Source organism: Chloroflexota bacterium, assembly GCA_016887485.1.
Classification (GTDB): Bacteria; Chloroflexota; Anaerolineae; order Anaerolineales; family Anaerolineaceae; genus Brevifilum.
In genome coordinates this window covers 2,537,547-2,595,217 of the sequence record CP069394.1, presented here as the reverse complement: position 1 = coordinate 2,595,217, position 57,671 = coordinate 2,537,547, and the positions used below count along the sequence as shown (strand labels likewise).

Genomic DNA, 57,671 nt, shown 5'->3' with positions numbered 1-57,671 from the left:
CATCATAGTTGAAACCCATATCGAGAAGCATCACCCGCAGCCGCCCCTGAATGAACTCAAGGCAAGCTGCCTCGTTCTCATCCGAAACGTCCACCGTCATCACCTTGCGGGCTTCCGCCAGGCCATGCTTCAGGTCAAAGGGCATCTCCCAGGCGATCAGGTTTTGGCAAATACCGAGGGCTGCCCGGCGCTGACCATAGGGGTCCTTGGTGCCGGTTGGGGCAAGATCAATTGAAAACAATCCCATCAGGGAGTCCAATCGGTCTACAATACCAATCACCAAGCCAGGTTTCGCCTTGGGTAGAGCATCATCCGCTGAACGCGGCAAGTAATGTTCAAGGATCGCGTCCGCCACAGGCTGTGGTTCGCCGCTGTTGAGGGCATAGTACCGTCCCATGATCCCCTGCAGGGAGGTCATTTCGACCACCATATTCGTCACCAGGTCCGCCTTGCAGAGCAGGGCTGCCTGCTGCGTGGTCACCTTTTCCTCGTCCGTCAGATCAAAGTCCGGCATCAACGCTTCCACCAGGACCGAGATCCGCCCTGTCTTATCATAAAACGAACCTAAATTACGCTGGAAGGTCAGAGTCTTGAGTTCGGGGATAAATTCCGTCAGGGGTTTCTTGAGGTCCTTTTCAACAAAGAAACGGGCATCGGCAAACCGGGCCAAAATCACCTGTTCGTTACCATCCGCCACAATCTCAATATGATCCGCGTTCCCGTTGCGCACGCCGATGAAATAGTGCATCAGGTTGCCCTTGGCATCTTCCACCACGAAATAACGCTGGTGTTTGCGCATCACGGAGATCAATACTTCCGGAGGTAAAACATCCAAATAGGAAGCGTCAAATTTACCCAGGAAAGCCGTTGGGGCCTCCACCAGGCCGGTCACTTCCTCTAACAAGCCGGCATCCTCCGGCACATGACCGCCAACGCTCTCAGCGATGGCAGCTGCCTGCTCAAGGATGGCCGCTTTACGCGCTGCGGGGTCTAAAATGATTCCTTGCGCAGCCATTTTCTTGAAATAATCCTCGGGAGAGGAAACATCAAAGTGTTCAGGTTTCACAAAGCGTAATCCGCGGGTCTCACGGCCGCTCTGGTAACCGGCAATAGCAAATGGTACGACCTGACCATCCAGCAAAGCCATCAGCCAGCGGATCGGGCGTGAGAATGACACCCCGCTCTCATTCCAGCGCATGGACTTGCCAAATTTGATCCCTGCCACCAGGTCCGTCAAGGCCTCACTCAGAACGGCCATTGCAGGCTGTCCGAACTGCTCCACCTTGGCTACGACATACTCACCGCCGTCAATGGTTTCAACGACCAAATTGGAGACGTCAATCCCCTTGCTGCGGGCAAAGCCCTCTGCTGCCTTAGTGGGGTTGCCATCTGCATCAAATGCCCGGCTGGCAGGTGGGCCTTTCACTTCCAGATTCTGATCGGGTTGGCGGGTTGTCAGGTCCTTCACAGAAACGACCAGACGCCGGGGTGTCCCTAGGATCTTGATCTCACCATGCGCGAGATTCAGATTGCCCAGCAGGGAGGGAATGGCTTTTTCAAGCTGGGCCAGGGCATTCGCCAGATCGCCGGTCGGCAGTTCTTCGGTGCCGATTTCCAACAAGAAAGGTGCAGTTGCCGCTGTGATGTCTTTCGGCTCAACAGCCGCCGTAACGGTTCCCTCGTCTTTTCCCTCTGTCATCCAGGGATATTCCGCCTCTTCACGCTGAGCCACATAGGTCTCCGCCACCCGGCGGGCAAGGTCTCGTGTGCGGCCAAAGAGTTCCTGCCGCTCGGTCACGCCCACGGCGCCACGAGTGTCGAGGATATTGAAAGTGTGGGAAGTTTTGAGTACATAGTCATGAGCAGGCAGCACCAGCCCATTTTCAATTGCTCGTACGGCTTCCTTTTCATAAATATCATAAAGGGTGCGCATGCCTTCCACATCAGCCAGGTCAAAATAATAGGAGCTGTGTTCGCGCTCACCCATTAAGTTCACATCGCCATAAGTCCGCTCGGGGCTCCACTGGATGTCCTTGAAATGCCGGACACCCTGCAGCACCATTGCGATCCGTTCCAGGCCGTAAGTGATCTCGACTGAGACCGGGTCCAGTTCCAGGCCGCCGCACTGTTGGAAATAGGTGAACTGGGTGATCTCCTGACCATCCAGCCAGACTTCCCAACCCAGGCCCCAGGCACCAATCGCAGGCTGCTGCCAGTTGTCCTCAACAAAGCGGATATCATGTTCAGCCGGGTCAATGCCCAAGGTCTTGAGGGATTCCAGATAGATCTCCTGCGGGTTCCCCGGATCGGGTTTGAGGATCACCTGGAACTGATAGAACTGCTGCATACGGTTGGGGTTATCACCATAGCGGCCGTCATCGGGGCGGATGGAAGGCTCCACATAGGCCACTTTCCAGGGCTCCGGCCCCAATACCCGCAAAAACGTCGCCGGGTTCATCGTCCCCGCGCCCACCTGGGAGTAATAAGGCTGCCAGATCAGGCAGTCTCGTTCCGCCCAAAAATCCTGCAGGGTCATCATAATCGATTGGAAATCAAGCGCTTTCTTCATCTATTTTCAACTCCGATAAGATTTCAATAATGACATCCAAATGGTCTTTTTACCATTGGTGATATAACCGCTTCATTATACCATTCGCTCCAGAATCTCAGGTTGAAGCAAGCGAAAATAGGCTCCCAAATCGGAACCTTAAATCTTCAGCAATCTGGTTATTTAACTTCCAAAGCAGGAAGCTGCTATGGCTTATTCGGTGCTGATGGAAGATCGGCGATTGCGCAGTCCAAAGATCAAAGCTATCACGCCCAGGATGGCAATTGGAAACCCTAAAATCACCGTCATGCCGCCATCCACCCAAACCCACAGCACAAGACACCATTGGATTCCATACCAGACAATCAATATTATCCCGGCAATAAGTTCATACTTCCAAAGGGCAATGAAACCAAGAACAAATACCAGAAACAGCAGATAGACAGTCGTCTCTGCAAAGGTCGCTTTAAGACCCAATGGCACGCGTTCACCAAACAGAAACAGGATATATAGGACCAATGCCACGATACTCAAAACCCTCAACGTGGTCCTAAAAACTTTGGTAGATTTCTTCATGATTAACTCCTTTATCCAAAAATCTGGATTGTCTAAAGAGTTTTAAATCTCCCCGTTTTTATTATTCCTTTGGATTTCCTTAATGAAATGCGGCGTATTGAGCTGTCTTTCCAAAATATATGAGATATAGCGCTGGATCAGATCCGCGAGTACGGGTTCAATGGCAGAAGGAATTTCAATCCCCGCCACTTGATCCCAATTGGAGCGTTGAAGATGGCGAAAATAGCGCAGGGTATCGACACCAATTGACCAGGCCTCCGGACGGGCTCTGCCGCAATGCGGACAAGCCACCCCACCAGCCAGGGGCGAGAAGAATTGATCCACAGCTTGAACCGGCTTACCGCAATCCACGCATTCAAAAAGCTGCGGCCTGAAACCGACCAAATCCAGCAGCCGTAGTTCGTAATAATGCACCACGGTCGCCGGGTTAGGATGGGCTTCAAGGCGTTTCAGGGTGTTGGCCAACAGACGGAAGATGGCGACATTCTGCCCCTCTTCATAAGTAAACCGGTCCAGCACCTCCACCACATAGGAAGCGTAGCCAATCCGCTGCAGATCCTCCCGCAGGCCAGAGTAGTTATCCACCGTCTCGGCCTGGGTCACAATATCCATGTTGCGTCCCTTTGCCAAAAGTAACGTGACCCGCGTGAAAGGCTCCAGGTGACCGGCCTTGCGGGAGCGGATGCGCCGGACGCCCTTGGCTATCGCGGTGATCTTCCCCTTCTGGAAGGTGAACACCTTCAAGATGCGGTCAGCTTCACCATATTCGATATGGCCCAAGATGATGGCCTGGGTGCGGTAGGAACGGATTTCTCGAGGAGACATCCTCAGCCTGCTCTCCAAATGGGTCAAAAAAAGCGCATGAGCAAAATGCCTGCATGCGCTTTAATCATAACAAACTTTTCAGCTATTCGCGTGCTTCTTCAAGGTCACCGTCACCAAAAGCGGAAGGTAATAACTCATGCACCCGATATTCCCCAACCAACTCGCCTTTCAGGTTAGCAATCAACACCAGCGCATGCGGATTGAACTCCGCCATCACCTGGCGGCAGGAACCGCAGGGCGTGCCGCCATTCTTGGTCACCACAGCCAGAGTCGAGAAAGATCGCTCGCCTTCAGAGACAGCTTTGAAGATCGCAACCCGCTCAGCACAAACTGTCACCGGGTAAACGGCATTCTCAATATTGGCGCCATCATAGATCTTGCCGGATTCGGCCACCAAAGCAGCGCCGACAGAATATTTCGAATAGGGGGCATATGCTTTATGATAGGCGTGAACAGCTTTATCAATCAGGGCCTGTTTTTCTTCATTTGTCAGCATGATTCTTATCCTTTTCAATGGGGTGCTCCGCCACTTTGATTGCCCGGACCTTATTGATCCGGCGGCCAACCACCTCATCCACGATTAAATTCACACCGCTAGCTTCGAGACTCTCACCACCAGTAGGAACATCACCGATCTGCCCATAGATATACCCACCAATGGTGTCAGCGTTATCTGTGGCGATCTCGGTGCCCATGATCTCATTGAAAATATCAAGGTCGATCTTGCCCTGGAAGACATATTCATCCGCGTTGATCTGCTCAAAGGGCAGCTCTTCGCTCTCATCGTATTCATCCCGAATTTCACCGACGATTTCCTCGACGATGTCCTCCAAGGTCACGACACCAGCCACACCGCCGTATTCATCAACCACAATCGCCATATGCATACTGCGGGATTGCATTTCTGCCAGCAGTTCATCAACCTTCTTCGCTTCCGGCACAAAATAGGCCAGGCGCAAGAGGTCCCGATGGTTAGAGATCAGGGCGTCATCGTCACGAACACTCAACAGGTCTTTGGCATAGAGCAAGCCGACCACATTATCCACAGTGTCTTTATAAACCGGCACCCGAGAGTGTCCAGCGTGGACGAAGAGTGACCGCGCCTCACCCAAAGTTGTGTTGATATCCAATGCCAAAACGTCAATGCGGGGCACCATGATATCCTTGGCCAGGGTATCGCCAAACTGGAAGATGGAATAGATCATCTCCCGTTCACCCTTTTCGAGCGACCCTTCTGGCTGGCCCACTTCTACCCAATTCTTCAGGTCTTCTTCTGTCATGGAGGCCAGGGTGACCTTATTGGCGTTTTCACCCAGGAGACCCATCAACAGCCCGGCCAGGGGGGAGAATATCGTATTGATCAACCCACCCAGAGCACTTAGCTGAATTGCGTTTTCTTCGGTGTTCTTCAGGATCACCCCTTCAATCAGGAATTCAAGGATATTGACCAGGACCATCTCCAAAAGGAGATAGAACAACACCAACCAAATATCCAGAGCCACGTTATAAACCTGCAAGATCATAGGCAGGAGCCCGGCCAAGAGGAAATGGAAGAATGCCATCGCCAAGCGCAGGCTGCTTCTAAGCCTGGGCTTCTCAATGACATCGATTGTCCTGTCAACTTTCGCTTCACGGCCTTCGCGGAGGCTCATCAAGTAAGGCAGCCGCGCATAGCTCAAGCTGGCCTTGACCGCGCCGGCCAAAAGGTCCAACCCCAGCAGCACTGCTGCAACGATCCAAACGAGCAATGAATCAGTCAATTTTCTCCAACTTACGTTTTTCTTTGGCTGGCACACCCATCACGAGTGTATCAGCAGGGACATCCCGTGTGACCACCGCCCCTGCCCCAGTAACGCTGCGGTCTCCGATTTTGACCGGCGCTACCAGCATGGTGTCACTTCCGATAAAGACGTTATCGCCTATCTCGGTGAGATTTTTCTTTTCTCCATCATAATTACAAGTGATCGTACCAGCGCCAATATTAACGTTGGAACCGATCCTGGCATTTCCAATGTACGAAAAATGGCCCATTTTGGTATCTGGCCCCAGGTAGGAATCCTTCACCTCTGCATAATTACCCAAATGGACGCCTTTTGCCAGATGCGCTCCCTTGCGCAGGTGACAGAACGGCCCCATTGAGACATCATCCTCCACCACGGCATATTCCAGCACGGAATGGGAAAGATGAGCGCCATTACCGACCTGCGAAGCCACTATGGTCGTATCCGGGCCAATCACACAATCTTCACCAATCTCCGTCTTGCCGCGCAAGAAAGTGTTGGGTTGAATAATTGTATCCTGGCCAATAATCACTTCCGGCTCAACATAGGTGGCATCTGGGTTCACAATAGTCACACCTGAAAGCATCCACTGTTTATTGATCCGCTGGCGCATCACCCTATCAGCAGCAGCCAGGTCTACCCGATCATTCGGTCCAACCGCCTCATCAGGGTCGGACAACACCAGGGATTCCACCTGATAACCGTCCTGGATGGCCAATCCAACTACATCCGTAAGGTAATATTCACCTTTAGGCGAAAGTTGAATGCGTCCAAGAGCTTCCCAAAGCCAATCCGCCTTAAAACAATAGGCGCTGACGTTATATTCACAGATCTTCATCTGTTCCGGGGTGGCATCCGATTTTTCAACAATCGCCGCAACTTTACCATCCTGATTGCGAATCACCCGGCCAAAAGCGCTGCCGGGGGCACCGATGAAACTGGTCATTGTCACGGGGCTGCCGGAACTTTGATGGATGGCGATCAATTCCGCCAGGGATTCCTTACGAAGAAGCGGCATATCGGCAAAAGTCACCAAAATGGTGTCAGCCTTTCCAACCAACTTTGATTTCGCGGAAGCCACGGCATGCCCGGTGCCCAATTGTTGTTTCTGAAGAGCAAATTCAGCCATTCCCGGCACCGCAGCCTGGACTTCTTCGGCCTTATACCCGACCACAACGACCGGCGGTAAGTCACTCAGGCCTTCCACAATCCGCAAGGCGTGCCAAACCATTGGTTTCCCAACCAATGAATGTAAAACTTTCGGTAACTTGGACCGCATGCGGGTACCCTGACCGGCGGCCAGGAGGATGGAACCTATCGTCATTTCAGTGTTTATTCCTTCTACCCATCACAGTCCCACCTGCGGGTTTGATATTTTTTCCGTTAAATAGAAAACCTCGAGCATCGCAATGGAATTTTCCATATGCTGGTCTCGAGCTATATCTATCAGGGATACTATCTTCTTGCGTACTCAATTTATTTTTTATATGGCCGGGGCACCAGGATTCGAACCTGGATCAACGGATTCAAAGTCCGCTGTGCTGCCGTTGCACCATGCCCCAGAATGACAGGCTCTATTCTAACACATTTTAATTAAACATCCAACCGCCGAAAACCACACAGACAGACTAAACATGCCACTTAGGGGTCATAATTTCTGCCTACGATAACCTGTTTTTGGCAATTGGGAACATTATGAGGGACCGAAGAATAATCGGCCCCTCATGATTTTTACTTTAACCAGATTTGCGTCGCGAAGAGCGTAAAGAGGATCCAGGTCACTGAAAAGACCAGTGCTATAGTCAGTCCCGCAAGTAAGGCCGACCAGGTGATCTGGCGGACTTCCATGCGAGTCAACTCAACCATTGGCCGCCTGGGTCGTTTGGAGTCTGATTTAGATGATGATTCGTCTCGCAGCCTTGTCGGATCATTCTCCTGATACCATCTTGTACCAGGGACATCCATGCTGACAATCGTTCGACCATCATCGTCGTCATACTGCTTACGCTTCTTCAACATACTCTTTCTCGTCATTATACAAATGGCAGGCTACTGTGTGCCCGGGTTCCAGCTCTCTGATTTCCGGCACAACCTTGCTGCAAATATCCATCCGTGCAGGGCAGCGGGTATGGAACTTACAACCGGAGGGTGGATTCGCAGGAGAAGGAATACTGCCTTCCAAAATGATCCGTTTCTTTTGCGCTGTTGGATCAGGTACCGGAGCAGCACTCAGCAAAGCCTGAGTATAAGGATGAAGCGGGTTCTGGAAGATTTGCTTCTTCTCGCCAACTTCAGCCATATTACCCAAATACATTACACCGACCGTATCAGAGATATGTTCCACAACGGATAGGTCATGTGAGATGAAGAGATAGGTCAGATCAAAGTTGTCCTGCAGGTCCTTCAGCAGGTTGATGATCTGGGCTTGAATGGAAACATCCAACGCCGAAACAGGTTCGTCACAGACGATGAATTCAGGGAGCAGCGCTAACGCACGAGCGATCCCGATCCTCTGTCGCTGTCCACCGGAGAACTCATGAGGATAGCGATCCTTATGATAAGGCTGCAAACCACAGATCCGCATAATGTTTTCAATATAACCATCAAATTGATCTTTCATGGTCAGGTGGTGCTCACGGACCGCTTCACCAATGATCTCACTCACAGGGAGGCGGGGCGAAAGGCTGGAGTACGGGTCCTGGAAAATGATCTGCATCTTGGGCCGCATCTCAACAAGCTCTTTATGGTTCAAACCGAAGATGTCAATATCATTGAATAACACATTACCACTGGTGCGCTCATTAAGGCGCAAGATCGTCTTGCCAACGGTTGTTTTACCGCAGCCAGATTCGCCAACCAGACCCATTGTGGTTCCACGTTTGATCTTAAAACTGATACCATCCACAGCTTTTACGTAATGCTTCACCTGCTGGAGCAAGCCAGACTTAATTGGGAAATATTGTTTAAGGTCTGTGACCTTAATCACGTATTCACTTTGGGGAGCGCCACCGGCTTTATTCGTTCTAATAAGGTTGATTTCTTCCATGTTAATCCTTTACAGCTTCATCGGTGTAGTGGTAACAAGCCACCATGTGCGTGGGAGTCACATACACTTCGTGAGGATATTCGCCATTACAAACATCCATCCTGCGATTGCAGCGGTCTTTGAAATAACAATAATTGGGCATGTTAATTGGGTTTGGCACACTGCCGGGGATCGTGTAAAGCCGATCTACTGTCTTGTTGACCACTGGTTTCGACTTCATCAAACCAACCGTGTAAGGATGGAGTGGGTTTTTGAAAACCTCAACCGCTGTACCTTTTTCAACAATCCGTCCAGCATACATAACCACAACGTAATCCGCCATTTCAGCGATCACACCAAGGTCATGCGTAATCAGCATGATGCTCGAATTGATTTTATCCTTCAAATTTCTCAGTAAGTCAAGAATTTGCGCCTGAATGGTCACATCCAAAGCAGTCGTTGGCTCATCTGCGATGATTAACTTCGGGTTACAAGCCAATGCCATAGCGATCATGATACGCTGGCGCATACCACCGGAGAGTTCGTGGGGATACATCTGGTACACCCCTTCACCATTGGCGATACCGACCATGTCAATCATTTTCAAGGTAACTGCTTTGACTTCTTCATCCGTCATTTCAGGATTATGCAGCTGGACTACTTCGTCAACCTGAAAGCCTGCCCGGAAAACCGGATTCAGACTGGTCATAGGCTCTTGAAAGATCATTGAGATCTTGGCGCCCCGGATGGTCTCCATAACCTGAGTTGGGGTTTTGGCGATGTTATAAACCTTGTCGCCACTGTTGAAGCGGATCGCACCTTCAACGATTTGCCCTTGAGGACGCTGAACCAATTGCATCAGGGAGAGGGAGGTCACGGATTTACCGCAACCGGATTCACCCACAACACCAACAGTGCTGCCCTGAGGCACTTCAAAAGAAACGCCATCTACGGCTTTTACGGTGCCAATATCTGTGAAGAAATAGGTATGAAGGTTCTCAAATTCAACAACATTACGGTCATCCTTCATCTTCGTGATATATTCACTTTCAGGAACGTTTCTTCGTTCACGTTCCTTTTCGAATTTATCCGTAATCCGACGGTTTTCCCGAGATATTTTCGCGGATTCACGTGCGGAAATATGCGTAGTATCTCGTCGTTTGAAAATGGATTTACCCTTATTATCTGCAGAAGTTTGTTGTTTATCGCTCATACGACTCATCTACCTTTTCATCTTCGGGTCAAAGGCATCCCGAAGGCCATCCCCAATGAAGTTGAAACCAAGGACTGCCAGGAGGATCAGAGAACCGGCTGGGATCCACATGAACCAGAAATTGGTCATAACATACGCGTCAGAAGCGGTATTGATAATGCTACCCCAGGAAGCAAGCGGGTATTTAGCGCCCAACCCCAGGAAACCTAAGGTCGCTTCAGTGATAATAATGCCGCCGAGGCCAGCTGTGGCTTGAACGATCAGAAGGGGCATAACGTTGGGAACAAGATGCGTGAAGATCCGCCGTCGAGTGCTGATACCAGTGGCTTCCGTTGCTACCATGAAATCTTGCTCACGCAGTGATAGGATCTGGCCCCGGACAACCCGGGCAACACCTGTCCAGCCAAGTAAGCCCAGGATCATCATCAATATGAATATCCGGTTTTCAGGATTCATCTGCAAGGTGTCCATCACTGAACCCAAGATAAGGACAATTGGAAAAAACGGGATGGCATTGAACAGGTCCACAAACCGCATCAAAGCAGTATCCACCCAGCCACCAAAATAGCCGGAGATACCACCAACTATCACGCCGATCACAACTTCAATAAACACCACCACAAAGCCAACCAATAGTGAAACCTGGCCGCCATACATCAGGCGGGTCATCACATCCATACCATTGTTATCCAAACCTAGTGGATGTTGCCATGAAGGCAGCTCGTATTGCCGAATCAAGGTGGTGGGTGTTGTTTTCTTGATGTAGTAGTTCGTGTTCACCCGGTCGATCATGTAATCAATCTCTTCACCATCCTCTTCAACAAAAGTAAATGAGGGTTCTAAGTCAACAATGGCATCGCGAACCGCTGTTTTGAAAGCCACTGAGATGAACTGGGATTGGTCAAGTGGATTGACAATAATATTCGAGACCTCAGCAAAATCCTCGCTATTGCTATCGCTGATGGTGATCTGTCCATCAAGATAATGAATGGTGTATTGTTCGCCGTTGAAAGTGAAATTCCTTCTGCCGGTAGAAATCGTCTGTTGACTGATCATCTGAAAATCGAATGATCGAACAATGTCTAAATCTTCCTCGGTATATGCATCATATACATTGAGTGAAGCCAGAGCGATTTCATTCTCAATAGAAACATTTGTTTGCTTACGGGATACGGTTATCCGATAGGATATCCCATCAAGCATGAAACCATTCTGGTCATTCTCAACCGTAGTTTCATACGCCGAGACAAATTCCGGATCCAAAACACTGCCATCAATCGAATTAAGTTCTCCTAAGAGCGTTACAGCAACTGGTTCGAGGAGCGAGATCAAATAGGTATTTTCATTAATAGAGGAAAAATAAAAATCATCATCGCCTGAAGAAAACGCCTGGTTGCCCTGACTGAAGGTCAACAAGAATTCTGCCCGAGCCGCAGTACTAAAACTGAGACCATCCACAACGGTATAGCGCAGTTCTTCGTTATAAATCGCCCCAGCATAATCCTTAGACATCGAGCCTAAACCCGTAAAGACCTCAGCCTGGCCATAAGGCGAAAACAGAGGCCCAACAAAGGAGAAAAGGAACATCAGAACAATAATAATAAAGCCGATCACGGCCAATTTGTTACGAATAAAACGCTTGAAGACAAGCATCCCAGGCGACAGAACCTTGACACGCCTGGCATCGTCCAAGCTCATTTCTTCGCCATCAATCATTTCGATGGCTTCATCTTCTTTTTCGTATTCGGAAGCTAAATCTTGATTTTCACTCATTTATCACCGCCATCAATTCGCCCTGACCCGTGGGTCAACGACTGCATACATGATATCCGCTATGATGAGACTTACTTGTGTCAACACTGTGAGCAAAGTTGTGTAGAACATTGCGAAAGGAATATCTCCCCGGACGATTGCCGTATATGAGACATAGCCAATACCCGGAATTTGGTAGAGTGTCTCTGTGATCAGAGAACCTCCAAACATACCTGGAATCAGATAACTCATATAGGAAACTAATGGGATTAATGTATTCCTGAAAGCATGTTTGTTGATAACAACTTTCTCAGAAAGCCCTTTGGCACGGGCGGTGCGGATATAATCTGAATTCAACACTTCCAGCATATTTGTGCGGGTGTAACGCATCAACCCACCAATGGATAACATCGTCAATGTAATCACTGGCAGCACCAAGTGATAGGCTTTGTCCATCACCTGCTGGAAGGGGGTCATGGTGGTATAGAAACGACCTGTCAAACCATAGAGGTCGAACCATCCCAGTTTAATTGAGAAAACATATTTCAAAATAGTCGCTAAGAAAAATGTCGGCAGCGAAATGCCCATCAAAGCAAAAACAGTAATAGCATAATCTGTTCGGCTATATTGCTTTCTCGCTGCTGTAATCCCCAAGGGAATAGAAATAAAAATCTGGACAAAGAAAGTAATGACATTAACGATGATGGAAGCCCAAATGACCTGGGCGAACTTTTCAGTTACCGGGATGCCATAATGCCATGAGTTCCCAAAATCACCTTTAACCGCACTACCTAACCATCCCAGAAAACCTGGAATAATGCCCACATCAAGATGGTAAACGGAATTCAATTGATCCAGCCATTCCTGATAGGTCATCGTGCTTAAAGGATTTGTGGCGCGCTGTCTCGCAATAGTTTCGACGTAAGAGGCAGGCAGGAACCTGATGACGGTATAAACCACCAGGGTGCCAAAAATCACAATAAATGTCCCCAGTATTAATCTCCTAATGATGAAATTCTTCATATCATTCCCTTGTACATTTTTCTGGAATATAAAATTAGAGTATGAAAGTGAGCCCACCCATAGGTGGGCTCACTATTACTCTAATATCACGAAACCGCTAGTTCATTTCAAGCAGTTCGAGATCGTTCATCCAACCCCAGAAGGTGGTGATATCGGGGGTAATGGTGCTGATGTTAATCCGCTCAGTGCTGAAGATAATAACGTTCAAGCGCTGATAGGTTGGAATTTCGACAGCCCATTCAATGATCTTATCGAGAGCCTGTTTGTAAATAGCTTTACGATAGGCCTGGTCATCGCTCAGGCGGGCATCGACGATCAGTTGATCCAGATCGGCATCATTGATGTGGTAGTGGTTCGAGTCTGAACCGCCCTGTCCGGGGATTCCGGAGCTGTGGTAAACCTGGTACATATCAGGATCAATGGTAGTGCCCCAAGCAGCGGTCCACATTTCCTGTTCGCCAGAATCTAGAGCATCCCAGAGAATATTCGAATCAGCAGGGTCATTGATCACAAGTTCCATACCAACTTTACCCAGGGAATCTTTTGCACTGGTCAGGATTGCAAAGGCAGGATGGTCGCCAGTACCGTCACCGGGGACGATGACTTCGTAGCTCATCTCAGCGCCTTCGGGAGCCTCAACAGCCACGCCGTTTTCAACTGTAAAACCAGCGGCTTCGAGGAAGCCCAATGCAGCAGCTTCAGCAGCAGCATATTTTTCTTCCATGGTCATTTCGGCGGTGTAAATCGGATCGCCGTTGACGTCAGTGGAGAAAGCAAGCTCGTAACCTTCATCGGTGGGTTGCGGGGCAGCCCAGGAGGTGTTGGAGATCGGGTAGTTGATAACAGAAGCGCCCTCACCATAGTAGCTGTCGATAGCAACATCACGATGGACAGCGAAGATGGTGGCAAACGCACGGCGGAGGTTCTTGGAAGCATCGGAAGCGGGATCGCCGGCAACATTCACGGTGTCAGCATTGATACCAATGTAGCCATAGCCCAGGTTGTCAACCATGCTGGAGGTGATCACATCACCGGTCATTTCGCCGTTGGAGTTGTAGGACTTAACCTCAGCGTAGCGTTCGCTGGAGTAGGTCATCTCACCGGCGTCAGCAGTACCGGTCTGAACAGCGGAAGGAACCTCAGCGGAGGCTGTTTCCTTGAATTGAACTTCAGCAATCTTCGGGCAACCACGATAGTAATTTTCGTTGGCTTCGAAGTAAACAACACGGTTGTCGTATTGAACGTACTTGTAGGGACCGGCACCCATGGGGGTAGCAGTCAGACTTTCCTGTTTTGACAGGTCGCCAAAACCGAAACCGAACATGTTGTTTTCGTAATCATATTTGTCAACATCGCCGTAGTAGTGCAGCGGTGTAGCCTGAATACCGAGGACGGAGTAGACAGCAGGAGCCTCAAAACCATTCAACGTAACCTGCACGGTGTAATCGTCAATCTTAACGATACCGGCAATATTCGGAACGCCTTCGCCGCCCATGGCCTCATCCATAGGACCCCAGTAGCCAATCCATTGGGATTTGATTTTCGGAAGAACATCAACGCCATCAGCTGATTCGTAGGGGAACGCTTCAGCCAGGTCGCCGCCGTAGGCTTCTTCGATCGCCACAGCATAGTCTTCAACGGTGGGGAATACTTCAACGAGATCGAAGTTGTTGCCAGATGAATCGGTGAAGGACATATCGTCCTCAACGCCACCAAAGCCCCAGAGAACCATACCAAGCATAACCTGGAGGCCTTCGTTTGCAGCAATATCTTCAGGAAGATAGCCGGTGTAGGCTTCAGCATAAGCATCACGATAATTGGCATTAACGTAGTTCACGATCTTTTGAGCTTCGTAGATGACAGCTTCGTCAACTTTGGCCCAGAAGTCATCCTGTTGTTCCTGTGTCCAAGCATCGGCATCGGACCACTCGTGGCCACGGCCAGCAGCGTAGATCTCATCAACCAAAGCAGCGTATTTATCAAACACGTCACTGGTTGTCTGGGTCTGATAGTCTTTCAGGCCAACAATGTCATAGGAACCTAAGGTGGTGGAACCAACATAGGAAGGATCGAGGTAAGTGTAATAGGTGAAGATGACGTCATCAGCGGTCACAGGGGTGCCGTCGGAGAACATCATACCAACACGCAGTTTAGCAGTGTAAACAGTTGTGTCAGTTGCTTCATCGTAAACAACGCTTGTGTCGGCGGGGCCTTTATAAAAGTAGTCGGTACCATTGTAGTTGCGAGTCTCACCTTCGATAGCGTTGGGGATGATGCCACCAACGCGGTCAGTTGTGAGCAGAGCAATCTGGGTCATGGAAACTACATCTTGGTCATAGCCAGTATCTGCGAAGAAGGGGCTGAATTTCTGGGAGAAGTCCTGGTACGCAACAACCAAAGGTGTGTCAATGGTTGGGGCAGTGGGCAGGTCCTCACCAAAAGGTTCGGCTTCATAAACCACTTCTGTGGGTTCAGTTTCTGTCGGCTCTTCAGTAGCCACAACTTCTTCAGTTTCCTCAACAGTTGGGGCCTCAGTCGGGGTTTGGCAAGCTGTCAGGACAAAGCTCACCGCGACGAGAAGGCTTAGAAACACGAAAATAGAACGTTTCATTGTTTTCTCCTCCATAACATTTTTTGTTATGAAACTAGTGAATTGAACCAATCTTACTCGAGTGTTTCCTACCTAATAGGTGTTGGCAACCACCTCCTTTATTTGCAAATTTATAAAATCTTCTAAATAATGATGTTGCCGAAAATTACTTCTCCAAAAAAGGAAAGGTAATGGCACTATTATACCCAGAGATTGCATTTTTTGCATTGAAGTTCACCCGATATTCACCCTAAAGATGATAACCGAATTTCCGATAGAGTCAATGGAATGAACAACATATTTATTAACAAATTGTATACAGCACGTAATTTTACGCATTTTTACGTAATCCAATCCGTGATTCAATCAGATCTTCAGCCTCTCTCCATGGTTCTATAGTTTAGGTGTCTTCCTCAACGCTCATTTGTTCAACGAAGACTTCGGTGACCTCAATAGGTTTCTGCATCCGAAGTAAACCAAACGCAGAAGCCAAAATAACTATTTCAACAGCCAGGAACAACAACTCTAACCAGAGAGCGCCTGAGGCAAACCAGATCAGATAGACCACTTCCCCCACAATGCCGAGGCAGAGTAGAGGGAAGAGGAACTTGCTGGCTACTTTCATCCGCCCGAAAATGAGTTCAGCCTCATCCCGACGGAGATGTCGCTTTTCCTTCGGCAGCCGTAGGCCACCATCCACCATGAAATATAAAGGTAGGAATGTAAAAACATAGGGCAAGGCAACAAAGAAAGTGTACATGCCCGCATTGCCTATGAAACCAGCCGCGATCTGACCAATAACGATCAGCGCTAATAAGATCAGACTGATCCGTCTGAATTTTTTTAATGCTACTTCATCAATATTCAGTTTGTAATAGGCCCCCTTATAAACGGCCACTCTCTTCTCACGGCCCTTACTGTTCTTCTGAATGACGACTTCATAATCGTCAATATACTTCTTCATAAACCTCCACCTCAAATGAAATGGAACCCATTAATACCACATTTTTCGATTTTCGCCCATCCATTCGGTCACAAATGTGACCTTAGACGCCCGAAAAATGATTGGATTACCCATAAATCATCCAGCAGCCCATTAGGGACAGCTTGGATTGTCAATTCCGAAATCCCACAGGTCGTTGACCGCGCTGCAAGCCGACTCTTTCACGGCGATCACCTCCGGCACCGAAAACAAAGGCACCGCCGGCAAGCCGCTCATGAAGTGAGCCTCCGCCCGTTGGAGCGCGCCTCTCATTTCATCAGGTAGGGCCAGAGACGCATTATTACAGGCCTTGTCATACAGCGCTTCAGACCAACCAGCAATATTTGTGCCAACCCATTGGTTGTCCTGAGAGGGAATCTGGTTGCTTTCATATAAAGCACAATCTATCTGTGTCAGCGGGGCCCACCCAATCAAGGCCAGGTCAAACTGCCTCCCAAAGAGGAGTCCCTCCGGGCCTGGTGCATATAACTGGTTGGCGGGCAAAGTCACCGGGGTAACCTCAATCCCACATTCACCCAGTGAACTCTGCACAATCCCCACAATCTGCTGGCTGAGGGCTGAAGAGTCCACATACAGGTTAATGCTGAAAGTCGTATTGGTCGGAATCCCATAGACATACCAGGCCTGCTGCGGGGTATCGGGGTTCAAGTCATGATCTCGCCAGCCGACAGCTTCCAAAAGCTGAGCCGCTCTCTGAGGATCGCGAATCAACTGTTCTTCCATTGAAAGAGTCGTTTCCTCAGCAGAAACAAAACTGGGCCAGAGTTCAGCCAGCCCGGCAAAGACCGCTTCCTGGATAGCCTCTCGATCCAGACAGCCTGCAATCGCTTCCCGCGTTCGGGCGTCACCAAAGAAATCCGGCCTGTCGCCATAAATCGGATTGTAGTATTCATCATATGAGGCAGGTTTAATTCCAAAGGCCAACTGCGACCAGCTTGAAGTCTGTTCAACCAGTAAGGTCGCCTCAGGGTCAGTTTGCAGCGAAGCCACCGTCTCAACATCCCGCTCCAGATGATAGGACTGATCCAGCACATCACAGGTGCCATTAGAAAATGCGGCCAAAGCATCTTCAAGGTCAGGAATGACCCGGATTTGGATCTCGCCATAGGGAGCAGCATCGTCATTGGCATTAAAATGGTTCTTGACCAACTGGAGGCTGTCTTCCGTCCACGCCCCCACCTGATAGGCACCCAGGCTCGCTATTTCCGCAGACCACCGCGGATCAGCTGAAACACTTTCCCAGGTGGCATCCGCGGTAAAGAGATGAGATGGCAGCGGCTGCCAGAAGAGTCTTTCAATTTCGGCAGTGGTGAACCCCGGGACGCCCGTCCACAGGACCACGCTATCGCTCTCTGCCGTGTAACCGGCTGTCCGGCTTTCCATCCATTGCAGTCCCGGCGTTTGCGGGTCGCTGGCCAGGTCGAAGCTAAATACCAAATCGGCAACTATGAGTGGGGCTCCGTCAGACCAGGCCAAACCATCGGCCAACTGAAAACGGACCACCATCTGATCCAGATATAAAGCCTCCGTTCCATCCCAGCTGATGGCACATTCCGTTGAGCGGCATCCGCTGGGTCGGACCGTCACGCCGGCTTTCAGCACAACGAGGTCCCCATTGGCATCCACAACGGTCTCACCCAGCGAAACAGTGGCAGATTGCAGGGTGATCCCACCATTTTCCTGGGTTGGTGTCTCACTCAGGAGCGCCGCGCCATGACTGCTTTCCGCATACGGAAAGATCTCACGCTGCGTGAGCGTTAAGAGGTTCTGCTTGGCAACAGGGTTCCGCCCATCATAAAGGAAAGCGCTCTCAGGCAGACTGGCTGTACAGACATTCAGCACAGTAACCGGTTCTTCAGTTGGCGTTGCTGTAGGCGCATCTGTCGTGACCGAGGTACTTTCTGTTACGTCGGCGGTTGGCGTTTGTGTGTTTGATGTACATGCTGCCAGGAACAGCGCAACCAATAAAAATAGGCTCAGATGTCTTTTCATAAAAACCTTTTCAGGAAGATCATTCATGGGTCATTTGGTCCATAAAGGGATCAGCGTCATCGCCAAAGCGCATCCGCAGATAGGATTGATACCGCTCAGAGGAAACCCGCCCCTCAGCAACCGCCTTTTGAACGGCGCAGCCGGGTTCATGCGTATGCGTGCAGTCGCTGAATTGGCAATCCTGCACCAACCCTGCCAACTCCACAAAATAAGCATCCAATTCCTCAGGCTCCGTGTCCCAAAGCGCTAACGAGCGGATACCGGGGGTGTCGGCAACATAACCGCCAAAGTCGAGGGGAAAAAGCTCCCGGACCTGGGTCGTGTGACGGCCTTTGGTGGTCGCCTCACTCACTTCACGCACATGCAATCCCAGCTCAGGCTGGACAGCATTTAATAAGCTGGATTTTCCCACACCGGAAGGCCCGGTGAGCGCAGAGATTTTATCCTTCAAATGCGCTCTCAGTTCAGAGATACCCTGGCCGGTTTTGGCAGAGGCATAAAGCACGCTATAGCCTAAATGTGTATAGAGGCCAAACATCCCCTCCGCCTGCTCCTGGGTCACCAGATCAAGCTTGTTGGCAACGATCAGGGTATGCAGGCATTGTTTTTCGGCAATAACCAGAAAACGATCCAGCATTCTCAGGTGCGGTTCCGGCTCTGCGCAGGCAAAGACGATCACGATCTGATCCGGGTTAGCCAATAAGATCTGGCGGAAATCTCGTTTGATTCCAGTCCGGACGCGGGAGATCATCCCGGTTCGTTCTTCAATCGCTTCAATCATCCCGCTGCCATCACCCTGGTCGGCAATGGTCACATGGTCGCCCACCGCGCAGACATCGCTATCCGTGGTGCCTTTCTTCAATCGGCCCGGCAGCCGGCAGGTGACCAGCCCGGAATCCGTCTGCACGACAAAAAAGCCGGACTGCGAACGGATAACCAGACCTTCTTTCAGGATTGCCAAATAGTCCTCGTTCTAGGGTTCATCGGTTGGATTGGGTTCTTCATAGCCATAAGGCGTTTCCGAGGGAACTGGTGTCGGTGATTTCACGACATAGGGTTGGGATTCCCAAGGCAAAACGTAACCGTAATCCGTGTAGTAGGAGAAGTAGAGAGAGACCGCCCGACGGAAGACAGGTGCTGCCATTTCCGAACCCTCGCCAGCATTCTCAAGGAGCACCACCACGGCAATATCCGGTCGATCCGGATTGCCAACTGAGGTGTAACCGGCGAACCAGGCATGGGATTCACCCGTGGTATTGGTGGCTGTACCTGTCTTGCCATAAGCCCGGTACGGCATGGTCGCCAGTTGAATATTGGCAGTGCCGCGGGCATTGGAGATCACGCTCCGCATGGCCTCAGTGATCAGGTTCAGGTTATTTTCCGATACAGGCAAAGTCCCTTGCGCTTCGGGCTCAAAAGCGTAGGTCACATCACCGGCCGTCGTTGTGATCGAATCAACAATGGAAGGGCGATAGAGTGTGCCACCATTGCCGACTGCAGCGATGAACCTGGCAACCTGCAAGGGGGTCACGGTCATTTCGCCCTGACCAATTGATAGCTGCGTATTGACCTCACAGGAATTTGTGTCGGTAGGGATATTACCGGGCTGCTCTGAGAGATCAAAGCCGGTCAGGCTGCCCAGCCCGAAAGAGCGGGCCATATCGGCGATGGCGGAAGAATAGCCATCCGCATAAAGGGTCGCGCCAATGGTGTAGAACCAGGGATTACAAGATCGCATCAAACCTTCCGGCAGGGTCAACTCACCGCTTTCCGGTTTGTCTTTTTCATAGGTCCAGTCATAAAGCGTGTTGCCGCAGACCTCAACGGAATGGCCGCAGTACATCGATGAGGTTTCGGTGAACTCACCGGTCTCCAGTGCCGCTGCCATGGTGATGATCTTGAATACGGAGCCTAAGGGATATTGCCCGTTGGAGGCCCGGTTAAAAACCGGGTTGTCTGGGGCAGCATAGAGATTATCAGCGCCATACAAAATATCCGCATAGCCACTGTTCGTATTACCGAAATCAAACATATTAGGATCGAATTCCGGATTGGAAACCATCGCCAGAACTCGACCGGTTTCAATCTCCATGACCACGATCGCCCCTCGATAATCACCGAGTGACTGCTGCAGATAGTATTGCAGAGTCGAATCAATAGAAGTTGTAATGGATTGGGCTGGACCTGCGCCGCGTTCCGCCAGCTTGGTCACGATTTGGCCGTTTGCGTCCTTGAGGTAAAGCGAACCGCCAATGGTACCGGCCAGCACATCTTCGTAAGAATACTCAATGCCAGCGCCACCGAATCGGGCATTAAGGGCATATCCCGCGCGCAGGTAGGTGTTGACATCTTCTGAAGGGACATAGGATAAATGACCAACAGCCTGAGGTGCAATCCCACCATCATAATAGTAGCGTGAAGTGTAATAATTTAGATAAACGCCAGTCATCGCTGAAAGCGCACCCATCTGGCGATTCACGTCTTCTTCAAGCGCTTCACCCAGGGGGATGTAATCATAGTCATTGGCTTCATCTACTATTTGGATAACCTCAGCGATCTGATATACGGTGAGATCTGCCATGGTGCTATAAAACAATGACATCAAATCGGTATCAAGATCTCCCTTGATGAAACCAAGCGCAACAACATCTTCCTGCGTCGCTATTGGGTATCCATCATTGGCGTAGATATCACCCCGAGAGGGGATGCTCTTGACCACTTCAAGGGTATTGCCATTTTGCAAATCCGGCATGATCTTGGTCGTATCCCAGGCCAAATGCCAACCGTCACCCTCACGCACCATATTGAACTCGAGGTCGCGGGTCAGGGTGCCAAACAGGTTGGTGTTGTAATTCACCTGCAAGGTGGCTGTGGCAGTGGTGGGGTTGGTCACAACATTAGTCACGGTATATTCAATGCCCGTGTCATATTGCAGAGTCAGAGCATTAGCCGTGTTGTTATATTGTTGAATGAAATCTTCCTCAGAAATTGTGCTCTTGCTTGCTTCTGAAAGGTAAACGTACATCGCCGCATAATCATCCGCCTGCCAGGCACTGAAATAAGAAGTCAACATCGTATCAACATCCGGCGCGGGGGTGACATAAACCTGCGGGGTCGGTAAAGAGTCCGTCGCAGCCACCTCAGAGGGGTCCATAGTAGAGGTAGGGTTCGAACAAGCTGCGAGGGTCAGAATCAACGTCAGGATCAGTAATGCTCGTTTTAGTTTTTTCATTTTTTATATCTCCAAAATGCGAATTAACCGCTAAGTATTGGCAAACAGCGCATTTTCCAAGTTTTGATTATACTGTGTCATTCACCAGATGTGGAATCGGGCTCAACCGTCTCAGTTTCATCAGGCACGGAGGGCACAAAGGGTTCATCCTCCCAGGGCATCAATTCGCCCGGGTCTTCTCCATCGGAGAAGTAGAGCGAGACCGCCCGCATGAACACCGGGGCTGCCATTTCGGAACCCTCACCCCCATTTTCGATAATCACGACCACCGCAATATTCGGGTGATCCGGGTCATTTTCACGAGTAAAGCCGGCGAACCAGGCATGCGAATTCCCGGTTGGGGTTTGAGCCGTGCCAGTCTTACCGGATATGGCATAATCCAGATTGCGCAGCGCCCAATTAGCTGTTCCGCGGGAATCTTCCACCACCAATCGCATCGCTTCCAAAATCGTCTGCAGGGTCTTCTCAGAGATCGGCAGCTCAGCTATTGCCTCCGGCTCAAAGAGCTGGACCGGGTCACTGTTCAGGGCCTTGGTCGCTTCCACCAAAACCGGCCGGTAAAGCGTGCCGCCATTCGCTATGGCGGAAATAAATGTCGCAATTTGCAGAGGCGTCACCAGAATCTCCCCCTGCCCAATCGCCATCTGACTGCTGGTCACACAATTCGCAGCTGTTTCGGGGATATTCCCGCTCGCCTCGGCGATCTCAATCCCGGTCTCCTGCCCCAAACCGAAGCCCTCCGCCATATCAGACAGCGCACTCTCATAGCCTTCGGAAAAAAGCGTTTCCCCCACCCTGTAGAACCAGGGGTTGCAGGAGCGCATCAAGCCTTCAGGCAGGGTCAGAGTCCCGCTGGCACTGATGCCGTGGGAATAGGTCCAGTCATAGAGGTAAACACTGTTGCAGGTCCAATAGGCGTGCTGGCAGTTGAAGGTGGACAGGGCTGAATAAACGCCAGCCTCAAGAGCCGCTGACATCGAGATGATCTTAAAGATCGAACCCGGCGGATATTGCCCCTGGGTAGCCCGATTAAAGAGCGGCTGGGCTTCATCCGTGAAATACGAGGTCAGCAGATCGGAATCCAGGGTGTCCGCGTCAAAGGCATTCGGATCAAAGCCGGGATTGGATACCATCGCCAGCACCCGACCGCTATCCACTTCCATCACTACCACAGCCGCGTTCAGATCGCCCAGAGATTGTTGTAATTTGAATTGAAGGGTGCGGTCAAGCGTGGTATAGAGCGAATCGCCAGCCACCGAATCCCCTGATGCCAGCAGATATTCAATCTCACCATCCGGCCCGACCAAATAGAGCGAACCACCTCGTTTCCCAGCCAGCTGCTCTTCATAGATCGCTTCCAAACCGGCGGCGCCAATCTGTTCATCCTGGCGATAACCTAGCCGGACATAGTCCTCAATTTCATCTTCGGGAATAAACAGCATATAGCCCAGCGCGTGCGGGGCAATGCCATCTTCCAGATAAGTGCGAGTACGGAATTCTTCAATGCTCACGCCGCTAAGGTCCCTCAGGACATCCAGATAGGGCGCGACATCATCTCGTGACAGGGTCACCACCGGCAGATACCAATCATCGGGGGTGTTCGCCACCATCTCTGCCAGGCGGTCAGCGGAATAGACGCTCAGCTCCGCCAAAGTCTCATAAATCAGATCAGTCTGTTCCGCCAGGATCTCTCCTGGGACCAGCCCCAACGCAATGGCATTTTCATAGCCCGCCAGAGGTGCGCCAATCCGGTCAAAGATGCTGCCCCTGTCGGGGATATCATAGGCCATTTCAAGATGGCTGCCGTCTGCCAGTTCCGGCAAGAGCAATCCAATTTCCCATTGGACCCGCCAGGTGTGATCTTCCCAAACTAGACCCATCACCGGTTCACGGGAGAGATCGCCGACCAGCAGGGTGTGAAAGGTGACCCGGAAAGCCACCTGAGCATAGTCCCCGTCTGCAATAGTGGAGAGAACTTGAGCCTCCAGCGATTGCAGGGTGAGTGTATTCGCAATATCCATGTATTCCGCTGCGAAACCATCCTGCGAAAGGGCATCCTGACTGAGCGAAGACAGCAGGCCATACATCCCTGCATAATCTTCCGCTTCCCAGCCAGCCAAAAACGCCGCTGCCACTTCCTGGGCGGCCGCAACCTGGCCGATCTCAGCAGCAACCCGCGTCGGATCACCCGCGACAGGCGTGCCGGATTGGCAGCCTGCCAAACTGGGCAGCAGGATGAGCAGAATGGTGAAGATCGAGATGATCCTTTGTTTGGAAATGGACAAGGAATACTCCTTTAGGTCAACCCCAGGATTTCCTTATAGACCGGGCATTCATAGTTCAGCGTTTCCTGACAGCGTTCATACAGGTCAGCCGGGGCCTGCCAGCCGAAACGGCGCAGTGCCACGGTCAAATGACAAAGCGGCAGCCCCATTACGGAGGCATAACAACCCGCCAGATTCTCCACCGGATGAAAATCGCTGTGCTGGATAGCATATGCGCCCGCCTTATCCAGCGGGTCACCGGTCTGGATATAGGCTTCCAGCTCTGCATCAGAATAAGCACGCATCGGCACATCCGTCCGGCAGACGGTATCCACGCTCTCACCGGATGCAGTATCAATCAACGCAATCCCGGTATAGACCTGATGGGTCCGACTGCGCAATTGGGTCAGCATCCGCCGGGCATCCGCATCGTCCATCGGTTTACCCAGCAGTTCCTCCCCATCCACCACGATGGTATCGGCAGCAAGTATCAGTCCTTCCCGTATGGACGCAATCGCCTGCGCTTTTTCGCAGGCCAGACGCCGGACATAATCAACAGGAGGTTCGCCTGCTTTTTGACTTTCGTCAATATCCGCCGGAAGGACCTCAAAAGGCCATCCGAACAATGCAAGCAGTTCTTTTCGACGGGGGGAATTTGATGCCAGGATAAGTTTCGTCATTGGTGCGATTCTAACACATCCTCATTATTCCGCCACCCAGCGGGAGTTAAAAATTAAACCGCCCATTTTTATGGACGGCATGATATTTTATTTAAATGAAATAACGTGTTTTAGTGAAGGGAACTAGCCTTTTGCGGCTTTAGCGATCTCCGCGAGGTGTTCCGGGCTGGTACCACAACAGCCGCCCACCAATTGAGCGCCCGCGGCCAGCCAATCCGGAACCAACGCGCCCATCTGTGTCGGGCTGAAGGAGTAAGTCGGCTTGCCATCCTCATCCATCTCAGGCATCCCGGCATTCGGTTTGAACCAAATCGGTTTATCAGTCGCCTGACGCAGCTGACCAAGTGCCTGCAGGTTCTCATCCAGGCTGCGGCCACAATTGATCCCCAACACGTCCACATCCAGCGCACCGATAGTTGCCGCCATATCCTCAGGCTTCACGCCCATCATTGTGCGGGTGCCGCGGTCATAGCTGAAGGAGCAGATCAATGGAATCTGCCCATCCACTGCCCGCACACCACGGATGGCTGCAATAGCTTCATTCAAATCAAATTGGGTTTCGATCACCAACAGGTTCACGCCCGCCTCGACCAGAAGCCTGGCCTGGGCCTGGAAATCCGCTTCGGCGTCTTCCCCTTTCAGAGTTCCCAGCGGCGCCAGCATATGCCCGGTGGGGCCAATCGAACCGGCCACAAGCACATCCGTGCCCTTGGTCACCTTTTGCGCTATCTCAACCGCCTTGCGATTCACTTCCTCAAAGCGGTCCGCCAGGCCGGATGCATCCAGCCGGTGACGGGTTCCGCCAAAGGTGCAGGTCAGAATAATATCAGAGCCGGCATCCACAAAAGACTGCTCCAGGCTGGCAATCCCCTCAGGGTTTTCCAACACCCAAACCTCAGCCGACGCCCCCACCGGCAAACCCACCCGCTGTAAATTTGTGCCGGTTGCACCGTCAGTGACAAATATCTCGCCTGCTGTGAGCCGCGCTCTAAAATCCATTTTTCTATCCTTATCCAACTGAAATTGAGGGGTTATTCTTCGTCGCGCTTGATCTGGAATCGATCAAAATCCCGGGCTACAATCGCATTCGGCAATACAGCCTGGGCTTCTTCCAGCACATCCCGCTCACGGTAACGACGGGAGAGATGTGTAAGATACAAATTCTTTACGCCGGCCTCTTTAGCCAATCCGGCAGCTTGTGCGGCTGTGATATGGCCAAAATTCTCGGCCAGCTCCGTCTCGGCATTGATGTAGGTTGCTTCAATCACCAAACCGTCCGCATCCTGCACATAAGGCAGGAGGTTATCCACCCGGCCGGTATCTCCAACAACCACCAGGGAGGTCCCCTTGCGGGCCTCACCCAGAACCTGTTCAGGATCAATCAGGCGGCCATCCGGCAGGGTGATCGGCAGACCATTGACCAGATCTTTGCGCCAGGGGCCAGGGGGAATATTCAATTCAGCAGCTTTTTCCGGCAGGAAGGGCCGCCGGCTGCGTTCTTCAAAGCGATAGCCCAACGAATCTGAGCCGCGATGGTCTACTGAGAAGGCGGAAACTGAAAACCGCTCCGTCTCAAAGAACAGCCCCGGTTCAAGCGCGTGTAGTTCCACCGGCGATTTACCGCGATAGCCCCGCAAGACCACGCCATAGATCAGATCATAGACCCGGTCCAGCGTATGCTGGGTGCCATAGATCTCAATCTTATCCATGACCTCCCACCGCATAAATGTGGAGATGATCCCCGCCAGTCCCAGGATATGGTCGAGATGACCATGCGTCAGGATGATCTGATTCAGCCGTTTAAAACCTGTCCCCGCTCGCAGGATCTGGCGCTGGGTGCCTTCACCGCAATCCACCAAAAAGCGATAATCCTCATGCTGCACAATCAGGGAAGAAAGACCCCGGTGTACCGATGGCGCGGAGGCAGAAGTACCTAAAAATGTGATTTCAAACAATGGATTTACCTATGCTAAAGTGAAAGGGTCAATCTGACCCAACACCGGAGATCAGACGCAACAACCCAAGCAGACCTAAGCCCACCTGCACACCTTCACTCGTTGTCAGTTTTGGTTTGGTGTTTTCCGCTTCAGATCGTTTGATCAGGATAAATGCGGAAAGTGCGCCGACTGCCGCCCCAATCGCTGTGCCAATCACTAAAGTTGATGCCTTCCAGTTCTTATCGTTCATGTCTTCATCCTTGTATTTTTCATCAGGGGCTCTCCGAATATCAGGGAAAGATAAGTCGGACCGCCGCTCATTGATTATCGGTGCAGCAAACCAAATATCGACTTGAAGAAGTGCTCAATGCCAGCCTGATAGCCCCGCAGCTTCATCCCTGGGTTAAGCAGCTTTTCAACCATCGCCTTGACCCAGCGTGCGGCCAGGCTGAAATAATGCTGGACCATTGCCGTATAGGTCGGCAAGACCTTCAACAGCCGGGCTAATCCATAGATCATAGCGCCCAAGAGCAGGACAGCCGCCAAACCCAACGCCATCATGGGCAATAATAGCCAGATTAATGAGGTATCCGCCCAGGTGGAGAGCTTCCCGATTGGGTCGCCCCCATTGGCAATCACAATCAGGAATGCCAGGCCCGCGAGCACAACCAAAATACTCAATAAGATGGGCAGCAGGATCTGCCAGAAGCTTTGGCGCTTGTGCTGCCGGTAGCTTGGGCGTTTATTCCGGTCAACCTCAATTTGGTTAATTTTTGTTTCCATAAATTGTATTTTAACATGAGTCGATTGATTAACCAAAATTCTGACGAACCAATCCTGAATCTCCTAGAAAAATCACATAGTGGAATCTGGATTCCTTACATTGAATTTGTTTTTACGAAAATTTGACCAGGCCTTATATTAACAGATTTTTATTGTATAATTAGGATTGGAAAATAAGTCACGCCCAAATAACGCGTGATTGAAAATTCTCACGTCAGCGCCCGCAAATCGGGCTGCGACCTGGCAATCAAATAGAATCGTACGAAATTTTTCCGCCGGCTGAAAAGCCTGGCATAGTAAATGGGATGACATCAGTTTTGAAAAGTATCGGCGGCCCTGAAGTTAAATCAGAGGCCAGCAGAGTCAAGATTAGAGTCAGACACTTGAGTACAGGATAGAAAAAACCAACTTAACCCAAGACGAACCGCCTCAATCGGTTGGATTCATCTCAAGGTTTAAGGTCCCCTATCCTATACGGGATCAACAACAATAAAGATTCTTATTGATATGACGGTCGTAGCCTATCGGGAAGGCTCACGGCTGTCTGTTGTTTAAAGGTAGAAAGTTGGGATGGAACGGGAGATCACAGCCATCAAGGTTCAGAGGCGCAACCACCAACGGGTAAGCATTTATCTGGATGGTGAATATGCGTTCGGCCTATCTCGTTTCGTTGCCGGCTGGTTGGCACCGGGTCGTAAATTGACCGAGGCCGAGATCGAGAAATTGCAGAAGGAAGACACTTACGAAATCGCCTTCCAGAAAGCCATGCAGTTCATCAATCACCGCCCTCGTTCGATTGAAGAAACCCGCAGACGCCTAACAGAAAAAGGATTCGAAGAAGAGGTGATCAAAGCCACTCTCAACAAGTTGGTGGAGAAAAGCCTGCTCAACGATCTGGAATTCTCTCGGCTCTGGATTGAAAACCGGAACACCTTTCGCCCACGCAGTGACAGACTATTAGCCTATGAGCTCCGCCTAAAGGGCGTATCAGATGACGTGATCGCACAGGCGCTTGAAAGCTTTGGAGGCGACCAGACTGAGCTGGCATATCAGGCCGGGATCAAAAAGGCCAAACAATGTCAGCATGAAACCAGGCTGGACTTTCAAAAGAAAGTGGGCGGCTTTCTGAGCCGGCGGGGATTCCATTATGGGATCGTCAAACCCACCGTTGAAAAGCTTTGGGAAGAATACGCTCTCCCTGCAGAAGATGCGCCTCAATATTAATGGAAAAATGGAGCGAATTGATGAATAACTCTAACCCCTATCTGATTTATCTCGTCGCCCTCGGTGCGCTGCTGCTTGGTGCCCTGATCGGCTTCCTGATAAAGCAATTAATTGTAGAAAATAAACGCAAGGCCCAAAACCTCAAAGCAGATCACATTATCACCGAAGCCAAAGAACACGCTCGCGAGATTGAACTGGAGGCCAAAGACTCTGCTCTCCAGATCACCCAAAAGGCTGAGGATGAACTGACCCGCCGCCGGATCGAACTGACCAAAGAGGACGATCGCCTACAAAAACGGCGTGAAGAACTTGACCGCCGTTTGGAAAAATATGAAGAACGCGAAACACGTCTGAACAAGCGCCAATCCAGCATTGATAAACGTGCCAACGAGATCAACACGCTGTATGAACAGCAAATGGCCGAACTTCAACGTGTTTCTGAGATGACCAAGGATGAGGCCCGCGAAGTGCTGCTGACCGAAACTGAAAAGGAATCCCGTGCCGACATGGCCCGGATCATCCGCCAGATCGAAAGTGAAGCCCGCGAGGAAGGTAACCGCCGGGCCAGGGAACTGATCGCCGATGCGATCCAGCGAGTTGCTTCCGAGAAGGTCGCCGAAGTCACCACCTCTCTGGTGGAACTGCCCAACGAAGAAATGAAGGGCCGGATCGTTGGCCGCAATGGCCGTAATATTCGAGCTTTCGAGCAGGCCTCCGGTGTGGACGTGATCGTGGACGACACCCCCGAAGCCGTGACCGTTTCCTGCTTCGACTCGGTTCGTCGTGAGATCGCCCGCCGGTCGCTTTCCCGCCTGGTGATTGACGGCCGGATCCATCCCGCCAACATCGAGAAGATCCTCAAAGAAGAAAATGACCAAATGGATGAGGACATCTTCCAGGCTGGTGAACAAGCCGCTTATGACGCCGGCGTGGCCGGGCTGCATAATGAAATCCTCAAAAAGATTGGCCGCCTTAAATTCCGCACCTCTTATGGCCAGAACCAGTTGGCCCATGCGGTTGAAACCGCTAAGATCGCCAGCGTCATCGCTGCAGAATTGGGCGCGGATGTTGAGATTTCCAAAGCCGGCGCTTTCCTACATGATCTTGGTAAGGCAATGGATCATAATACAGAAGGCACCCACGCTCAACTCGGTGCAGAATTTGCCCAGCGCTATGGCGTGGGCGCAAAGATCACCAACATCATCGCCTCCCACCACCATGAAGTGGATCAGGAATCGGTTGAAGCTGTGATCGCTGAAGCCGCTGATGCCATCTCCGGTGCCCGACCAGGCGCTCGGCGTGAAGACCTGGAACAATACATCAAGCGTCTGCGGGCTCTGGAAAATATCGCCAATGCCCATCAAGGTGTTGAGACCAGCTACGCTATCCAGGCCGGCCGTGAAGTGCGGATCATCGTCAAGCCCGAAGAGGTGGATGATGTGGAAGCCAACCGCTTGGCCAAGAGCATTGCCCAACAGATCGAGGAAACCATGCAATATCCGGGTCAGATCCGGATCACGGTCATCCGGGAATCCCGGGCAACGGAATATGCAAAATAGTACGACCTGATGTGAATATCAAAAGGCTGCCTCAATGGGCAGCCTTTTTGATATCTTTGTCATTGCGACGGAGGAAGCAATCTTCGCCTTTAATGGTTCAGAACAGGATTGCTTCGTACGGTGCTTCGCATCTTCCTCGCAATGACAAGGAAATTGTTTTGTCATTGCGACGGAGCCGCAGGCGAAGGAAGCAATCTCAACATATAGTCATTCACAAAAGATTGCTTCCCACTCCGCTTCACTGCGGGGACATTATCACAAGCTCGTAACGACAAGGAAATTGTATTGTCATTACGATGGAGCTTCAGGCGGGGGAAGCAGTCTTTGCCTTTAATGGTTCAGAACCGGATTGCTTCGTACGGTGCTTCACATCTTCCTCGCAATGACAAGATGTGTGTTTTTGTCATTGCGACGGAGCCGCAGGCGAAGGAAGCAATCTCAGTCCAAACGAGTCAAAAACTAGATTGCTTCGTACGGTGCTTCGCACCTCCCTCGCAATGACAAGATGTGTGTTTTTGTCAGTTCGATGAAGCCGCAGGCGGAGGAAGCAACCTGTTCATACTATAAGAACGGATTGAATTCCTTCTCATGACCCACTGTGCTCTCCGGGCCGTGACCCGGCAATATGCGAGTCTCATCCGGCAGTGTGAACACCTTCTCCTTAATGGAAGTGACCAATTGGGCCATACTCCCCCCTTCCAAATCCGTCCGGCCGATCCCTTCCCGAAAGATGACATCGCCACAGAATAGGGCGCTTAGGCTGGGGCAATAAAACATCACATGCCCAGGACTGTGTCCGGGGGCCAGAAGCACCTGCGCCACCATCTCGCCACCTGGCACAAGACTTAACTGCATCCCATCCTCAAAAAGGATCGTTGGCTCGGGGGGCTGCTGGATAGACAAACCAAACATACCCGCCCCACCCTCATTGTGATACCAGTCCAATTCACTGGCATTCAGTCCAATCGGCAATGAGGGAACGAATACTGCAGCCAGTTCCGCCGCTCCGGCAATATGATCAAAATGGGCATGTGTCAACCAAATCTGGCGCAGCGTCCAGCCCAGTGATTCGGCCCGGGTCAACACCAGGTGGCTGTCATAACTCGGATCAATCACCACCGCATCTCCGGTGTCCTGGTCACCTATCAGGTAAACGTTATTGGGCAAAGGCCCCAGGGTCATTCGAACAATTTCAAGATTCACGCGTTATTTCCTTTTCCAGAAGCGGTTCCATCTCCGCAATCACGGGACGATGATAACCCTTCCGATGAGTATAACGCAGACTGAGCGTGAAAGTCACGGCCAGGACGATCAAGCTGGCCGGGAAGATCGAGGCCGGCCGCCAATCATAGAGTAGGCCCGCCAACACCGGTGCGATCACTGTGGCCAGGGAGTTGAGCGATTCCACCAGACCAAAGGCCAGGCCAACCTCGCGTTCCCGCACCACCGGCCGCACCAGGGCAATGGTCATCGCCCGTGTCAGCCGATAGCCGCCCAGGAAGAGATACCCCAAGCCATACCAGATCAGCCCTGTTCCTTTCCAAAGCAGCAATGAGTAACCCATCAGCCCAACCTGGCCAATCAGCATTGCCGCACCGGATTGCATCTGTCCCAACAGTAGCATCATGATCACGCTGCCCAGAGCGCCAAGCGATCCCAGCTGACCAATGCTGCTGAGGGATATACCGCGCTGGTTCTGCAGGAAATTAGCCGCCAGCGGCTGTGGCAGCATAACGGCGGTCATCACCAGCAGGATCATTGCGAGCATCCCGAGGAACTGACGGTTTTGCAGGAGGTGGGCATCACCCTTCCGCTTCGGATGGGCCAATACTTTTTGATCGCCAGCCAGAAGAATGATCGCTGACGAAATGGTGAAGATCACCCCGGCGACGTAATAGACCGTTCGGAGGTCAAAATTCTCTCCAATCAAGCCCCCTGCGATCGGGCCAATGATCCCACCAATGTTATACGAGGCAGAGACGAAGCTAACCGCCCGGCCAACCGTCCACTTGCCCCGTGCCCCCTGCACATAAGTGTTCAGTGGGGCCATAACCGAAGAAGTGATGGCATAAAGCAGCATCCCGATCACATACATCGTCAGCGATGGGGCCAACGCCATGATCCAGGCTGCCACCACGCCGCTGATCCAGGAAAACCACATCAAAGGACGCCGCCCAATTTTATCCGCCAGGAGTCCGGCGGGGACCTGCCCAATGGCCATCACCAGGCCGCTGAAGCCCAAAATCGTCCCGATTAGGATCGGATCTGCACCAAATTGTTGAATATATAACGGCTGGAAAATATAAAACATGCCTTCGCCAAGCCCCCATGTGAGCATAGCGGCCGACACGACCTTTAAATCACGAGACATCAAACTTACCTTTTATTCAATGAAATCTTCAACGGGTAATACTTCGCGGGGCAAGTCTGTCAGGGTTTGCAGGCCATCCGCAGTCACAACCACATCATCCTCAATCCGCACACCGCCCTTACCAGGCAGGTAGATTCCGGGTTCAACCGTAAAGGTCATCCCAGGTGTAAGGATCTGGTTGTTTTCAGCATAAATATAAGGCGCCTCGTGGGGTTCCATCCCAAGGCCGTGCCCGGTGCGATGGAAGAAATTCGGGCCAAAACCCGCATTTTCAATCACCGCTCGCGCAGCCCGGTCCACAACCCCCGCCGCCAAACCTGAGGCACCGGCCTTCCGGCCAGCCTGGTTGGCTTGTTGAACGATCTTACCTATCTGGTGCAATTCCTCATCCACGCCACCAAAGGTGAAGGTGCGGGTGATATCGGAAAGATATCCGTCAAATGAAGCACCCCAGTCAATCAGGAGCAGGTCACCCGGTGTCAGGGCGCGGTCAGTCGGGACTGCATGCGGGTTGGCACTATTCTCTCCAAAAGCCACAATCGGCTCAAAGGGTAATTTCGGGTCGGAGCCTGCGCGCAGTAGCTGGACGATCAGCTCATTGGCAACAACTTTCTCCGTGATCCCAATATGAAGCGTCCGCAAAGTTGCCAACAGAGCTTCCTGGGCAATCATCGCTGCATGGCGCATTTTGGCGACTTCTTCGTCATCCTTGTTCAGGCGTAAGGCGCCAAAAACTTCAGAGCCATCGATGAAATCCACACCTAAGAAGGCAGCATTTAGATATTGCAGCTCAAGGAACCGCAAATGTTCCGACTCCACCCCCACTCGGCCGGTCTCCAGATTCAACGCTGAAGCAGCCTGTTCAAAAGCCGTATGCCAGCTTGCCGGGTCATCCCCATAAGTGAAGGCCTGGAACGCGGCGGCATCACCAGTCAGCTTGCCTTTTTCAAGCGCAGGCAGAATGATAGCTTTCTCGTCCTCACGGGTGATGATCAGGACCGTGGGCCGTTCCATCAAATGGAAATGCAGTCCGGAAAGATAGGTCAGGCTCTGGCCGGGGTTCAACACCACACCAGCCAGGTCAGTGGCTTTGATCAGTTCAACGCATTTCTGAATTCTTGTATTCACAAAACTTCTCCTTGGATGTCAATTCGGCGTTCATTATAACGTAGGGCGATGGCGATTGGAACACCCTTAAGCAGTGTTTGATTAAGAACTAGCCAATCGGCCAGGTCAGGTCAATACTTGGAATTGAGTCAGGTTTTCTGGCTTTTTTTTCAAAAATTGACATTGATAACAGTATGAATTAAACAAAGCTTGACTCTTTTACAATTCTCGTTATAATTATGATAATAATTGTCATATTAGGAGTATGTCATGTTTTATTGCTTGTGTCTGAGGCGGGGTCGCTAGTCACCGTCCAGACGTTGTAAAGAGAAATCATTCAACCAGTCGATCTGGGCGGCGGACAGCCCCGCACACTAATTATTGCGGTGCAAGCGTTTCGCTGCCTTTTGATTTAAACGACTGGTTTTGTGTTTTAAAGCAAGACAAATAAATTGGAGAAAGACCAAATGAAAATTTATAACAATATTACGGAATTAACCGGTAACACCCCCCTGGTGCGGCTCAACCGCCTGAACCAGGATTCGGTGGCCGATGTTGTCCTCAAATTGGAATATTTCAACCCCGCCCACTCCGTAAAGGACCGGGTTGGCGTGGCCATGATTGATGCCGCCGAGAAAGCCGGCCTGCTCAAACCAGACAGCATCATTGTGGAACCGACCAGCGGCAACACAGGCATCGCCCTAGCGATGACGGCAGCTGCCCGCGGCTATCGTTGCGTAATTATCATGCCCGAAAAGGTCAGTTATGAACGCAAGATGATGATGAAGGTTCTGGGTGCGGAATTGATCCTCACGCCAGCGAATGAAGGCATGCAAGGTTCAATCAATAAGGCTCGGGAGCTGGTCGCTTCCGACCCGCGCTACTTCATGCCCAACCAGTTTGGTAATCCCGCCAATCCTGAAATCCACCGCCTCACCACTGCCGAAGAAATTTGGCGTGATACCGACGGCAAAGTCAATATCCTGGTCGCGGGTGTTGGCACCGGCGGCACCATCACCGGTGTCGGCGAAGGCCTGAAAGCCCACAACCCTGACATTCAAGTTGTCGCTGTGGAACCGGCTGCCTCCCCTGTTTTAGCGGGTGGCGAAAAAGGTCCCCACCCCCTGATGGGTATCGGTGCGGGTTTCATCCCCGAGATCCTCAACACCTCAATTTATGACGAGATCGTTGAAGTGACCGGCGAAGATGCATTTGCCACAGCCCGGGCGCTGGCAACCCAGGAAGGGCTGCCGGTTGGAATTTCCTCCGGTGCGGCCATCTGGGCCGCGCTGCAAGTGGCGAAACGACCGGAGAACAAAGGCAAGCTGATCGTGGTCATCATCCCGTCCTTTGCCGAACGCTACCTCAGCACACCCTTGTTTGATGACATTCGGGATTAACCCGAAGCGATAGGAGGAACACCATGACAGACACAACCCTGCTGAAATACCCCCGATCGATCCGGGCCAATATGGATAAGGAGATCGGTTTGTTTAAAATGATCGTGGAAGATATCCGTTGCGCACTGCACCGGGACCCCGCAGCCCGTAACTGGGCCGAGGTTCTGTTAAACTACGCCGGCCTGCACGCCATCTGGGTCTATCGGGCCAGCCACTGGCTCTGGAACCACAAGCTCTATTTCCCCGCCCGCTGGCTTTCACAAACTGCCCGTTGGTTCACGGGCATTGAAATCCACCCCGGTGCGAAAATTGGCCGCCGGGTCTTCATTGACCACGGGATGGGTGTGGTGATTGGTGAGACGGCTGAAATCGGTGACGAAGTCACCCTCTATCATGGCGTTACTCTGGGCGGTGTCAGCCTCGAAAAAGGCAAGCGCCATCCCACCCTGGGGCATAACGTGGTGGTAGGCGCCGGGGCCAAGATCCTCGGTGCGATTGAGATCGGAGCAGGCAGCCGCATCGGCGCAAACGCGGTGGTCGTCAAGCCTGTGCCGCCCGATTCAGTCGTGGTTGGTGTACCTGGCCAGATTGTCAAGCGCAGCCACAAGGGCAGCGAAGAACCCATTGACCTGCACCATGACCGCCTGCCCGACACCCTCGGTGACGCGATGCGCCAGGTGTTGGCCCGTCTGGACCGGCTCGAAGACACCTTGCAGGTGGAAGAAAAAGATCGGATCGAGACCGATGAGAACGGCAACTGGACCGGATCAGATTTTAGTATATAAATATGGAATATTGCCATGTAGGTCACGTGCGCTGTGCGGCACGTGACAATTAATATCCCCTCATCCCCTTCGAGGACTTCGTCAGTCCCGTAGGGACGGACGACGCGATCTCGATTTTATCCTTTAGGTTTGAGTGATCAAAGTATTACAAGAAGATTGCCACCTCCGCCTCCGGCTCCGTCGCAATGACAATATAGGTAGTGCCCCACCAATGACCCTGTCATCGCGAGGTAGCCGTAGGTCACGTGCCGCGTCAGCGCACGTGACTATGCCATTTCCGTGCGTCATGGTGCGTTCAACACCGAAACGCACCCTACATCCTCCCCACGGTGAAATGCCTACAAAAAAACGCCCCTTTCGGGGCGTTTCTATTATCTCAAAATTCGTTTACCGTTCACGGGCCATATCCAGCGACTCAACCGCATGACGCAAATGAGGGATCACAATGCTGCCGCCCACAATCAGGGCCACATTGAACGCGTCATACAACTCCTCATCCGTCCAGCCCGCCTCCACGCACTGCAGGATATGGTAATCAATGCAGTCATTGCAGCGAAGGACCATCGAAGCCACCAATCCCAACAATTCCTTGGTTTTGGCATCAAGAGCACCGTCATCATAAGCGCGGGTGTCCAGATTGAAGAACCGCTTGATCCCGAGATGATCGATTTCCGTGATCCGGTCATTCATCCGCTGGCGATAGGCTTCAAATTGATCCAAACGGTCACTCATCATGCCCTCCGGGCAAATTTCTGCGGCGTAAAGTCTCCCGCAGGGTACCAACCAACAAAATCAACACCAGAACAGAGCTGCAGAGGATAATACCATCGGTATAACCAACTTCTTCTGCAGATGGCGGTTCGGTCGGAGTCACAGAGGGCGTCGGTGCGATGCTTTCAGTCCTAGCCCCTTCCAGGGTCACTTCTGCTGCGTTAGCAGTGGGTGTGGGGGCAGTGCGCGCCCGTGAAATAGGCTGCATAAAAGCCACACTGGTAATAATCATCACCCCAAGCACCAATGCCAATAAAATCCATTGTGGTCCGATCCCCGGCTTCTTTGGTTGGGGTTCAAGTTCTTCCATAGCCATCGTTATTCCTCCAGGCTTTCAACCGCTGTTTGGGCTGCCTGATTTGGAGGCATCAACCCTTGCAAAACCTGGCGTGTCCCTTCTCTCAAAAGCGGTCCCAGGCTGGTGATTATGTCATTGGATGGAATCAGGCGGCTGGATGTGCCGATTTGTCCCAGCACACTGGCCAGAGCCGAATCTTCCCAACCGTCCAAAGATGAAGGTCGGGTCGGCAGGTAACCGGCAGCTGATGTCCAGGATGCCAGGAATTGGGGATTCACGAGAAATTCAGCCAACTCAACAGCCAGTTGTTGACGGGCTTCATTTGGTGTCGCCAGAGCCCAGCTCATCCCGGTCCCCAGAGAAACGGTGCCCGTTGCCATTGGCAGCAAAGGCGCTAGCGTGGTGTCTGCAGGGAGTTCCTTGAGAAAATTAGATACCCAGGTGATTGACATGTTAGCCTGCCCCTCACGGTAAGCAGACCAGGCCTGCCCCAGGGTCTGGATCTGATCCAGCCAGGGTAGCAGCACCTCAGATTGGGCGCCGGTCTGATAAAGCTCAAATACCGTTGTCAGCGGTTCCGCTTCCAACACCGGCCGCCGTTGATTATCCTGAATCAGACCACCCTGCGCTTGGTAAAGCGCCAGGGTCAGGAGCGCATCACTGCTATCCGCCGGAAAAGCCAGGGAGATTTCACCACTCAACAGTTCCGTCCAGGTGGCTGGGATTTCTTCCATACTGGCTGAACGATAAGTCAGGACAATCGCATCGGCCGCGAATGGCAGTCCAAAGGTGCTCCCCTGGAGCAAAGCCATCTCTTGCGTGAAATTAAACCAATCCGTATCATCCGGGATTTCAGTCAATCCATCCAAAGGATAGATCAAGCCCTTCAGCGCAGCAGTTTCCAGGTCGGTTCGAGGCAGAGCGATCAGGTCCGGCAGCGCTTCCGGAGCCGCCTCACTGGTGGCCGTCAGAGCGTCCAGTAATCCACCGGTGCCACTCACATCTTTAACGCGTACGTTAACCTCCAGCCCGCCATTCAAGTCTGAGAACAACTGCAGCCGTTCACCCAAAATCTGACCCGCTTCCGTCCCCGATTCAGGGTCCATCTCGGGCGGGATCCAAAGGGTCAGCGAGGTGACAGGCTCCACCGTGGCCACAGATGTCACCTCGACATCCGGGGTAGATGTGAGTTCAATATCCGTCCCAGCTTGCGGCGTGGGAGTTGCGGTTGGCTGCGAAAATCCGGGGATATTAACGGAAATCCCCTGACATGCTGAAAGCAGCATGACCAGGATCAACCCCATCCCCATTAGCAGTTTGATCTTTTTCAAAAGCCAGTCTCCATCCGCTGGTTAATCCAACTCAATCGGTTCGCTCAATAGTTTTACCAGGAGCTTCACCGAGTTTTCAACATCATCCGTATCCACCATCTCAGAAGGTGAATGGATATAGCGGCAGACAATCGAGATACACCCTGCAGGCACACCGGCCCGAGTCATCTGAATGGCTCGGCCATCTGTGCCGCCAGCTGTCAGGACTTCCATCTGATAAGGAATGCCAGCAGCTTCCGCCTGCTTAACCATCCAATCCACCAAGCGGGGATCGGCAATAAACGAAGCGTCCCGTACTTTGATCGCCGGGCCAGCACCCAGCGCCGTTGCCATCCGGAGCACAGCCTTGGGGGTATCGCCGCTCATGGTGACATCCACTGCAAAGCCAACATCTGGGTCCACGCCATAGGCAGCCGTGGTCGCACCGCGAATGCCAACTTCTTCCTGCGTGCTGAAGACGAAATGAACCTCGTTCGGTGTACCATCCAGCCGTTTCATGGCTTCAATGGCAATCGCGGCTGCAATCCGGTCATCCATTGATTTAGCGACCATCCGCTTGCCCAAATCGAGGAAAGGACGTTCAAAACCACACACATCGCCCACTTTCACCGGGCAATCTTCTTTGCTGGTTGCGCCGACATCCACGAACAGGTCCGTGATCTTCGGACGGCTGTCAGCTTTGACAGCACCGACACCGATCACACCCCGGGTGCCATTCATAAAGAGCACCCGCCCGCCAATGCAGGTCAGGGGGTTCACACCGCCGACATTCGTGACACGCAGAAAGCCATCTTTCTCCACATGGGTCACCATCAAGCCGATCTCATCAATATGCGCTGAGACCATCACGCGCTTGCCGCCTTCGGCTTTTTTCCCTTTGACGGCAATCAGATTACCGAGAGCATCCACACGGATGGAATCTGCCGCATCGCCAATCGCCTCGCGAACGACGTCCCGAATTTCATATTCAAACCCGGAAGGACCGGGGGTTTCAACAAGTTTCTGGATCAAGGATTTCATCAAGAGTCTCCTAAAGAATTATCAGATAAGTGATTCAATCCGCCGGTCAATCGCGGCGTTCAACAGCTAACAGTTCAGGGGTCACCTGGGCTAAAGCTGTGTGTAAAAGTTTCAAAGTATTAGCCCAATCATCAATCCGGGCCAGCCCCGCAGCGGAATGCGCATAGCGGGATGGCACCGAAACGGACACACTGGGCACACCGGCGCGCACCTTATGGATCACGCCAGCATCGGTTCCCCCAGGGCCGGGTTGACGAATCTGGTAGGGAATGCCATTTTCTTCTGCGGTATCCGCCAGTAAATGCACCAAGCGCTGATCGCCGATTGTCGCGCCATCCATCACATAGATGGCCGGGCCGGCATCCAGGCGGGTGTTATAGCGGGCGTTTTCATCTTCCTTATCCCAATTCGGTAGGTCATTGGCCGGTGTTGAATCCACCGCAATCGCCATATCAGGATCAAATTGATAGGCTGCCACCCGGGCACCCCGCAGGCCGACTTCCTCCTGCACGGTGAAGGCAATCAGCAGGTCGACATTCTCAGGGGCATGCTTGAGCAGTTCAATCAAGGTTACTACGCCCAACCGGTCATCCAACGCTTTTGCGCGGATGCTTGGGCCGAGGATCTCAAAACGGGTGGCGAAGGTCGCCCAATCACCCGGCTTGACCTGGTCACCAATCTCGGGGCCGAGATCAATCCGCAGAGAGCCAACTTCGATGGTCTGCTCCCGTTCCTTGCGGGTGGTCATATGGATCGGTTTAGCACCAATCACACCGGGGAGATGATCCCGTCCCACCAGGACGGCTTTGCCGGGGAGTTGGCGTTCATCAATCCCGCCCACCCGTTCAAATTCAAACAGGCCGTCGTCATGTTTCTTGACGATCATAAAGCCAATCTCGTCCATGTGAGAGGCCAGCATCACCCGCACCCGGTTTTCACCGCGTCCGAATTTGGTGACCAGCACGTTGCCCATCGCATCCACTTTCACGTCGTCGGCAATCAGCTTGATCTCTTCGAGGACAATCTGGCGAACTTCATGCTCATCACCCGAAACGGCGGTGGCGTTGGTTAGTTTTTCCAGTAAAGCGAACTGGTCGGGGCCAATCTCCGGCACCTTACCAGCTGAAATTTCAAGTTTCTTGGTCATGGATCACTCTTCCCAATTAATCTTATCCATTGCATCCGGTTTGAGGTCTGCAATGAATTCAGCCATCAATCGACCCACCCGGCGGACGTCCTTCATTGACACTGTTTCCACCGGTGTGTGCATATAACGCAGCGGGATGCCCAATACAGCGGTTGGGATACCTTCTGCCACAATCTGCACTGCCATCGCGTCCGTACCGGACATCTTTGGCATCAGGTCCTGGTTTGTGGGGATCTCAAGGGCTTTGGCTTTTTCTTCAAAGGCCTTATAGAGCGCTGGATGGATGTTTGGTCCCCATCCCAGCCCTACCCCACCACCTAAGGGCAGGTTGCGCCAGTCATTTGCGCCCGGTCCTTTGGCAAAGCAGACATCGACCACAATGGCAATGTCGGGTCGGATCTCGAAAGGTGAGGTCAGCGCCCCACCCAGGGTCTCTTCTTCCTGCACAGAGGCCACAGCCCAAACATCCCAATCGTGCAACCGGTTCTGGAGTTCATCCAGACAAATCGTGGCCGCAGCAACGGAAACCCGGTTATCCAGGGTGTGCCCGGCCAGAGCGCCGCCGGTCAGTTCGAGCGGCATCTGGGCATAAGAGACCAGATCACCCACGCGCACCTTCTCAGAGACCTCAGTGGGCCTGAGGCCGACATCCACTAGCAAATATTCCATCGCAACCGGACCCGTTCCGGCCGACTCAGGCAACAGGTGCGCTGGCGGCTGGACCACCTGTCCCGGCAGGTCTTCTCGGCCATGCACAATCACAGGCTGGCCCGGCAGGATGCGGTGATCAATGCCCCCAAGTTGAGTAATGCGCATCAGGCCTTCATCAATGCCGGTTACCATCATGCCGATGGCGTCCATATGGGTGGAGATCAAAACCCGCTTGCGAGGGTCAGCCCCCCGGCCCTTTTTCAGGCCGTGCAGGCTGCCAATCTTGCTGACCGAAAGTTCATCAGTAAGCGGTTCCCAGGCTTCCCAGATGATCTCTCGGATTGGCCCTTCAAAACCAGAAAGGCCTGGCGCCGAAATCATCTTCTTCAGAAATGGCAAGAAATCAGTCATATTGTTCGTTTTCCTTTTAAAACGTTAGGGCGTTACAGTCACCGTCGGCGTAGCCGAGGGTGTATTTGTTGCCGTCGGCGGCACAGGTGTCAGTGTCACCGTTGAGGTCGGTGTTGCGGTTGCCGTCGCAGTGGCAGTAATCGTCACTGTCGGCGTCACTGTTACAGTTGGTGTTTCAGTTGAGGTCGCTGTTGGTTCCAAAGTCCCGGTTTGGGTGATCGTCGCCGTCAACGTAGGTGTATAAGTCACATAGGAGGTCAAGGTGATCGTTGATGACGGAGAAGGGGTCAGGCTCACGGTCGGGGTGGGAGCATCACCATTGTTCTGGTTGACTCTTAAAACCACCAATCCCACTATATAACAGGGCAGGGTGATCAAGATAGCCAGAATAAGCAGATAGCGAATCCGCTTGGTGCTGCTCAGATTTTTCAATATGCCTCCAATTCACCAAATCATATCACCAGGGGAATGACCCGACAAGTTAAAGTGTACTTCAAAAGCAGTCTTTTAGCCCAAAAATCATTCATCCTGGAGGAGTTTTGGCTTCACCCCCTTGATGAACCCAATAATGATCAACATCGCCAGCCCGCCTGCAAAACCATTGTTATAAAGGTTCATAAATCCATGCAAGCTGCCCACATGCATGACCATAGGAAGGTGCAATGCGCCAGCGATAATACCGGCAATGATCCCGTACTTCCCGGCCAGTGGCGCTAATGTCGTGCAAAAGAGCACAGCCAAAAGTGGCCCGGGGTCTGCATGATCCCAGACAAGGGTCCAGCAGGAAAGGTAAACCCCCAACATGATCGGTACAATATTGCGGGGATGCTTGCCCAAAGCGCCAAACCCAGTAATGGTGAAGATGCCTGCCAGGGTCGCCCCGTTCACATCACCACCGACCAGGCGGACATAGATCAACCCAAGAATCCCAACCACACCCATATTGACCAAGGTTGTCCCCAGGTTGCTGATAACCACATAATCTGAAGCCAGACGGCCTGATTCCGCCCATATCTTTTTATATTGAGACATACTGGCCCCCCAGACGAACCCCATGACGATCAACCCGAGAAGGACAACGCCGACAAAAATGGTTAGGAAATCTGTAAATTCTGTTGACCAATAAAAGGCCGATTCGATCTCCAGCCCAAACCCTCGCATGGTGATATAGACCACCGTTGCCACAAATCCACCCGTCGTGCCGGTATTATACAGGTTATAGCCTTCATGAAAACTATAGATGTGGTTCATCAAAGCTGCCAGCAGCATCCCGGATAAGATCCCCAGGAGGATGCCGCCCACCAAACCCCACCAACCAAAATCGAAACCAAATGCAAATTGACTCACCACAGGGCCCAGGGTGGTTCCAAAAAGCAGCGGTGCAATGAGATCCCGCATCCGCTGATGCGAGAACACTTTGTCAAAAATATAGACCCCTGCAAAGATCGGCAGGATATTAAACACATTTTTGCCAAAAAATGCAAAGCCTGCCAGGGTAAAAATTGCTGAGATCAGATAACCATTAAATCGGGCACGTATCAACCACGCCAGCCCCAGGCCAATCAAGGTCACCAAGCCGGCATTCAGGAAGGCAGCCCCAAGATTGGCGTAGGCTATATAATCGGTAATGAGGATGCTGGGTGAGGTAATGATCGCCCACTCACCCCGAAGAACTTCCACAGCCGGTGTGACGAGGAATGCCAGCAGGATCATTCCACCCCCAAAGATAGTCACCAGCCAAGTTATCCTCTTTCTATTCTTGATTGGATAGGTTGTCTCATGTAGCATATTGCGCCTCCAGGTAACAAATAAGTGGGGGTCAGTAATTGAACGGGCAAAGTATCCAAATGGATCACATATTTAGTTGTAAAATGTTTATCTGGCAAGCTTACGATATCAGGCCAGACATTCGGCCAGCATGCCTTTTGGCAATGGTCTGGATGTCAGGTCGTTCGAATTCGCATTAGGTACGAAGTATCCACGAATTTTATCATAGAAGGATTGACGAAGATGCAATACAAGAAAGGCACTCCCCTAAGCGATACCGTCACCTGCCGGGATATCTATGGTGATCAGATCACCCTGCCGCTGGAAAAGATGATCTTCCGCAATTCAGTTTATGGATTGATATTAAATGAGGGGAAACTACTGGTTGTGCGTACCCACAGCACTGGTTTATTTGCCTTCCCGGGCGGCGGAATCGAGATGGGTGAGCCCATAATAGATGCTTTGCACCGTGAAATATGGGAGGAAACCGGTATTACCGTTGAAATGGGAGAGCTTGCCACCCTGGCGGAGGATTTCTTCTACTATAACCCCGGCGATGAAGCCTACCACGCCCTGCTGCTCTTTTATTGGTGCTGGCCGCTCACTACCGACCTGGTCACTGATGCAGATGTATATGATGAGGAATCCGAAGCGCCGCGCTGGGTGCCGGTCAGGGAACTCACCGCTGAGGACTTTCAAATCATCTGCCGTCCCGTTTTTCAGCTCATCCAGAAGACTTTAAGCGATTAATTCGGCTTCCGCACCGCAAACCAGACCCGGGAAGAGGTGGTCTGCAAACTGGTGCGTTTGCTCAGGCTGCCATAAATTCCAACGATCTCAAACCCAAGGTGGGTCAGCAGGAACTGGATATCCGCAATCGGATAGCCCCGCTCCTGATGGATTTCACCAAACCGCTCCCACATTTTCCCCTTTTTCTGAAAAACCGTCACATACATGCTGGCGATTGAGTTTTCGTAATCAAATTCCTGGCGATGGATCTCAATGAAATCCTCGGTCTCATTTTGGATATAAGTCTCCTGCCGCATCCAATCCACAGCGAGGCCATAGATGGTGTTCATGTCAAAAATGTAGAAACCGCCCGGCCGCAATGCCCGATAGGCCCCGACAAAGGCATCCTGCAGGTCCGCCACCGAAAGCATATAGTTCAGACTGTCAAAGAAACAGGTCACCAGGTCAAATTCACCCTCAAATGGTAGTGAACGCATATCTTCGACCTTAAAATCCGCTTTCACCTTGGCGGATTTAGCCCGGTCCTTGGCCAGAGCGATCATTTGAGCCGATTGGTCAATCCCGGTCACCTTGATGCCCATCTTTGCCATCGCCACAGCCAATGACCCCTCCCCGCAAGCCACATCCAACATCTTCCGCGGCTTGCAGCCCAATTCCTCCAGGTACTCAGGGAGGATCGCTTCAGCCAACCCCTGTGAGAATCGCAGATAAGGACCACGTTGATAAATAGCAGCAAATTGATCGTAAAGGGCCATGGGGCACTCCTAATTTCAGATTGTTCTCTTCCATTATAACGACAACGCCGGGAAATCCATACCCATCTGATACCATTCCCCGCTATAATATTTCCATGAGAAAGACCCTCCGCCTAATTCTGATCCCCCTGCTGGGCGTCATCCTGCTGGCAGCGGCCTTCCCGCTAAGCGCACAGGCAGAAGACATCCCGGATGAAGCCTATGTTTGCTGTATCTATGGATACCCGCAATCCTATAACCTCTCCTGTGAGGCCCGGGCTGCTGCGGATTGGGTATCTTTCTTTGGCTATTCTGTCACCGAATACGAACTCATGGCGTCCTTCCCCATTTCAGATGATCCAGAAGAGGGGTTCGTCGGCAGTTGGAACGGCACCTGGGGCCATATTCCCCCCAACTCCTACGGGATTCACCCCCCTGCGGTTGCAGCCACTCTGCGGGAACTTGGCGTCCCAGCCCAAGCCTACAGTAATCTGACCTGGGACGACCTGCGGCGTGAGATCGCTGCAGGACGGCCGGTCGTCATCTGGGTGATTGCCCAAATGTGGCCAGGTACACCGATCGAATACACTGCCAAGAGTGGCAATACAACCATCGTGGCTTATCACGAACACGCCATGATCCTCACCGGTTATTCCGAGACCAGTGTCCAGGTGGTTGACCCCGGGTCGGGCAGCATGAAGTATTTCTCCATAAGCTCTTTCCTCACCTCATGGGCTGTTTTAGGTAACCGGGCAGTGTTGGCCGGGGAACCCGAACCCACCCCGACGCCGACCAATACACCTACTCCGACACAGACACCCACCCCAACCCCATCACCCACGCCGATCAGTCAGGTCGTCGTTCAGGCAGGGGACACCTTGGTGGGTATCGCTGAACACTATGGCATCGCCTGGCAAACCCTGGTAGCGCTCAACAACCTGGAATATCCCTACTTCATCCACCCCGGTGACGTTCTACGATTATATTAGGATTACCAATTCAGAAATCCAAAGGCCGCCTATATTGTGAGGCGGCCTTTGGATTTGGGCGGGCACAGAGACCCGCCCCTACAATGAGGGTTTTACTGTAGGTCATGTATGGTGAGACCTAAGGTCGAACCTGCCTTACAGGAAGTCACGCTGGAAGCGTGACCTACAAATACTACCCATTTCAATTCAAGACTTTAAGCCTTGCCCCCAGGGGGAAGGTGGCGCGGAACGCCGGATGAGGGGAAATCTTTATTTACTTTACAGGAGTTCCTTTAATCCTTGGGCGGGCACAGAGACCCACCCTTGCAATGAGGGTTTTACTGTAGGTCATGCATGGTGAGACCTAAGGTCGAACCTGCCTTACAGGAAGTCACGCTGGAATCGTGACCTACAAAATACCCCACTGGCGCAAAAAAGCCCCTGCAATTTTCACTGCAAGGGCTCTATCATTATTTCGTTTTCAATCAAGCTTACGAGAACAAATCTTCCCGGGCATATTTCTCATCCAGCTTTGCCAAACCATAGGAGGCGACTGCACCCAAAACGGCCAGCCCAGCACCCACCAGCAGCGGGTTCCCATTGATGCCAAAGGGGAAGATCGCAACCGTTGATCCAATCACAATCCCGAGAATCAAATGATACATGACCCCGTAGAACTTCTTGAACAGCCATGAGATCAACCGGGCGAGCAACAGGACGCATGCCAGCCCACCGATCATCAAAGGAACGATCACACCAAAGTCCAGGGACTTGATCCCAGCGGCCATCGGCTGGTAGAGACCCAAGTAGATCAGGAAGTTAGAGGGGCTCATCCCGGGCACAACCACGCCCAGCCCGATCATCGCGCCGCTCATCACCCAGTTGAGGAATGAGGGTACCAATTGAACGGTACGGACAGTTTCCATCCAGTGCATGAAGTAGTAGGTGCCGCCGGTCATCAAAACCAACAGCAGCCAGTGCCACCATTTACGACCTTCCTTGCCGGCTGTTTTGAACAGCGATGGGAAAGTACCCACGATGAAGCCAATGAACAACAGGGTGAATTGCCCGGCATAATTCGTGAAGGCAAAATCCACCACTGCCGAGAAGGCCACAACGCCAATCACGCCACCGATGCCCACAGGTAGGAAGAAGAGCACATTCTGGACGAACTTATCCCGCAAGTTGCCGAGAAAGCGCATCAGGCGTTCATAAATGCCAAAGACCACAGCCAGCACGCCGCCCGAAAGGCCGGGGGTGATAAAGCCAATCCCCACCATCACGCCTTTCAGCAACCGGATGATCCAATCCATTACACCACTTGTTTTCTTATTCGTTTCAGTTGTTGTCATAGAATTCTCAAACCTTTGTCCAATTAGGAACGGGATCAAATTTCATTTTTTTAAAGCCTGTCAATTCTAACCGAATTTACCCCCGAAAATAAGTCCTTAGAATAACTGATCCACCAGTCCCATCACCCAATCACCCGCATAAGCAAACATCATCATCTTGAGGATCTTGCCAATCACGCAAAACACGAGGAATTTCCAAACCGGCATCTTGAGGATCCCCGCTGTCATCCCGGCCAGATCGAAAAGGGGGTTTGGGATGAAAGCCAGCACCAATATGGTGATATCACCATATTTTTCCATCCAGTGCACAACCTGCTCATACTTCTTCGAATTCTCAACCACAGCCTGACCGCTGAAACCTGCCAGATAACCGGATAGTTCACCCAAGGCCGCACCCGCCCCAGCCGCAACCGCCACCCACAAGGGGTTGAACACTGCGCCCATCGCCGAGGTAAAGATCACACCCGGAATAGGTATCAAAATGGTTGCATTCGCCAGGATGGAAAAAAGAAAAATGCCGGGGAAACCGTAACCCTGCAGTGTTTGAATTTGATCGCGATAGATCAGCAGAACTACCGTCAGGGCGATGACCGCCAGCAATACAAGCACCCGGATGATATTCGTCGCCTGTTTGGATAATCCTTTTTTAGGGACTTCCTCTTCGATAGATGTCAATTCTTCAGGAGACTGGATAGGTTCCTCAATCGTCAAGAATTTCTTCTCCCAATAGGAATTGAAGCCGAGCAATCACCATATCCAGAGCGACCGTGTTCAGCCCGCCTTCCGGTACGATGATGTCCGCATAGCGTTTGGAGGCTTCCACAAATTCCAGATGCATGGGCCGGACGGTTTGCAGGTATTGATCAACCACAGATTGCACAGTGCGGCCGCGCTCTTCGATATCTCGAGTGAGCCGGCGGATAATGCGCAGATCAGCGTCTGTATCCACATAGATCTTCATGTCAAAAAGTTTACGCAGTGATTTCTCTGCAAAGATCAGAATACCTTCCACCAGGAGCAGCCGCTTGGGTTCCACGTGAATGGTGGCTTCCCGCCGGCTGTGGGTGGTGAAATCATATACCGGCTTCTCAACAGGTTTGCCGGCTTTCAATTGAAGTATATGCTCCACCATCAATTCCGTTTCAAGTGAATCGGGGTGGTCATAATTAAGTTTGGCACGCTCCGCAAGAGGGAGATCCTTGCGGTCACGATAGTAGGCATCATGTGGCAGATAAGCCATCCGATCCCGGCCGATATTATCCAGGATCAGTTCGGACAGAGTTGTCTTTCCGGAACCCGTTCCCCCGGCAATTCCGATGACAGTTGTTTTAGAGTGGGACGATTCCTTGGTCATGCTGAAATTATAACTGTTGATTCAGGTATAATCCTTAAAATTAGGAAAACCGGAGGCAGAATGACAGCAAAAATCATCGATGGTAAAGCTATTGCGGAATCAATCCGCGAAGAAGTGAAACAAAGTGTGAAAGAACGCCAGGAGCAGGGATTACCCGTTCCCGGTTTGGCAACTGTGATTATTGGGGATAATCCTGCCTCAAAAGTCTATGTTCGCATGAAACAGAAAGCCTGCCAGGAAGCGGGCATTCGATCCGTGGGGCATGAACTGCCCGCCACGGCAACCCAGGATGAAGTTGAAGCCCTGGTAAAGCAGCTCAATGACGACTCGGATATCCACGGCATCCTGGTGCAGCTGCCGCTGCCTGCCGGGCTGGATGAAGAGCGGGTGCTCAACACGATCAGCATCCAAAAGGATGTGGATGGCTTCCACCCGATCAATATCGGCCGCCTGGCCCAAAAAGGTCGTGAGCCTTTGTTCGTTCCGGCCACCCCTGCCGGTGTGATGGTGCTTCTTGAAAAGAACGGCACCGTGCTGGATGGCGCTAAAGCCGTCGTGCTGGGCCGCTCCAATATCGTCGGTATGCCGGTCAGCCTGTTACTGCTCCGCGAGAACGCTACCGTGACGATCTGCCATTCTCACACCAAAGACATCCCCGCGACCGTTCGAGAGGCGGATGTCCTCGTGGCAGCTATTGGCAAGCCCGGCTATGTCCGCGGCGATTGGATCAAACCCGGTGCGACTGTGATCGATGTCGGCACCAACCGGGTGGATGATCCTTCCGTCAAGCGCGGCTACCGGCTGGTTGGCGATGTTAATTTCGATGAGGCCGTTGAAGTGGCCGGGGCGATCACCCCCTCACCCGGCGGTGTTGGACCGATGACCATCGCCATGCTCCTCCGCAACACCCTGCGTGCTGCCCGCCTGGCTGATGCCCAGGATCAGTAAAAGATTAGTATTCTTAATTACTCAAAGGGTCGCCTCTTATTGGCGACCCTTAATATTTTAAGTCCCGCAAATTTCACCCCTACCCCACCCCTTCCCCTCAGGGAGGGGAAGGGTGCCGAAGGCGGGATGGGGTTGTCTTTCTCTTGCCTTCTTTTTTGGGGAAGCCCAATCAATAACAAAGTAGAGGTATTAAATCTCAATACTCCATCACAATCGTAACCGGACCGTCATTTACCAACGCCACATCCATCATAGCGCCAAAGACACCGGTCTGAGTCGGCACGCCCTGGTCCGTGAGCAAATGGGCGAAGGATTCCACCAGTGGCTTAGCCAGATCTGGCTTGGCCGCTCCAGTGAATGAAGGGCGGCGGCCGCGGCTGGTGTCGGCATAAAGAGTGAACTGTGAAACAACGATCGCTTCAGCGTTCACATCCAGCGCTGAGAGGTTCATCTTCTCTTCGTCATCCTCGAAGATCCGCAGATGAGCGATCTTTTCCACCATTTGTTTGGCCAGCTCCACGGTATCTTCCGGGGCAATGCCCAGCAAAATGACCAGTCCCTGACCAATCTCGGCGACGACTTTCCCATCGACGGTCACCGAACCTTCGCTCACCCGTTGAATCACTGCTTTCATACGATCTTCCTTTTTGTAATATATTCTCTCTATTTATATTCCGATTATAGCATTTTGCCCAAAATTCAGATAAACCTCCTCCCGCCGTTCAGGGATACGCTATAATCAAGGCATGTTGACATCACTTCAAAACACCGAACTGGTCTGGGTTGACCAGCAAAACACATTGCGCGACATTGCACAAGAAATCGCTCAATCTGATATCCTCGCCGTGGATACTGAATCCAACAGTCTTTATGCCTACCAGGAACAAGTCTGCCTGGTCCAGTTTTCCACCCGCGATAAAGACTACTTAATTGACACCCTCGCCCTGGAGGATCTCTCTGTCCTCGGGCCGATCTTCAATTCGGATAAGATCCTCAAGGTCTTTCATGCCGCCGAATATGATCTGATCTGCCTCTTCCGGGATTACGGATTCCGCTTTGATTACCTTTTTGACACCATGGTTGCCGCTCGGATCCTGGGCCTCCAACAAGTCGGTTATGGCCCCCTCTTGGAGAAGTTCTTTGACATCAAGATGAATAAGAAGTATCAGCGCGCCAACTGGGGCAAACGCCCTCTGAACCCGGAGATGCTGCAATATGCCCGTCAGGACAGTCACTACCTGGTCGCCCTGCAGGAGCTCTTGCGTGCTGAACTCCAAAAAGCAGACCTCTGGGAGCTGGCTCTGGAAGATTTCCGAAGGCTCACCCAGGGTATTGAAGACACCACCGAATCCTCTGAAGAGGATTTCTGGAAGCTGCGCGGCGCACGGGACCTGAGCCCGGAAAAGGCCGCCGTGCTGAAAGCCCTATATAAATTCCGGGAAGAACAGGCTGCATCCCAAAACCGCCCACCCTTCAAGGTCATCAGCAACCAGGCGCTGGTGGAGATCGCCCAGATTTCCCCCAAGCATAAGGAAGAACTATATATCCTCAGAAATCTGAGTGAACGCCTGGCGGATCGCTATAGTAATAAAATCATGCGAGCCATCAATGAAGGGAAACAAGCCCCGCCCGAATACCCACCCGTGCATAAACGGCCCAAAAATTCGGTACTCAAACGGATTGATGCGCTGCGGGAATGGCGGAAGGTCACCGGGGTCGAGCTCGGAGTGGGCTCTGATGTGATCTTGCCCCGCGATGTCCTCAACCGGATTGCCTGGGCAGCACCTGACTGCGCGAATACTCTGCAGGAGCAAATGCAGGATGTCCCCTATCGCTTTGCCCGGTTTGGACAGGATATCCTTACCTCCATTGACCCTGTTGGACACTCTTAATCAGCCCGCCAACTGAGCCCCCACCACATCCAGATCACATAATTAGGGTTAAAATAAGAAACAACCCGATTGATTCCCCCCATAAAAGGAGCGCTTGCCAAACGGCAGGTCGAGGAATAAAAATGACGGAAGAAAATGCGTTCCCTAAAATCAGTATAATCACATGCACCTATAACAGTGAGAAATTCCTGAGCCGCGCCCTTGAAAGCATTGAACAGCAGACTTACAGGAACATTGAGCACATTATCAATGATTCCTACTCGACCGATGCCTCCCTGAAAATCATTGAAGACTATATAAAAAGGAACCAGGAGAGATACACCATCAAAGTGATCCAGTCCACGCCTAAAGGCGTTGGCAACGCGCTCAACTTCGCCACCAAGGAAGCCACGGGTGATCTGATCCACTATCTGCATTCCGATGATTATTACTCAGCCCCAACCTCGCTTGAAAAAGTCGCTCTGAAATTCCGTGAGCGGCCAAATCTGGTCTGGATGACCGGCAATTTCCTGGTGGAAATCAAGGGGAAGCAATTCACCATCCCCAACACCCGCCTCATCCGCCTGAACCCAAAAATGGCGCTCTCGCTGATGAACTTCATCTCACACGAGAACACCTTCATGCGCCGTGAGGCAATTGAAAACTACGGCGGGTTCAACGAAACCAAAGGGGACGTGGTTGAATATTCCCTCTGGCTTCACCTGATCCGGGAGCACGATCCCCTGATCGTCAACGATGAATATACAGCCTTCATCATCCATAAAGGCAGCACGTCCACGGGGAATATCTTCAAATTCTTCAAAGCCATCTTCCGGGCCTATCATACCCAGAACAAGGAAAAGGTCTTCCCCTTCTTTGGCTATTACGGCGATAACCGGGTTTACCTCAGCTTGAGGCAATTCTTCCGAAGAATCGCCAAGATCTTCACAACTCCTAGCATCCTCACCTAACGCTGAGGCAAAACACAATCCGGCACAGGGGACTCACAATAATCCGGCCCTGTTCCACAATGCAGAAAGAGTCACCAGGCATGAAATTAACCATCTATGGCGCAGCTCAATCCGTCACCGGCTCGAAATACCTGCTGGAGATCAACGGCAAACGCCTGCTGCTGGAATGCGGCTTGTTTCAGGGCAAGCGCGCCAGGACCTATGACTATAACCTCAACTTTGACTTTGACCCCGCCTCAATTGACGCTGTAATCCTATCCCATGCTCATATCGACCACAGCGGCAACCTGCCCAACCTGGTCAAACAGGGTTATCGTGGGCCAATTTATGCCACTGACGCCACCCGTGACCTGGCGGATATCATGCTGAAGGATTCGGGGCACATCCATGAATATGATGTGAAATATGTCAATAAGAAACGCCGGAAAAAAGGCCTGCCCCCGGTGGAGCCGCTCTACACCCTGGCGGATGCAGCCCGAACGATCCCCCTTTTCAAACAAGTCCCCTATGACGCTGATTTCGAACCCGTCCCCGGCGTGCGCGCCCATTTTGTTGAAGCCGGGCACATCCTGGGGTCAGCCGCGGTCGTGCTGGATCTGGCCGAAAACGGACAAACGCACCGGCTTTGGTTCGCCGGCGATATCGGCCGCGCAGACAAGCCCCTGCTGCGGGACCCTGTCCTCCCCGGCGGTAAGAGCGTGGATACCCTGTTGATGGAATGTACCTATGGTGACCGCCCGCATGACAATATTGAGAACGCCGTCGCCGAAATCAAAGAAGTCGTCAACCGCACGGTGGGACGCGGCGGGAAGGTCATCATCCCCTCGTTTTCCGTGGGCCGTACCCAGACCCTGGTCTATTACCTCAATGAACTCATGGCAAAAGGCGAAATCCCCAAAGTGCCGGTCTTTGTGGATAGCCCCCTGGCAGTCTCCGCCTCTGAGATCTACCGCCGTCATCCGGAATGCTATGACAGCGAGACCTGGGCTTTCATCTCCGAACACCGTCACCCGGCGCTGGACTTTGACCAACTCACCTACACCCACTCGGTGGACGAATCCAAAGCGCTGAACTTCCGCAAGGACCCGATCATTATCATCAGCGCTTCGGGTATGGCGGAAGCCGGGCGGATCCTGCACCATATCAAGAACAATATCGACGATGAACGCAACACGATCCTGATCGTCTCCTGGCAAGCCCCCCACACCCTGGGCCGCCGCCTGGCCGACCGGGAAAAGGAAGTGCGCATCTTTGGCGAGACCTATTACCGCAAAGCGCAGGTGGAGACCATCAATGGGTTCTCAGCGCATGCCGGCCAGGGCGGATTGATCCAATACGCATCCAGCGTGGCCGGTGAGGCTCAAAGGATCATCCTGATCCACGGTGAGCCGGTCGCCGCCGAAGCCTTGCAGGAAAAGCTGAAAAACGTGCCGAATATGCCGGAGATTGCTTTCCCCGAGCGGCTGACGAGCTTTGAACTATAACTCTGCACGGCAATTTCGAGTATAATGGATGCCTGCTTGTGGAGAGGTGCCGGAGTGGACGATCGGGGCGGTCTCGAAAACCGTTGTAGCCCTTGGGGCTACCGAGGGTTCGAATCCCTCCCTCTCCGCTGAAGAAAAACACCCATACGGGTGTTTTTTGGTTAGATTATTTTCTCAATGCATTTCTGGAGGTATATTTCCCATTTTTGGGTATCTCTCAGCAATTAAGGCCAAAACATATTTCGCAACAGCTATCTCGAAGGCTTCATCCCCGAAATCGACCTCCAGCCACATATCATTGTATTCTTGACTGGGTTCAAACCTATATTCCAACTTTTTGAACTTCTCAAAATAACTGCTAATTGTAAACACATTAATTTTTAGAATGCGTTGATCTTTTTTATCATGACGTTGCTTCTCTTCGACCGAGCTATTTACATGAATACTACATCGTGTGCGTGGATAATTAATATAAACAGCAATCATTTTTTATCCTCCTTTCTCAATCTCACTACTTATTCCAGAGGCCAACCCGGGATAGCCTCATCAATCTCACCCATGATCCGAATGGTCTCAGAAAGCGCAACCACGACTTTTTTATAATGAAGCTGGTCCTCATAATCCAACGCTCGCCCGCGGCGATCCTTCAGCCACTTGTGTAGAACCTGATAACCGCCAATCTCAAATTCCCAGACCTCCTGAGGGATGGATTCAAAATATTGTTCCCGGTTGATGTAAACCCTGCCTTCGGAATCGCCCTCTTGCGAGGTGTACTTGGGATACCCGCCCCGAGCGGCGACAACATTATCGCCTGGTACAGGGTATCGAATAGCAGGATCAGCCAATTTGGGGGATTCCATCAAATGCAGGTTTATCAGTTCCCGGCCCAGATAGACCAAAGTCCTAAAGAGGTCAACATCTGAGGTTATTGGTATGCGAGGGAAGTCAATTTTGAGAAATTCCATGTAACGTTCACGATAGGACGGACTGTGAAAGATTGAGTATATATAAGCAAGGACATCTTCGGGACCAAACTTATCGTTTATTTCGTAGAATAATCCTGAAAGTGTTGAATCAAAATTTATGCCCATTCTTCGGGATAATTCTGATATAAAATCAGGATTTAAATTAGGTATTCGATTATTGTTAGAAGGATCTCCTGTCCATTGAGAAAGATTATTAAGATCAAATAGTGTATTACGAGAATTTTCTGGATATTGGTACAATGGGAAAATGTAAGACCGATTATAAGGATCAACAATTTTATGTTGGCCTAGAACCTTCTTACTGCATAAACAAGATACTGTCCCATTTGATTGTTTTGAAGTAATTAATCCAAGCGAGTTAGGAAACAAGAATTGGTAAGTGGTTTCCCATCTTGGATATCCAACAAAATCATCATGTAATATAATCCACCTGAAATCAAATGGTCGATAGACACATTGCGTTATGGCTTTTTTATATACAGCCTTAGTAGAATTTTGGATAATTCGTCTTTGATCTTCTAATTTCCAATCCCTTGAATCATTGATGTTATATTTTTTCCTAAATAAACCATTTTGAATAGTCTTATTAGTAGCATCATCAATCATTGAAACAAGTTTATCTCTTTCGAAATTTATAACAAAATTATCATGTAAAGTATTCATACCACTTGAATAAGTATTAAAAATGTTTTCTAGTTTTCTATACATGTCATATTCATCAATAAATGTAAAGTCTTTCGGTGTGAAAAAGAAATATGGTGAATCAATTTTAAGACTCTCCCACTTTACATTTTCAAGGGACATTGTTAATAAATTTCGATATTTATATTCTCGTCTTCCCCATAAATCAGCATAATTAATTTTGGTTTTGCTGATTTGTTCATCCTCTTTCTTTATCATCAATATTACTGACACACCTTGCCTAATATCAAATACATTTTCATCGATTCCACCTTTTGGATTGATCTCTCCTAAAAGTGAATTTCCATGTAAGTTCACAATAAAAATCTCATTAAAAGAATTAGATAATTCTTTTCGCATTCCTCGATGAATCAAGCCAGACAAAAACGAATTATTGGTGATCATCGCAACAATGCCATAACCGCTTCGCTCAATTCGATCATGAGCAAAGCGAATGAACTTTATATAATCATCAGAAAGGGGTTGTATGTTTCTTTCACCCCTAACAGCCTCTTTATACCTATCCATTAGGTCCTCAATATGTTCGCCTTTATTGGCAGAACTCACCGAATAGGGTGGATTCCCCAATACCACCATAATGGGTTTTTCCTGTTTAACCGCATCTGCTGCCTTAGCTTCCTTAGTAACAAATTTCATCGGACCGATCAAACTGGGCGGTTCCTCAGGCAGCACCTCCAAAGTATTGGTCAAATAGATCTGGATTCGGTCATCACTCTGAAAATCATATGCCCAGCGTTGGCGTTGTTCTTCCGGCAAATCCAAATCATAAGCCGCCAATTCCAAAGCCAATTTAAAATGTGCCACGGCATAAGGCGCCATCATGATTTCAAACCCAAAGATCCGGTCCAGCAAATGGTCTCGCACGTAAGATGACCAGGACCCCGCATCATTGCGCGCCATGAACTCTTCCCGGATCAGGTCAATCACAGCATAGAGGAATGTGGCGGTTCCAACAGCCGGGTCCAGAACCAAAACCTTGGGCGTGCCATCGGGCAGCCGGGTGATATCCGCCAGACCGCGCGGCAAATCAAATCGAGTCTTCAAAAGCTCATCCACTGAACGCACAATGAAGGAGACGACGGGCATTGGTGTGTAATATACACCGCGTTTCTCTCGTAATTGAGGGTCATACGCCGCCAAAAAGGTTTCATAAAAGTGCATCATCGGGTCGTCTTGCCGGTTGCCCCGTCCAAAATCAGCCAGAATAGCATGCATATCTGAAAGCGCTAATAGCTGGATCAGGTCCTCCACATAACCCCCATAAGGCTCTTGGGGAAGGTCTGGTCCGGTGATATATCTAAAGAAATCACGCAAAAATGGATTGGTCTTGGGAATATATCCCTGGGCTGTATGCCTGTTGAAATCCCCGGTCTGATGCATGATGCGCGCCGTGAAGAGCCCATATGACAAGGTTTGGGCAAACATATCCGCAAACTGTCCAAGGTGTTCAGGCTGGTCCAGGTCGGGAATCAGGACACTGGCAAATGCCTGCCGCCATCCGGTAAGGGTGTCGGATGCGGTTCCGCTATCAAAAGCAGAGACAATTGCATCCCGGATCAAGTGCGTCAATCTGGCCATCCGTTCAGCCAGTTCCCGTGGGCTGCTAATGGACTGAGGTTGGTGTAATAAAAAATCTGTGAGCAGGTTGGATAATGCCTCTCTGCTACCAGTCTCAAACTGCAAATTTCCACGGGAATCCAAACGCGCAATTTGAACGGTTTGTCGAATTTCACCTTTCACATACCAGCGAAATTCAAGATAGTTTGTGAGGATCAGGTTTTCCAAAGCCTGACGATACCGCTGAAGTTGCTCCGTCCTCTCCTCCCGGTCCAAGGGAATATCAACATCCTTCGCTTCTATATGACCAATTATGAAATCACCGCGCCAAATTGCCAGATCTGGGGCACCGCATTGGACATGCGCAGGTTCATTGATTGCCCGGATATCATCACCCAACGCTTCTATCAGATCTTCTAATGCCGACCGATAGGTATGCTCTGTTGCAGTTCTTGTATCATAACTATCTTGAATTGAATTTAAGTATGTGGTGATTGGGTGAGTCATAGATGATCCTTTTCTGGCAGGGTCTCCCCCAGAGCAACTTCAATATTATAGCCATTATATCATCCGTGTGAATTTAAAAAACCACATCCACTATGAAAATACAAAAAACCCGCACTCGCGTGCGGGTTTCTACTTTCAAAGGCGGGGAGGGGGGGATTCGAACCCCCGGTTGAGCTTTCACCCAACAACCACTTAGCAGGCGGCCCCAATCAACCACTCTGGCACCTCCCCATTCAATTGTGTCTGTGATGCCCCTCCAAAACAGCCAGGCGGAGGGAGAGGGATTCGAACCCACGGTGGGCGCAAACCCACACCTGTTTTCAAGACAGGCGCCATAGTCCACTCGGCCATCCCTCCAGAGAGTAGAATTCTAACATTAATCACGGGGTCGGGCAAGGTAGATGAGAGCGTGGAATCTAAA

At 51.4% G+C, this 57,671-nt stretch carries 49 protein-coding genes, 4 tRNA genes and 2 pseudogenes (1 of these 55 only partly in view); 11 read left to right on the top strand and 44 right to left on the bottom strand.

Annotated elements, in window-relative coordinates; genetic code table 11:
- The 24 genes and pseudogenes from JR338_11805 to JR338_11690 all read right to left on the bottom strand — a co-directional run.
- On the bottom strand, nucleotides 1-2,569 hold the 5' portion of the coding sequence (locus JR338_11805; GenBank protein QRN83074.1) for a glycine--tRNA ligase subunit beta. Its footprint begins 428 nt before the window's first position; 2,569 of the gene's 2,997 nt are visible here — the first part of the coding sequence; it begins with the start codon at nucleotides 2,567-2,569; the stop codon falls past the left edge of the window.
- Between the two features lie 192 nt (nucleotides 2,570-2,761).
- Nucleotides 2,762-3,124, bottom strand: a complete 363-nt coding sequence (locus tag JR338_11800; protein QRN83073.1) for a hypothetical protein — start codon at nucleotides 3,122-3,124, stop codon at nucleotides 2,762-2,764.
- Nucleotides 3,125-3,166: 42 nt separating this feature from the next.
- Nucleotides 3,167-3,949 (bottom strand): DNA repair protein RecO, encoded by a 783-nt coding sequence (gene recO, locus JR338_11795; GenBank protein QRN83072.1) that lies wholly within the window; start codon nucleotides 3,947-3,949, stop codon nucleotides 3,167-3,169.
- Between the two features lie 82 nt (nucleotides 3,950-4,031).
- Nucleotides 4,032-4,445 carry a cytidine deaminase gene (locus tag JR338_11790; GenBank protein QRN83071.1) on the bottom strand — a complete coding sequence of 138 codons (414 nt, stop codon included), beginning with the start codon at nucleotides 4,443-4,445 and terminating at the stop codon, nucleotides 4,032-4,034.
- Nucleotides 4,432-5,709, bottom strand: coding sequence for an HlyC/CorC family transporter (locus JR338_11785; GenBank protein QRN83070.1), 1,278 nt, complete (start codon nucleotides 5,707-5,709; stop codon nucleotides 4,432-4,434). Before JR338_11785 ends, JR338_11790 begins: the two co-directional genes overlap by 14 nt.
- The gene (gene glmU, locus JR338_11780) at nucleotides 5,702-7,054 is read right to left on the bottom strand and encodes a bifunctional UDP-N-acetylglucosamine diphosphorylase/glucosamine-1-phosphate N-acetyltransferase GlmU (protein QRN83069.1); all 1,353 of its coding nucleotides are present in this window, start codon (nucleotides 7,052-7,054) and stop codon (nucleotides 5,702-5,704) included. The genes JR338_11785 and glmU overlap by 8 nt, the downstream gene beginning before the upstream one ends.
- Before the next feature lie 164 nt (nucleotides 7,055-7,218).
- Nucleotides 7,219-7,292: transfer RNA gene (locus JR338_11775), tRNA-Gln, on the bottom strand.
- 169 nt (nucleotides 7,293-7,461) lie between these two features.
- Nucleotides 7,462-7,749: a hypothetical protein gene (locus JR338_11770; protein ID QRN83068.1), complete on the bottom strand. Its 288-nt coding sequence runs from the start codon at nucleotides 7,747-7,749 to the stop codon at nucleotides 7,462-7,464.
- Entirely contained in the window at nucleotides 7,733-8,776 is a 1,044-nt protein-coding gene (locus tag JR338_11765; GenBank protein ID QRN83067.1) for an ATP-binding cassette domain-containing protein, read from the bottom strand. The genes JR338_11770 and JR338_11765 overlap by 17 nt, the downstream gene beginning before the upstream one ends.
- A gap of 1 nt (nucleotide 8,777) precedes the next feature.
- Complete coding sequence (locus tag JR338_11760) at nucleotides 8,778-9,968, bottom strand: ABC transporter ATP-binding protein (protein QRN83066.1); 1,191 nt, start codon at nucleotides 9,966-9,968, stop codon at nucleotides 8,778-8,780.
- Nucleotides 9,969-9,977: 9 nt separating this feature from the next.
- A complete protein-coding gene (locus tag JR338_11755) occupies nucleotides 9,978-11,024 on the bottom strand; it encodes an ABC transporter permease (GenBank protein ID QRN84430.1) in 1,047 nt (348 codons plus the stop codon).
- A 471-nt stretch (nucleotides 11,025-11,495) separates the two neighbouring features.
- Nucleotides 11,496-11,666: pseudogene (locus tag JR338_11750) on the bottom strand (ABC transporter permease).
- 87 nt (nucleotides 11,667-11,753) lie between these two features.
- Nucleotides 11,754-12,743, bottom strand: a complete 990-nt coding sequence (locus JR338_11745) for an ABC transporter permease (GenBank protein QRN83065.1) — start codon at nucleotides 12,741-12,743, stop codon at nucleotides 11,754-11,756.
- 97 nt (nucleotides 12,744-12,840) lie between these two features.
- Nucleotides 12,841-15,354 carry an ABC transporter substrate-binding protein gene (locus JR338_11740; GenBank protein QRN83064.1) on the bottom strand — a complete coding sequence of 838 codons (2,514 nt, stop codon included), beginning with the start codon at nucleotides 15,352-15,354 and terminating at the stop codon, nucleotides 12,841-12,843.
- Nucleotides 15,355-15,733: 379 nt separating this feature from the next.
- The gene (locus JR338_11735; protein ID QRN83063.1) at nucleotides 15,734-16,297 is read right to left on the bottom strand and encodes a hypothetical protein; all 564 of its coding nucleotides are present in this window, start codon (nucleotides 16,295-16,297) and stop codon (nucleotides 15,734-15,736) included.
- A 132-nt stretch (nucleotides 16,298-16,429) separates the two neighbouring features.
- Complete coding sequence (locus JR338_11730) at nucleotides 16,430-18,328, bottom strand: hypothetical protein (GenBank protein QRN83062.1); 1,899 nt, start codon at nucleotides 18,326-18,328, stop codon at nucleotides 16,430-16,432.
- 19 nt (nucleotides 18,329-18,347) lie between these two features.
- The gene (gene rsgA / locus JR338_11725; GenBank protein ID QRN83061.1) at nucleotides 18,348-19,289 is read right to left on the bottom strand and encodes a ribosome small subunit-dependent GTPase A; all 942 of its coding nucleotides are present in this window, start codon (nucleotides 19,287-19,289) and stop codon (nucleotides 18,348-18,350) included.
- A gap of 12 nt (nucleotides 19,290-19,301) precedes the next feature.
- Nucleotides 19,302-21,560 (bottom strand): hypothetical protein, encoded by a 2,259-nt coding sequence (locus JR338_11720; protein QRN83060.1) that lies wholly within the window; start codon nucleotides 21,558-21,560, stop codon nucleotides 19,302-19,304.
- 77 nt (nucleotides 21,561-21,637) lie between these two features.
- Nucleotides 21,638-23,845 (bottom strand): hypothetical protein, encoded by a 2,208-nt coding sequence (locus tag JR338_11715; protein QRN83059.1) that lies wholly within the window; start codon nucleotides 23,843-23,845, stop codon nucleotides 21,638-21,640.
- An 11-nt stretch (nucleotides 23,846-23,856) separates the two neighbouring features.
- Complete coding sequence (gene maf / locus JR338_11710) at nucleotides 23,857-24,504, bottom strand: septum formation protein Maf (protein QRN83058.1); 648 nt, start codon at nucleotides 24,502-24,504, stop codon at nucleotides 23,857-23,859.
- Nucleotides 24,505-24,627: 123 nt separating this feature from the next.
- On the bottom strand, nucleotides 24,628-25,503 hold the full coding sequence (locus JR338_11705) for a homocysteine S-methyltransferase family protein (GenBank protein ID QRN83057.1): 876 nt from the start codon (nucleotides 25,501-25,503) through the stop codon (nucleotides 24,628-24,630).
- Between the two features lie 32 nt (nucleotides 25,504-25,535).
- Complete coding sequence (locus JR338_11700; GenBank protein QRN83056.1) at nucleotides 25,536-26,459, bottom strand: ribonuclease Z; 924 nt, start codon at nucleotides 26,457-26,459, stop codon at nucleotides 25,536-25,538.
- Between the two features lie 28 nt (nucleotides 26,460-26,487).
- On the bottom strand, nucleotides 26,488-26,691 hold the full coding sequence (locus tag JR338_11695; protein ID QRN83055.1) for a hypothetical protein: 204 nt from the start codon (nucleotides 26,689-26,691) through the stop codon (nucleotides 26,488-26,490).
- Nucleotides 26,692-26,765: 74 nt separating this feature from the next.
- Nucleotides 26,766-27,224: a hypothetical protein gene (locus JR338_11690; GenBank protein ID QRN83054.1), complete on the bottom strand. Its 459-nt coding sequence runs from the start codon at nucleotides 27,222-27,224 to the stop codon at nucleotides 26,766-26,768.
- Between the two features lie 570 nt (nucleotides 27,225-27,794).
- On the opposite strand from JR338_11690, the gene JR338_11685 reads away from it, so the two are divergent.
- A complete protein-coding gene (locus JR338_11685) occupies nucleotides 27,795-28,448 on the top strand; it encodes a RecX family transcriptional regulator (GenBank protein ID QRN83053.1) in 654 nt (217 codons plus the stop codon).
- Between the two features lie 20 nt (nucleotides 28,449-28,468).
- Nucleotides 28,469-30,007 carry a ribonuclease Y gene (rny, locus tag JR338_11680; protein QRN83052.1) on the top strand — a complete coding sequence of 513 codons (1,539 nt, stop codon included), beginning with the start codon at nucleotides 28,469-28,471 and terminating at the stop codon, nucleotides 30,005-30,007.
- A gap of 561 nt (nucleotides 30,008-30,568) precedes the next feature.
- On the opposite strand, the gene JR338_11675 is transcribed toward rny, so the two are convergent.
- The 3 genes and pseudogenes from JR338_11675 to JR338_11665 all read right to left on the bottom strand — a co-directional run bounded on the left by JR338_11675 (nucleotide 30,569) and on the right by JR338_11665 (nucleotide 33,476).
- Nucleotides 30,569-31,189 carry an MBL fold metallo-hydrolase gene (locus JR338_11675; GenBank protein QRN84429.1) on the bottom strand — a complete coding sequence of 207 codons (621 nt, stop codon included), beginning with the start codon at nucleotides 31,187-31,189 and terminating at the stop codon, nucleotides 30,569-30,571.
- Nucleotides 31,190-31,199: 10 nt separating this feature from the next.
- Nucleotides 31,200-32,378 carry an MFS transporter gene (locus JR338_11670; protein ID QRN83051.1) on the bottom strand — a complete coding sequence of 393 codons (1,179 nt, stop codon included), beginning with the start codon at nucleotides 32,376-32,378 and terminating at the stop codon, nucleotides 31,200-31,202.
- A gap of 12 nt (nucleotides 32,379-32,390) precedes the next feature.
- Nucleotides 32,391-33,476, bottom strand: a pseudogene (locus tag JR338_11665) (aminopeptidase P family protein).
- 476 nt (nucleotides 33,477-33,952) lie between these two features.
- Here JR338_11665 and cysK point away from each other — a divergent pair.
- Together cysK and cysE are read left to right on the top strand one after the other, a co-directional pair.
- Nucleotides 33,953-34,885: a cysteine synthase A gene (cysK, locus tag JR338_11660; GenBank protein QRN83050.1), complete on the top strand. Its 933-nt coding sequence runs from the start codon at nucleotides 33,953-33,955 to the stop codon at nucleotides 34,883-34,885.
- A gap of 71 nt (nucleotides 34,886-34,956) precedes the next feature.
- Nucleotides 34,957-35,670, top strand: coding sequence for a serine O-acetyltransferase (gene cysE / locus JR338_11655; protein QRN84428.1), 714 nt, complete (start codon nucleotides 34,957-34,959; stop codon nucleotides 35,668-35,670).
- A 387-nt stretch (nucleotides 35,671-36,057) separates the two neighbouring features.
- Here cysE and JR338_11650 read toward each other — a convergent pair whose 3' ends face one another.
- From JR338_11650 to JR338_11615, 8 genes are all read right to left on the bottom strand, one after another.
- The gene (locus tag JR338_11650) at nucleotides 36,058-36,402 is read right to left on the bottom strand and encodes a carboxymuconolactone decarboxylase family protein (GenBank protein ID QRN84427.1); all 345 of its coding nucleotides are present in this window, start codon (nucleotides 36,400-36,402) and stop codon (nucleotides 36,058-36,060) included.
- The gene (locus tag JR338_11645; protein QRN83049.1) at nucleotides 36,395-36,757 is read right to left on the bottom strand and encodes a hypothetical protein; all 363 of its coding nucleotides are present in this window, start codon (nucleotides 36,755-36,757) and stop codon (nucleotides 36,395-36,397) included. Before JR338_11645 ends, JR338_11650 begins: the two co-directional genes overlap by 8 nt.
- A gap of 2 nt (nucleotides 36,758-36,759) precedes the next feature.
- Nucleotides 36,760-38,070 (bottom strand): extracellular solute-binding protein, encoded by a 1,311-nt coding sequence (locus tag JR338_11640; protein ID QRN83048.1) that lies wholly within the window; start codon nucleotides 38,068-38,070, stop codon nucleotides 36,760-36,762.
- A 21-nt stretch (nucleotides 38,071-38,091) separates the two neighbouring features.
- Complete coding sequence (locus JR338_11635; protein ID QRN83047.1) at nucleotides 38,092-39,090, bottom strand: M42 family metallopeptidase; 999 nt, start codon at nucleotides 39,088-39,090, stop codon at nucleotides 38,092-38,094.
- Nucleotides 39,091-39,136: 46 nt separating this feature from the next.
- Nucleotides 39,137-40,237, bottom strand: a complete 1,101-nt coding sequence (locus JR338_11630; protein QRN83046.1) for a M20/M25/M40 family metallo-hydrolase — start codon at nucleotides 40,235-40,237, stop codon at nucleotides 39,137-39,139.
- 3 nt (nucleotides 40,238-40,240) lie between these two features.
- Complete coding sequence (locus JR338_11625) at nucleotides 40,241-41,299, bottom strand: M20/M25/M40 family metallo-hydrolase (protein ID QRN83045.1); 1,059 nt, start codon at nucleotides 41,297-41,299, stop codon at nucleotides 40,241-40,243.
- 24 nt (nucleotides 41,300-41,323) lie between these two features.
- A complete protein-coding gene (locus tag JR338_11620; protein ID QRN83044.1) occupies nucleotides 41,324-41,731 on the bottom strand; it encodes a hypothetical protein in 408 nt (135 codons plus the stop codon).
- A gap of 87 nt (nucleotides 41,732-41,818) precedes the next feature.
- Nucleotides 41,819-43,033, bottom strand: a complete 1,215-nt coding sequence (locus JR338_11615) for a DUF1576 domain-containing protein (protein ID QRN83043.1) — start codon at nucleotides 43,031-43,033, stop codon at nucleotides 41,819-41,821.
- Nucleotides 43,034-43,309: 276 nt separating this feature from the next.
- On the opposite strand from JR338_11615, the gene JR338_11610 reads away from it, so the two are divergent.
- Nucleotides 43,310-43,816: an NUDIX domain-containing protein gene (locus JR338_11610; GenBank protein QRN83042.1), complete on the top strand. Its 507-nt coding sequence runs from the start codon at nucleotides 43,310-43,312 to the stop codon at nucleotides 43,814-43,816.
- On the opposite strand, the gene JR338_11605 is transcribed toward JR338_11610, so the two are convergent.
- Nucleotides 43,813-44,571: a class I SAM-dependent methyltransferase gene (locus JR338_11605; GenBank protein QRN83041.1), complete on the bottom strand. Its 759-nt coding sequence runs from the start codon at nucleotides 44,569-44,571 to the stop codon at nucleotides 43,813-43,815. The two genes, JR338_11610 and JR338_11605, sit on opposite strands and share 4 nt — an antisense overlap.
- Before the next feature lie 95 nt (nucleotides 44,572-44,666).
- Between JR338_11605 and JR338_11600 the strand changes: the two genes are divergently transcribed.
- Nucleotides 44,667-45,539 carry a C39 family peptidase gene (locus tag JR338_11600; protein QRN83040.1) on the top strand — a complete coding sequence of 291 codons (873 nt, stop codon included), beginning with the start codon at nucleotides 44,667-44,669 and terminating at the stop codon, nucleotides 45,537-45,539.
- A 470-nt stretch (nucleotides 45,540-46,009) separates the two neighbouring features.
- Here JR338_11600 and JR338_11595 read toward each other — a convergent pair whose 3' ends face one another.
- The 3 genes from JR338_11595 to udk form a co-directional block, all read right to left on the bottom strand.
- Nucleotides 46,010-46,870 carry a DUF368 domain-containing protein gene (locus tag JR338_11595; protein ID QRN83039.1) on the bottom strand — a complete coding sequence of 287 codons (861 nt, stop codon included), beginning with the start codon at nucleotides 46,868-46,870 and terminating at the stop codon, nucleotides 46,010-46,012.
- Between the two features lie 96 nt (nucleotides 46,871-46,966).
- A complete protein-coding gene (locus JR338_11590; protein ID QRN83038.1) occupies nucleotides 46,967-47,581 on the bottom strand; it encodes a VTT domain-containing protein in 615 nt (204 codons plus the stop codon).
- Nucleotides 47,571-48,224 carry a uridine kinase gene (udk, locus tag JR338_11585; GenBank protein QRN83037.1) on the bottom strand — a complete coding sequence of 218 codons (654 nt, stop codon included), beginning with the start codon at nucleotides 48,222-48,224 and terminating at the stop codon, nucleotides 47,571-47,573. Before udk ends, JR338_11590 begins: the two co-directional genes overlap by 11 nt.
- A gap of 60 nt (nucleotides 48,225-48,284) precedes the next feature.
- On the opposite strand from udk, the gene folD reads away from it, so the two are divergent.
- Nucleotides 48,285-49,172 carry a bifunctional methylenetetrahydrofolate dehydrogenase/methenyltetrahydrofolate cyclohydrolase FolD gene (gene folD, locus JR338_11580; GenBank protein ID QRN83036.1) on the top strand — a complete coding sequence of 296 codons (888 nt, stop codon included), beginning with the start codon at nucleotides 48,285-48,287 and terminating at the stop codon, nucleotides 49,170-49,172.
- A 196-nt stretch (nucleotides 49,173-49,368) separates the two neighbouring features.
- Here folD and JR338_11575 read toward each other — a convergent pair whose 3' ends face one another.
- Nucleotides 49,369-49,806: a D-tyrosyl-tRNA(Tyr) deacylase gene (locus JR338_11575; GenBank protein QRN83035.1), complete on the bottom strand. Its 438-nt coding sequence runs from the start codon at nucleotides 49,804-49,806 to the stop codon at nucleotides 49,369-49,371.
- Between the two features lie 112 nt (nucleotides 49,807-49,918).
- On the opposite strand from JR338_11575, the gene JR338_11570 reads away from it, so the two are divergent.
- From JR338_11570 to JR338_11555, 4 genes are all read left to right on the top strand, one after another.
- Nucleotides 49,919-51,064: a ribonuclease D gene (locus tag JR338_11570; protein QRN83034.1), complete on the top strand. Its 1,146-nt coding sequence runs from the start codon at nucleotides 49,919-49,921 to the stop codon at nucleotides 51,062-51,064.
- A gap of 122 nt (nucleotides 51,065-51,186) precedes the next feature.
- Complete coding sequence (locus JR338_11565) at nucleotides 51,187-52,014, top strand: glycosyltransferase (protein ID QRN83033.1); 828 nt, start codon at nucleotides 51,187-51,189, stop codon at nucleotides 52,012-52,014.
- 80 nt (nucleotides 52,015-52,094) lie between these two features.
- Nucleotides 52,095-53,498: an MBL fold metallo-hydrolase gene (locus tag JR338_11560; protein QRN83032.1), complete on the top strand. Its 1,404-nt coding sequence runs from the start codon at nucleotides 52,095-52,097 to the stop codon at nucleotides 53,496-53,498.
- A 40-nt stretch (nucleotides 53,499-53,538) separates the two neighbouring features.
- Nucleotides 53,539-53,626, top strand: a tRNA-Ser gene (locus JR338_11555).
- Between the two features lie 46 nt (nucleotides 53,627-53,672).
- On the opposite strand, the gene JR338_11550 is transcribed toward JR338_11555, so the two are convergent.
- The 4 genes from JR338_11550 to JR338_11535 all read right to left on the bottom strand — a co-directional run bounded on the left by JR338_11550 (nucleotide 53,673) and on the right by JR338_11535 (nucleotide 57,607).
- A complete protein-coding gene (locus JR338_11550; protein ID QRN83031.1) occupies nucleotides 53,673-53,984 on the bottom strand; it encodes a hypothetical protein in 312 nt (103 codons plus the stop codon).
- Nucleotides 53,985-54,013: 29 nt separating this feature from the next.
- Nucleotides 54,014-57,250 (bottom strand): N-6 DNA methylase, encoded by a 3,237-nt coding sequence (locus JR338_11545; protein QRN83030.1) that lies wholly within the window; start codon nucleotides 57,248-57,250, stop codon nucleotides 54,014-54,016.
- A 142-nt stretch (nucleotides 57,251-57,392) separates the two neighbouring features.
- Nucleotides 57,393-57,481: transfer RNA gene (locus JR338_11540), tRNA-Ser, on the bottom strand.
- A gap of 39 nt (nucleotides 57,482-57,520) precedes the next feature.
- Nucleotides 57,521-57,607 (bottom strand) — tRNA-Ser (locus JR338_11535).
- Nucleotides 57,608-57,671 lie beyond the last annotated feature (64 nt).

What these genes read in the sequence shown, in the direction of transcription:
- recO (QRN83072.1), bottom strand. Translation starts at nt 3,949, where the DNA reads ATGTCTCCTCGAGAAATCCGTTCCTACCGCACCCAGGCCATCATCTTG.
- JR338_11800 (QRN83073.1), bottom strand. Translation starts at nt 3,124, where the DNA reads ATGAAGAAATCTACCAAAGTTTTTAGGACCACGTTGAGGGTTTTGAGT.
- JR338_11695 (QRN83055.1), bottom strand. Translation starts at nt 26,691, where the DNA reads ATGAACGATAAGAACTGGAAGGCATCAACTTTAGTGATTGGCACAGCG.
- JR338_11760 (QRN83066.1), bottom strand. Translation starts at nt 9,968, where the DNA reads ATGAGCGATAAACAACAAACTTCTGCAGATAATAAGGGTAAATCCATT.
- JR338_11670 (QRN83051.1), bottom strand. Translation starts at nt 32,378, where the DNA reads ATGTCTCGTGATTTAAAGGTCGTGTCGGCCGCTATGCTCACATGGGGG.
- JR338_11685 (QRN83053.1), top strand. Translation starts at nt 27,795, where the DNA reads ATGGAACGGGAGATCACAGCCATCAAGGTTCAGAGGCGCAACCACCAA.
- JR338_11690 (QRN83054.1), bottom strand. Translation starts at nt 27,224, where the DNA reads ATGGAAACAAAAATTAACCAAATTGAGGTTGACCGGAATAAACGCCCA.
- JR338_11635 (QRN83047.1), bottom strand. Translation starts at nt 39,090, where the DNA reads ATGAAATCCTTGATCCAGAAACTTGTTGAAACCCCCGGTCCTTCCGGG.
- JR338_11625 (QRN83045.1), bottom strand. Translation starts at nt 41,299, where the DNA reads ATGACTGATTTCTTGCCATTTCTGAAGAAGATGATTTCGGCGCCAGGC.
- JR338_11545 (QRN83030.1), bottom strand. Translation starts at nt 57,250, where the DNA reads ATGACTCACCCAATCACCACATACTTAAATTCAATTCAAGATAGTTAT.
- JR338_11645 (QRN83049.1), bottom strand. Translation starts at nt 36,757, where the DNA reads ATGGCTATGGAAGAACTTGAACCCCAACCAAAGAAGCCGGGGATCGGA.
- cysE (QRN84428.1), top strand. Translation starts at nt 34,957, where the DNA reads ATGGATAAGGAGATCGGTTTGTTTAAAATGATCGTGGAAGATATCCGT.
- JR338_11720 (QRN83060.1), bottom strand. Translation starts at nt 21,560, where the DNA reads ATGAAAAAACTAAAACGAGCATTACTGATCCTGACGTTGATTCTGACC.
- JR338_11745 (QRN83065.1), bottom strand. Translation starts at nt 12,743, where the DNA reads ATGAAGAATTTCATCATTAGGAGATTAATACTGGGGACATTTATTGTG.
- cysK (QRN83050.1), top strand. Translation starts at nt 33,953, where the DNA reads ATGAAAATTTATAACAATATTACGGAATTAACCGGTAACACCCCCCTG.
- rny (QRN83052.1), top strand. Translation starts at nt 28,469, where the DNA reads ATGAATAACTCTAACCCCTATCTGATTTATCTCGTCGCCCTCGGTGCG.
- JR338_11560 (QRN83032.1), top strand. Translation starts at nt 52,095, where the DNA reads ATGAAATTAACCATCTATGGCGCAGCTCAATCCGTCACCGGCTCGAAA.
- JR338_11765 (QRN83067.1), bottom strand. Translation starts at nt 8,776, where the DNA reads ATGGAAGAAATCAACCTTATTAGAACGAATAAAGCCGGTGGCGCTCCC.
- JR338_11740 (QRN83064.1), bottom strand. Translation starts at nt 15,354, where the DNA reads ATGAAACGTTCTATTTTCGTGTTTCTAAGCCTTCTCGTCGCGGTGAGC.
- JR338_11730 (QRN83062.1), bottom strand. Translation starts at nt 18,328, where the DNA reads ATGAAAAGACATCTGAGCCTATTTTTATTGGTTGCGCTGTTCCTGGCA.
- JR338_11570 (QRN83034.1), top strand. Translation starts at nt 49,919, where the DNA reads ATGTTGACATCACTTCAAAACACCGAACTGGTCTGGGTTGACCAGCAA.
- glmU (QRN83069.1), bottom strand. Translation starts at nt 7,054, where the DNA reads ATGACGATAGGTTCCATCCTCCTGGCCGCCGGTCAGGGTACCCGCATG.
- folD (QRN83036.1), top strand. Translation starts at nt 48,285, where the DNA reads ATGACAGCAAAAATCATCGATGGTAAAGCTATTGCGGAATCAATCCGC.
- JR338_11605 (QRN83041.1), bottom strand. Translation starts at nt 44,571, where the DNA reads ATGGCCCTTTACGATCAATTTGCTGCTATTTATCAACGTGGTCCTTAT.
- JR338_11650 (QRN84427.1), bottom strand. Translation starts at nt 36,402, where the DNA reads ATGAGTGACCGTTTGGATCAATTTGAAGCCTATCGCCAGCGGATGAAT.
- maf (QRN83058.1), bottom strand. Translation starts at nt 24,504, where the DNA reads ATGACGAAACTTATCCTGGCATCAAATTCCCCCCGTCGAAAAGAACTG.
- JR338_11610 (QRN83042.1), top strand. Translation starts at nt 43,310, where the DNA reads ATGCAATACAAGAAAGGCACTCCCCTAAGCGATACCGTCACCTGCCGG.
- JR338_11595 (QRN83039.1), bottom strand. Translation starts at nt 46,870, where the DNA reads ATGACAACAACTGAAACGAATAAGAAAACAAGTGGTGTAATGGATTGG.
- JR338_11675 (QRN84429.1), bottom strand. Translation starts at nt 31,189, where the DNA reads ATGACCCTGGGGCCTTTGCCCAATAACGTTTACCTGATAGGTGACCAG.
- JR338_11770 (QRN83068.1), bottom strand. Translation starts at nt 7,749, where the DNA reads ATGTTGAAGAAGCGTAAGCAGTATGACGACGATGATGGTCGAACGATT.
- JR338_11790 (QRN83071.1), bottom strand. Translation starts at nt 4,445, where the DNA reads ATGCTGACAAATGAAGAAAAACAGGCCCTGATTGATAAAGCTGTTCAC.
- JR338_11705 (QRN83057.1), bottom strand. Translation starts at nt 25,503, where the DNA reads ATGGATTTTAGAGCGCGGCTCACAGCAGGCGAGATATTTGTCACTGAC.
- JR338_11575 (QRN83035.1), bottom strand. Translation starts at nt 49,806, where the DNA reads ATGAAAGCAGTGATTCAACGGGTGAGCGAAGGTTCGGTGACCGTCGAT.
- JR338_11565 (QRN83033.1), top strand. Translation starts at nt 51,187, where the DNA reads ATGACGGAAGAAAATGCGTTCCCTAAAATCAGTATAATCACATGCACC.
- udk (QRN83037.1), bottom strand. Translation starts at nt 48,224, where the DNA reads ATGACCAAGGAATCGTCCCACTCTAAAACAACTGTCATCGGAATTGCC.
- JR338_11630 (QRN83046.1), bottom strand. Translation starts at nt 40,237, where the DNA reads ATGACCAAGAAACTTGAAATTTCAGCTGGTAAGGTGCCGGAGATTGGC.
- JR338_11550 (QRN83031.1), bottom strand. Translation starts at nt 53,984, where the DNA reads ATGATTGCTGTTTATATTAATTATCCACGCACACGATGTAGTATTCAT.
- JR338_11755 (QRN84430.1), bottom strand. Translation starts at nt 11,024, where the DNA reads ATGATCAGTCAACAGACGATTTCTACCGGCAGAAGGAATTTCACTTTC.
- JR338_11735 (QRN83063.1), bottom strand. Translation starts at nt 16,297, where the DNA reads ATGAAGAAGTATATTGACGATTATGAAGTCGTCATTCAGAAGAACAGT.
- JR338_11600 (QRN83040.1), top strand. Translation starts at nt 44,667, where the DNA reads ATGAGAAAGACCCTCCGCCTAATTCTGATCCCCCTGCTGGGCGTCATC.